The organism is Streptomyces sp. NPDC001709, from assembly GCF_053596375.1.
The window spans coordinates 1-57,671 of the sequence record NZ_JBSFGB010000043.1; the positions used below are offsets into that span (position 1 = coordinate 1).

At 71.6% G+C, this 57,671-nt stretch carries 34 protein-coding genes and 2 pseudogenes (1 of these 36 running past the window's edge); 30 read left to right on the forward strand and 6 right to left on the reverse strand.

Features of this window, described 5'->3' with window-relative positions; all coding sequences use genetic code 11:
* Positions 1-6: 6 nt before the first annotated feature.
* The 12 genes and pseudogenes from ACWC0C_RS39825 to ACWC0C_RS39880 all read left to right on the forward strand — a co-directional run.
* Positions 7-5,286 (forward strand): annotated as a pseudogene (locus tag ACWC0C_RS39825) (SDR family NAD(P)-dependent oxidoreductase); the annotation flags it as partial.
* 169 nt (positions 5,287-5,455) lie between these two features.
* Positions 5,456-11,023: pseudogene (locus ACWC0C_RS39830) on the forward strand (type I polyketide synthase); the annotation flags it as partial.
* 50 nt (positions 11,024-11,073) lie between these two features.
* On the forward strand, positions 11,074-21,831 hold the full coding sequence (locus ACWC0C_RS39835; protein WP_450869411.1) for a type I polyketide synthase: 10,758 nt from the start codon (positions 11,074-11,076) through the stop codon (positions 21,829-21,831).
* Positions 21,832-21,883: 52 nt separating this feature from the next.
* Positions 21,884-22,663, forward strand: a complete 780-nt coding sequence (locus ACWC0C_RS39840) for an arylamine N-acetyltransferase (protein ID WP_450869412.1) — start codon at positions 21,884-21,886, stop codon at positions 22,661-22,663.
* 59 nt (positions 22,664-22,722) lie between these two features.
* Positions 22,723-24,066 carry an NAD(P)/FAD-dependent oxidoreductase gene (locus ACWC0C_RS39845; RefSeq protein ID WP_450869414.1) on the forward strand — a complete coding sequence of 448 codons (1,344 nt, stop codon included), beginning with the start codon at positions 22,723-22,725 and terminating at the stop codon, positions 24,064-24,066.
* A gap of 7 nt (positions 24,067-24,073) precedes the next feature.
* Positions 24,074-25,132 carry a 3-dehydroquinate synthase family protein gene (locus ACWC0C_RS39850; protein WP_450869416.1) on the forward strand — a complete coding sequence of 353 codons (1,059 nt, stop codon included), beginning with the start codon at positions 24,074-24,076 and terminating at the stop codon, positions 25,130-25,132.
* Positions 25,129-26,457: a 3-deoxy-7-phosphoheptulonate synthase gene (locus ACWC0C_RS39855; protein ID WP_450869417.1), complete on the forward strand. Its 1,329-nt coding sequence runs from the start codon at positions 25,129-25,131 to the stop codon at positions 26,455-26,457. Before ACWC0C_RS39850 ends, ACWC0C_RS39855 begins: the two co-directional genes overlap by 4 nt.
* On the forward strand, positions 26,454-27,266 hold the full coding sequence (locus ACWC0C_RS39860; protein WP_450869419.1) for a shikimate dehydrogenase family protein: 813 nt from the start codon (positions 26,454-26,456) through the stop codon (positions 27,264-27,266). Before ACWC0C_RS39855 ends, ACWC0C_RS39860 begins: the two co-directional genes overlap by 4 nt.
* 45 nt (positions 27,267-27,311) lie before the next feature.
* The gene (locus ACWC0C_RS39865) at positions 27,312-28,472 is read left to right on the forward strand and encodes an aminotransferase class I/II-fold pyridoxal phosphate-dependent enzyme (protein ID WP_450869421.1); all 1,161 of its coding nucleotides are present in this window, start codon (positions 27,312-27,314) and stop codon (positions 28,470-28,472) included.
* Positions 28,469-29,551 (forward strand): Gfo/Idh/MocA family protein, encoded by a 1,083-nt coding sequence (locus tag ACWC0C_RS39870; protein WP_450869423.1) that lies wholly within the window; start codon positions 28,469-28,471, stop codon positions 29,549-29,551. Before ACWC0C_RS39865 ends, ACWC0C_RS39870 begins: the two co-directional genes overlap by 4 nt.
* A gap of 102 nt (positions 29,552-29,653) precedes the next feature.
* A complete protein-coding gene (locus ACWC0C_RS39875; protein ID WP_450869425.1) occupies positions 29,654-30,283 on the forward strand; it encodes an HAD-IA family hydrolase in 630 nt (209 codons plus the stop codon).
* A gap of 16 nt (positions 30,284-30,299) precedes the next feature.
* Complete coding sequence (locus tag ACWC0C_RS39880; RefSeq protein ID WP_450869426.1) at positions 30,300-31,208, forward strand: ROK family protein; 909 nt, start codon at positions 30,300-30,302, stop codon at positions 31,206-31,208.
* A gap of 51 nt (positions 31,209-31,259) precedes the next feature.
* Here the strand turns inward: ACWC0C_RS39880 and mhpA are convergent, their stop codons facing one another.
* Complete coding sequence (gene mhpA / locus ACWC0C_RS39885) at positions 31,260-32,891, reverse strand: bifunctional 3-(3-hydroxy-phenyl)propionate/3-hydroxycinnamic acid hydroxylase MhpA (RefSeq protein WP_450869428.1); 1,632 nt, start codon at positions 32,889-32,891, stop codon at positions 31,260-31,262.
* Between the two features lie 291 nt (positions 32,892-33,182).
* On the opposite strand from mhpA, the gene ACWC0C_RS39890 reads away from it, so the two are divergent.
* Both ACWC0C_RS39890 and ACWC0C_RS39895 read left to right on the forward strand, forming a co-directional pair.
* Entirely contained in the window at positions 33,183-34,442 is a 1,260-nt protein-coding gene (locus ACWC0C_RS39890) for a cytochrome P450 family protein (protein WP_449201569.1), read from the forward strand.
* Positions 34,443-34,492: 50 nt separating this feature from the next.
* Positions 34,493-35,299 carry a class I SAM-dependent methyltransferase gene (locus tag ACWC0C_RS39895; RefSeq protein WP_450869429.1) on the forward strand — a complete coding sequence of 269 codons (807 nt, stop codon included), beginning with the start codon at positions 34,493-34,495 and terminating at the stop codon, positions 35,297-35,299.
* Between the two features lie 80 nt (positions 35,300-35,379).
* Here the strand turns inward: ACWC0C_RS39895 and ACWC0C_RS39900 are convergent, their stop codons facing one another.
* Positions 35,380-35,574 (reverse strand): ferredoxin, encoded by a 195-nt coding sequence (locus tag ACWC0C_RS39900; RefSeq protein WP_449201571.1) that lies wholly within the window; start codon positions 35,572-35,574, stop codon positions 35,380-35,382.
* Between the two features lie 289 nt (positions 35,575-35,863).
* Between ACWC0C_RS39900 and ACWC0C_RS39905 the strand changes: the two genes are divergently transcribed.
* Both ACWC0C_RS39905 and ACWC0C_RS39910 read left to right on the forward strand, forming a co-directional pair.
* On the forward strand, positions 35,864-36,574 hold the full coding sequence (locus tag ACWC0C_RS39905; RefSeq protein ID WP_450869430.1) for a thioesterase II family protein: 711 nt from the start codon (positions 35,864-35,866) through the stop codon (positions 36,572-36,574).
* Positions 36,575-36,584: 10 nt separating this feature from the next.
* On the forward strand, positions 36,585-37,916 hold the full coding sequence (locus ACWC0C_RS39910; protein ID WP_449201573.1) for a cation:proton antiporter: 1,332 nt from the start codon (positions 36,585-36,587) through the stop codon (positions 37,914-37,916).
* A 33-nt stretch (positions 37,917-37,949) separates the two neighbouring features.
* Here the strand turns inward: ACWC0C_RS39910 and ACWC0C_RS39915 are convergent, their stop codons facing one another.
* Positions 37,950-39,095 (reverse strand): helix-turn-helix transcriptional regulator, encoded by a 1,146-nt coding sequence (locus ACWC0C_RS39915; RefSeq protein ID WP_450869432.1) that lies wholly within the window; start codon positions 39,093-39,095, stop codon positions 37,950-37,952.
* A 460-nt stretch (positions 39,096-39,555) separates the two neighbouring features.
* Between ACWC0C_RS39915 and ACWC0C_RS39920 the strand changes: the two genes are divergently transcribed.
* Positions 39,556-40,002, forward strand: a complete 447-nt coding sequence (locus tag ACWC0C_RS39920) for a type II 3-dehydroquinate dehydratase (protein ID WP_449201575.1) — start codon at positions 39,556-39,558, stop codon at positions 40,000-40,002.
* A 69-nt stretch (positions 40,003-40,071) separates the two neighbouring features.
* Here ACWC0C_RS39920 and ACWC0C_RS39925 read toward each other — a convergent pair whose 3' ends face one another.
* On the reverse strand, positions 40,072-40,836 hold the full coding sequence (locus ACWC0C_RS39925; RefSeq protein WP_450869434.1) for an SDR family oxidoreductase: 765 nt from the start codon (positions 40,834-40,836) through the stop codon (positions 40,072-40,074).
* 207 nt (positions 40,837-41,043) lie between these two features.
* Here ACWC0C_RS39925 and ACWC0C_RS39930 point away from each other — a divergent pair, with 207 nt between their 5' ends.
* Both ACWC0C_RS39930 and ACWC0C_RS39935 read left to right on the forward strand, forming a co-directional pair.
* Positions 41,044-41,763 (forward strand): HAD family hydrolase, encoded by a 720-nt coding sequence (locus ACWC0C_RS39930; protein WP_450869436.1) that lies wholly within the window; start codon positions 41,044-41,046, stop codon positions 41,761-41,763.
* Between the two features lie 249 nt (positions 41,764-42,012).
* Positions 42,013-42,660 carry a ScbR family autoregulator-binding transcription factor gene (locus ACWC0C_RS39935; RefSeq protein ID WP_449201578.1) on the forward strand — a complete coding sequence of 216 codons (648 nt, stop codon included), beginning with the start codon at positions 42,013-42,015 and terminating at the stop codon, positions 42,658-42,660.
* Between the two features lie 305 nt (positions 42,661-42,965).
* Here the strand turns inward: ACWC0C_RS39935 and ACWC0C_RS39940 are convergent, their stop codons facing one another.
* Entirely contained in the window at positions 42,966-43,958 is a 993-nt protein-coding gene (locus tag ACWC0C_RS39940; protein ID WP_450869437.1) for a ScbA/BarX family gamma-butyrolactone biosynthesis protein, read from the reverse strand.
* Between the two features lie 404 nt (positions 43,959-44,362).
* On the opposite strand from ACWC0C_RS39940, the gene ACWC0C_RS39945 reads away from it, so the two are divergent.
* From ACWC0C_RS39945 to ACWC0C_RS39985, 9 genes are all read left to right on the forward strand, one after another.
* On the forward strand, positions 44,363-44,566 hold the full coding sequence (locus ACWC0C_RS39945) for an acyl-CoA carboxylase subunit epsilon (RefSeq protein WP_449201580.1): 204 nt from the start codon (positions 44,363-44,365) through the stop codon (positions 44,564-44,566).
* 109 nt (positions 44,567-44,675) lie between these two features.
* On the forward strand, positions 44,676-46,259 hold the full coding sequence (locus tag ACWC0C_RS39950; RefSeq protein ID WP_450869438.1) for an acyl-CoA carboxylase subunit beta: 1,584 nt from the start codon (positions 44,676-44,678) through the stop codon (positions 46,257-46,259).
* A 93-nt stretch (positions 46,260-46,352) separates the two neighbouring features.
* Positions 46,353-46,994, forward strand: a complete 642-nt coding sequence (locus ACWC0C_RS39955; RefSeq protein ID WP_450869440.1) for a ScbR family autoregulator-binding transcription factor — start codon at positions 46,353-46,355, stop codon at positions 46,992-46,994.
* Positions 46,995-47,231: 237 nt separating this feature from the next.
* Positions 47,232-50,510: a condensation domain-containing protein gene (locus tag ACWC0C_RS39960; protein WP_450869441.1), complete on the forward strand. Its 3,279-nt coding sequence runs from the start codon at positions 47,232-47,234 to the stop codon at positions 50,508-50,510.
* Positions 50,511-50,692: 182 nt separating this feature from the next.
* Positions 50,693-51,526 (forward strand): AfsR/SARP family transcriptional regulator, encoded by an 834-nt coding sequence (locus ACWC0C_RS39965; protein WP_449201900.1) that lies wholly within the window; start codon positions 50,693-50,695, stop codon positions 51,524-51,526.
* 55 nt (positions 51,527-51,581) lie between these two features.
* Positions 51,582-52,223, forward strand: coding sequence for a ScbR family autoregulator-binding transcription factor (locus tag ACWC0C_RS39970; protein ID WP_449201901.1), 642 nt, complete (start codon positions 51,582-51,584; stop codon positions 52,221-52,223).
* 91 nt (positions 52,224-52,314) lie between these two features.
* On the forward strand, positions 52,315-53,040 hold the full coding sequence (locus tag ACWC0C_RS39975; RefSeq protein ID WP_450869443.1) for an acyl carrier protein: 726 nt from the start codon (positions 52,315-52,317) through the stop codon (positions 53,038-53,040).
* Between the two features lie 79 nt (positions 53,041-53,119).
* A complete protein-coding gene (locus ACWC0C_RS39980) occupies positions 53,120-53,950 on the forward strand; it encodes a 4'-phosphopantetheinyl transferase family protein (protein WP_450869445.1) in 831 nt (276 codons plus the stop codon).
* 299 nt (positions 53,951-54,249) lie between these two features.
* Positions 54,250-55,071 carry an AfsR/SARP family transcriptional regulator gene (locus tag ACWC0C_RS39985; protein WP_449201904.1) on the forward strand — a complete coding sequence of 274 codons (822 nt, stop codon included), beginning with the start codon at positions 54,250-54,252 and terminating at the stop codon, positions 55,069-55,071.
* A gap of 25 nt (positions 55,072-55,096) precedes the next feature.
* Here ACWC0C_RS39985 and ACWC0C_RS39990 read toward each other — a convergent pair whose 3' ends face one another.
* Positions 55,097-55,579: a nuclear transport factor 2 family protein gene (locus tag ACWC0C_RS39990; RefSeq protein ID WP_449201905.1), complete on the reverse strand. Its 483-nt coding sequence runs from the start codon at positions 55,577-55,579 to the stop codon at positions 55,097-55,099.
* A gap of 159 nt (positions 55,580-55,738) precedes the next feature.
* On the opposite strand from ACWC0C_RS39990, the gene ACWC0C_RS39995 reads away from it, so the two are divergent.
* Complete coding sequence (locus ACWC0C_RS39995) at positions 55,739-57,364, forward strand: class I adenylate-forming enzyme family protein (RefSeq protein ID WP_450869447.1); 1,626 nt, start codon at positions 55,739-55,741, stop codon at positions 57,362-57,364.
* A 49-nt stretch (positions 57,365-57,413) separates the two neighbouring features.
* A protein-coding gene (locus tag ACWC0C_RS40000; protein WP_450869449.1) for an FAD-dependent oxidoreductase crosses the window boundary here: on the forward strand, positions 57,414-57,671 show its beginning. The gene runs 1,521 nt beyond the window's last position; only the first 258 of its 1,779 coding nucleotides appear in the window; it begins with the start codon at positions 57,414-57,416; its stop codon lies beyond the right edge, outside the window.

Genomic DNA, 57,671 nt, shown 5'->3' on the forward strand with positions numbered 1-57,671 from the left:
GGTCTGTTCGACGCCGGGTTCTTCGGGATTTCGCCGCGTGAGGCGTTGGCGATGGACCCGCAGCAGCGGTTGCTGCTGGAGGCCTCCTGGGAGGCACTGGAGAGCGCCGGAGTAGATCCGGTCACGCTCAAGGGATCGGACGTCGGCGTGTTCTCCGGCGTTTCAGGCCAGGGCTACGGCACCGGTGCGATCGCACCGGAGGTCGAGGGCTTCGCGGGCACGGGACTGGCGTCGAGTGTGGCGTCCGGCCGGGTGTCGTACGTCTTCGGCTTCGAGGGTCCGGCGGTGTCGGTGGACACGGCGTGCTCGTCGTCGCTGGTGGCCATTCACCTGGCGGGCCAGTCGCTGCGGCAGGGCGAGTGCTCGATGGCGTTGGCCGGTGGCGCGATGGTGATGGCCACGCCGGCCACCTTCATGGCCTTCTCGCGCCAGCGAGGTCTGGCCACCGACGGCCGGAGCAAGGCGTTCGCCGAGGGCGCGGACGGCATGGGCCTGGCCGAAGGCGTCGGCGTGGTCGTGCTGGAGCGGCTGTCGGTGGCGCGGGAGCGCGGACACCGGGTGCTCGCGGTGCTGCGGGCCAGCGCCGTCAATCAGGACGGCGCGTCGAATGGTCTTACGGCTCCGAACGGGCCGTCGCAGCAGCGGGTCATCCGCAAGGCGCTGGCCAACGCGGGGCTCGCTCCGGCGGACGTGGACGTCGTGGAGGGTCACGGCACCGGTACGGCGCTGGGCGATCCGATCGAGGCGCAGGCGCTGCTCGCGACGTACGGCCGGGACCGGGATCCGCTGAAGCCGCTGTGGCTCGGCTCGTTGAAGTCGAACATCGGCCATGCGCAGGCGGCCTCGGGCGTGGCCAGTGTCATCAAGATGGTGCAGGCGCTGCGGCACGGCGTACTGCCTCCGACGCTGCACGCGCAGCAGCGCACGTCCCAGGTGGACTGGTCGGCGGGCGCGGTGGAGCTGCTGACCGAGGCCAGGCAGTGGCCGCGTGAGGATGCTCCGCGTCGAGCGGGTGTCTCGTCGTTCGGCGTCAGCGGAACCAATGCGCACCTGATCCTCGAAGAAGCGCCCGAGTACGACGAGACGCCTGCCACCGAGGCAGCGCAGCCGCCGCTCGTGTCCGCGGACGTGGTGCCGCTGGTGGTGTCGGCGCGGAGCGCAGCCTCGCTGGCGGGTCAGGCGGAGCGGCTCGCGGCGTTCATCGAGGGTGCTGCTCAGGTGCCGCTGGCGGGTGTGGCCGGGGCGCTGGTGTCGGACCGGTCGCTGTTGGGTGAGCGTGCGGTGGTGGTGGCCGACTCGGACGAGGAGGCGCTGGACGGGCTGCGGGCGTTGGCGCGTGGTGAGAGCGCGGCGGGTGTGGTCTCGGGTTCGGGGACGCCGGGCAAGGTTGTGTGGGTGTTTCCGGGTCAGGGCTCGCAATGGGTCGGTATGGGCCGGGAGTTGCTGGCCGAGTCGCCGGTCTTTGCGGAGCGGATCGCGGAGTGTGCGGCTGCGCTGGAGCCGTGGATCGACTGGTCGCTCGTGGACGTCCTGCGCGGGCAGGCGGAGCCGGAGCTGCTGGAGCGCGTGGATGTGGTGCAGCCGGCGAGCTTTGCCGTGATGGTCGGTTTGGCCGCCGTGTGGTCGTCCGTGGGTGTGCTGCCGGATGCGGTGCTGGGGCATTCGCAGGGTGAGATCGCGGCTGCGTGTGTCGCGGGTGCTCTGTCGCTGGAGGATGCGGCGAAGGTCGTGGCGCTGCGCAGCCAGGCGATTGGTGAGCGGTTGGCCGGGCGTGGTGGCATGGCTTCGGTCGCGCTGAGCGAGGACGAGGCGGTCCGGCGGCTTGGGCGTTGGTCGGATCGTGTCGAGGTCGCGGCGGTCAATGGCCCGTCGTCCGTGGTGATCGCCGGTGATGCGGAGGCGCTGGACGAGGCGCTGCGAGTCCTGTCGGACGACGGTGTCCGGGTGCGGCGTGTGGCCGTGGACTACGCCTCGCACACGCGGCACGTGGAGGACATCCGCGAGACGCTGGCCGACACTCTCTCCGGCATCGATGCTCAGGCGCCGCTGGTGCCGTTCTACTCGACCGTCACCGGCGCATGGATCGACCAGGCCGGTGTCCTGGACGGCGGTTACTGGTACCGCAACCTGCGCGGCCAGGTCGGCTTCGGCCCTGCCGTGGCCGAGCTGATCCGGCAGGGCCACGGTGTCTTCGTCGAGGTCAGCGCGCATCCGGTGCTGGTCCAGCCGATCACCGAGACGCTCGACGAGAGCGAGAGCGGCACCGGTGCCACCACGGTGGTGACCGGCTCGGTTCGGCGTGAGGAAGGTGGTCTGCGGCGCCTGCTGGTCTCGATGGCCGAGCTGTTCGTGCGCGGCGTGCCGGTGGACTGGTCCGGGATCCTGCCGGCCGGCGCGGCCAGGTCGGCTTCGGTCCACCTGCCGACGTACGCCTTCGACCACCAGCACTACTGGCTCCACACGGCGCCGACCGCCACCGACGCGACGTCGCTTGGACAGGCTGCCGTCGATCATCCGCTGCTCGGTGCCATGGTCCAACTTCCCCACTCCGAAGGGTTGTTGTTCACCTCGCGCCTGTCGCTGAAGACGCATCCGTGGCTCGGCGATCACGTGGTCGGCGGCCTGGTCCTCATTCCGGCCACCGGGCTCCTCGAACTGGCCGTACGGGCCGGAGACGAGGCCGGCTGCGGTGTGCTGGACGAGCTGGTGACCGAGGCGCCGCTCGTGGTGCCGCAGCAAGGTGGCGTACGGGTCCAGGTCGCCGTCGGCGCGCCGGGTGAGAACGGCTCGCGGACCGTGGAGATCTATTCGCAGCGTGAGGACGCGGGCGGTGACGCGGAGACGTGGACACGGCACGCCACCGGCCTGCTGTCGGCCTCGGCCTCGGCTTCGGCCCGCGCGACGGACTTCGACTTCGCCGCCTGGCCGCCGGCCGGCGCCGAGCAGGTGGATCTCGACACCGGCGACCTGTACGCGGGTCTGCTTGAGCGCGGCTACGCATACGGGCCCGTGTTCCAGGGCGTGCGCGCGGTCTGGCGGCGCGGCGAGGAACTCTTCGCCGAGGTCGCTCTGCCCGACGAGGCGCGCAAGGACGCCGGCGACTTCGGCCTCCATCCCGCGCTGCTCGACGCGGCCCTCCAGGCCGGCACGTTCGCCGCCGCGGCGGACTCCGCCGAGGAGGAAGCCGGCCAGCCGGTGATGCCGTTCTCCTGGAACGGACTTGTCCTGCACGCCGTGGGCGCCTCGGGGCTGCGGGTGCGGGTCGCGCCGAACGGTACGGACGCGCTGTCGGTCGCGGCGGCGGACCAGACCGGCAGCCCGGTCCTGACGATGGACTCGCTGGTCATGCGCGCGGTGAACATCGAGCAGCTCGGTGCCTCAGCGCCGGCGGAAAGCCGCGACTCGCTGTACGCCGTGGAGTGGACCGAACTGCCCGCGACCCAGGACGCGCAGCCCGCGCCCGCCTGGGTGCCGGTGGCCACGGCCGACGACGTGGCGGCCGTGGCCGCGAGCGGTGCCGCACCGGCGGTGCTGGTCCTGCAGGCCGTCGGTGACGACGCCGAGGACGCCGTACTCGCTCTGACCTCCCGGGTCCTCGAAGTGGTCCAGGCATGGCTGGGCGCGGACGGCTTCGAGGAGTCGCGCCTGGTGGTGCTGACTCGTGGCGCGGTGCCTGCCGGTGCCGAAGGCGCGGTGACGGACCCGGCCGGAGCGGCGGTGTGGGGCCTGGTGCGCGCCGCACAGTCCGAGAACCCGGACCGGATCGTCCTCCTCGACACCGATCCCGACGCCGACGGCGGCGTGGAGCCGGTGCTGGACTCCGTCCTCGCCACGGTGATGGCCGACGGCGAACCACAGCTCGCGGTCCGCGGCACGGTCCTCTCCGTACCCAGGCTCACCCGTACCACCACTCAAGTCACCGACGACCCGACGGTGTTCGGCCCGGACGGGACCGTCCTCGTCTCCGGCGGCGGCTCGCTGGGCGCTCTGGCGGCCCGGCACCTGGTGGCCCGGAACGGCGTACGCCACCTGGTTCTCGCCAGCCGGCGCGGACCGGATGCCGAAGGCGTGCGGGAACTGGTCGCCGAGCTCACCGAACAGGGCGCGACGGTCTCCGCCGTGGCCTGTGACGTGTCCGACCGCGACCAGGTCGAGGCGCTGCTCGCCTCGGTGCCGCGGGAGCGGCCGCTGCGTGGTGTGGTGCACACCGCCGGTGTGTTCGATCCCGGTGTGATCGGGACGCTGAACCGGGAGCGGCTGGCCAAGGTGTTCGCGCCGAAGGTGGACGCCGTACGCCACCTCGACGAGCTCACGCGCGGCCTGGACCTGGACGCGTTCGTCGTCTACTCCTCCGCTTCCTCCGTCTTCATGGGCGCGGGCAGCGGCGGTTACGCGGCGGCCAACGCCTTCCTGGACGGCCTGATGGCCCACCGCCGCGCGGCGGGCCTGCCGGGGTTGTCGCTGTCCTGGGGTCCGTGGGAGCAGGTCACCGGCATGGCCGGGAACATCGACGACCTGACCAGGAGCCGGATGAGCCGGCGAGAAGGCCGCGGCGGAGTGCTGGCGCTCCGTTCCGCCGAGGGCATGGAGCTGTTCGACGCCGCGCTGAGGTCCGAGCACGCGCTGCTCGTGCCGGTCAGCCTGGACCTGCGGGCCGTACGCGCCGATGCCGCGGCGGGCGGCGCAGTGCCGCACCTGCTGCGCGGCCTGGTACGCGCCGGCCGGCAGCAGGCCCGCGCGGCGAGCTCCGGCGAGACGGGCCGGGCGCTGGCCGACCGGCTGGCCGGGCTGCCCGCGGCCAAGCAGGAGACGCTGCTCCTCGACGTGGTGCGCGCGCAGGCCGCGGTCGTGCTCGGGCACAGCGGACCGGAGGGCGTCCGCGTGGACACGGCGTTCAACGAGGCCGGCTTCGACTCGCTCACCTCGGTGGAACTGCGCAACCGGCTGCGCGAGGCGACCGGCCTGAAACTGCCCGCCACGCTGGTCTTCGACCACCCGACCCCGCTCGCGCTCGCCCGCCATCTGCGGACCGAACTCGCCGTCGACGAGGCCTCGCCGGCCGACGCCGTGCTCGCCGGCCTCGCCGGTCTGGAGGCGGTCATCGAGTCCGCGGCGCCCGACGCGGAGGCCCGCGACCGGATCACCGCACGCCTGCGGGAACTGCTGCGGGCGGCCGAGACGGCGAGCGCGGCCGGCACGGTCACGGACGGCGCGGACACCTCCGACGACGACCTCGACAACGCCAGCGACGAGGAACTGTTCGCACTCTTCGAGCAGCTCGACTGAGCCACGCCCGCACGACCCGTACGACCCGCGTACGACCCGTGCGACCTGTACGACCTGTACGACCTGTACGACCTGCACAGACGCTGCGCACACCGACTCACGGCAACCGCACACATCCACCACCTGGGAGTTGAATCAAGTGGCCGACGAGGCAGAACTCCGCGACTATCTCAAGAGGGCCATCGCGGACGCCCGCAACGCCCGCAAGCGGCTGCGCGAGGTCCAGGACCAGGCGCGCGAGCCGATCGCCATCGTCTCCATGGCGTGCCGGTACCCAGGTGGTGTCTCCTCGCCCGAGGAACTGTGGCAACTCGTCGCCGACGGCGCCGACGCCGTCTCCGACTTTCCCGACGACCGCGGCTGGGACCTGGAGGCCCTGTACGACGCCGATCCGGACCACGCGGGCACGGTGTACGTGACCCAGGGCGGCTTCCTGGAAGGCGCGGGCCTGTTCGACGCCGGGTTCTTCGGGATTTCGCCGCGTGAGGCGCTGGCGATGGACCCGCAGCAGCGGCTGCTCCTGGAGACGTCCTGGGAGGCACTGGAGCGGGCCGGCATCGATCCGGCCTCGCAGAAAGGCACCGACGTCGGCGTGTTCTCCGGCCTGTCCGGCCAGGGCTACGGCGCCGGTGCCGGTGTGGTGACACCGGAGTCGGAGGGCTTCGCGGGCACCGGCGCGTCGACCAGTGTGGCCTCGGGCCGCGTGTCGTACGTACTCGGCCTCGAGGGACCGGCGGTGTCGCTCGACACCGCGTGCTCGTCGTCGCTGGTGGCCATTCACCTGGCGGCGCAGGCGCTGCGGCAGGGCGAGTGCTCGATGGCACTGGCCGGCGGCGCGATGGTGATGTCGACGCCCGGTAACTTCGTGGCGTTCTCGCGGCAGCGCGGCCTGGCCGCCGACGGCCGCTGCAAGGCGTTCGCGGACAGCGCGGACGGCATGGGCCTGGCCGAAGGCGTCGGTGTCGTACTCCTGGAGCGCCTGTCGGTGGCGCGAGAGCGCGGACACAAGGTCCTGGCGGTGCTGCGCGGCAGCGCCGTCAACCAGGACGGCGCGTCCAACGGCCTGACCGCTCCGAACGGGCCCTCGCAGCAGCGGGTCATCCGCAAGGCGCTGGCCAACGCCGGGCTCGCTCCGGCGGACGTGGACGTCGTGGAGGCCCACGGCACGGGCACCGCACTCGGCGACCCGATCGAGGCCCAGGCGCTGCTCGCGACCTACGGCAAGGACCGCGATCCCGAAAAGCCGCTGTGGCTCGGCTCGTTGAAGTCCAACATCGGACACACGCAGGCGGCCGCCGGCGTGGGCAGCGTCATCAAGATGGTGCAGGCGCTGCGGCACCGCGTGCTCCCGGCGACCCTGCACGTGGACGCGCCCACGACCGAGGTGGACTGGACGGCGGGCGCGGTGGAACTCCTGACCGAGGCACGCGAGTGGTCGCACGAGGGCCGTCCGCGCCGGGCAGGTGTCTCGTCGTTCGGCGTCAGCGGCACGAACGTGCACCTGATCCTGGAGGAGGCGCCGGACGAGCAGGCGCCGGACGAGGAGGCGCCGCAGCCGCTCGCGCCCGCAGGCGTGGTCCCGCTGGTGGTGTCCGCGCACCACGCCGGTTCGCTGGCACGCCAGGCCGAGCGGCTCGTGTCGTTCCTGGAGACCGGTACCGGCAGGGCATCGCTGACGGACGTCGCCGGCGCGCTGGTGGCGGGACGCGCGGTGCTGGGCGAGCGAGCGGTGGTCGTGGCCGACTCGGACGAGGAGGCACTGGCCGGACTGCGCGCACTGGCACGCGGCGAGAGCGGCGCCAACTTGCTCACCGGCAGTGCTGGTTCGGGCGGTCCGGGCAGGATTGTGTGGGTGTTTCCCGGTCAGGGCTCGCAATGGGTCGGGATGGGCCGGGAGTTGCTGGCCGATTCGCCGGTCTTTGCGGAGCGGATCGCGGAGTGTGCGGCCGCGCTGGAGCCGTGGATCGACTGGTCGCTCGTTGAGGTGCTGCGGGGTGAGGCGGAGCCGGAGCTGCTGGAGCGCGTGGATGTGGTGCAGCCGGCCAGCTTCGCGGTGATGATGGGTCTGGCCGCCGTCTGGGCGTCCGTGGGTGTCGAGCCGGACGCGGTGGTCGGTCATTCGCAGGGTGAGATCGCGGCCGCGTGTGTGTCCGGCGCGCTGTCGCTGGAGGATGCGGCGAAGGTCGTGGCGCTGCGCAGTCAGGCCATCGGCGCGCAGCTTGCCGGGCGTGGTGGCATGGCTTCGGTCGCGCTGAGTGAGGACGAGGCGGTCGCGCGGCTTGGGCGTTGGTCGGATCGTGTCGAGGTCGCGGCGGTCAACGGCCCGTCCTCCGTAGTGATCGCCGGTGACGCGGAGGCCCTGGACGAGGCGCTCGAAGCTCTCGCGAACGACGGTGTCCGGGTGCGGCGTGTGGCCGTGGACTACGCCTCGCACACCCGCCACGTGGAGGACATCCGCGAGACGCTGGCCGACACGCTCTCCGGCATCGACGCTCAGGCGCCGACCCTTCCCTTCTACTCCACCGTCACCGGCGAATGGATCGACCAGGCCGGTGTCCTGGACGGCGACTACTGGTACCGCAACCTGCGTGGCCAGGTCGGCTTCGGCCCTGCCGTCGCCGACCTGATCCGGCAGGGCCACGGTGTCTTCGTCGAGGTCAGCGCGCATCCGGTGCTGGTCCAGCCGGTCACCGAAGCCCTCGATGAGAGCGACGGGGACGCGGTGGTGACCGGTTCGCTGCGGCGCGAGGAAGGCGGTCTGCGGCGCCTGCTGGCCTCCATGGCCGAGCTGTTCGTGCGCGGTGTGCCGGTGGACTGGGCCGACATCCTGCCGGTCGGCGCCATGTCTGCACACGTCGACCTGCCGACGTACGCCTTCGACCACCAGCACTACTGGCTCCAGTCCACCGAGACCACCGGCGACGCCACCTCGCTCGGACTCGCCGGAGCCGATCACCCGCTGCTCGGCGCCATGGTTCAACTTCCGCAGTCGGACGGGCTGTTGTTCACCTCGCGCCTGTCGCTGAAGACGCATCCGTGGCTCGGCGATCACGCGATCGGCGGCCTGGCGCTCCTTCCGGGCACGGGCCTGGTCGAGCTGGCCGTACGGGCCGGAGACGAGGCAGGCTGCAGCGTCCTGGAGGAGCTCGTGATCGAGGCGCCGCTCGTGGTGCCCGAGCAGGGTGGCGTACGGATGCAGGTCGCCGTCGGCGCGCCGGGCGAGAGCGGCTCGCGGACCGTGGAGATCTACTCGCAGCGCGAGGACGCGGACGGGGACACGAAGACGTGGACACGGCACGCCACCGGCCTGCTGTCGGCTTCGGCTCCGGCCCGCGCGACGGACTTCGACTTCGCCGCCTGGCCGCCGGCCGGCGCCACGCAGGTCGCCTTGGACGCCACCGGTTTCTACGACGAACTGCGTGAGCGCGGTGTCGGCTACGGTCCCGCGTTCCAGGGTGTGCGCGCGGTGTGGCGGCGCGGCGAGGAACTCTTCGCCGAGGTCGCGCTGCCCGAGGAACAGCGCAAGGACGCCGACCGCTTCGGTATCCATCCCGCGCTGCTCGACGCCGCTCTGCAGACCGGCACGTTCCGGGCCGTGGCGGACGCGCGGCCGGAGGAGGGAGCCGGACAGCCGCTGCTGGCGTTCTCCTGGAACGGCTTGGTGCTGCATGCCTCGGGCGCCTCGGCGTTGCGTGTGCGGGTCGCTCCGAGTGGTCCGGACACGCTGTCGGTCGACGCGGCGGACGAGACCGGCGCGCTGGTCGTGACGATGGACTCGCTGGTGTCCCGGGCCGTCTCCACCGAGCAGCTGCAGACGGCGGCGGACTCGGCGGCCGCCGACTCGCTGTTCCGCGTGGACTGGAGCGAACTGCAGCCGGCGCACGGTGCGGAGCCCGCGCCGGCCTGGGTGCCGGTGACCACCGTCGACGAGGTCGAGGCCCTGGCCGCAGGCGCCGAAGCTCCCGCGGCCGCCGTGCTGGAGGCCGTCGGCGGCGCGGGCTTGGACGCCGTGGCGGCGCTGACCAACCGGGTCCTCGCGGTCGTACAGGCGTGGTTGGGCGCGGACGGCCTGGAGGAGTCGCGCCTCGTGGTGCGCACCCGTGGCGCGGTGCCCGCCGGCGACGGCGCGGTGACCGATCCGGCCGGAGCGGCGGTGTGGGGTCTGGTGCGCGCCGTGCAGGCCGAGAACCCGGACCGGTTCGTCCTGCTCGACACCGACACCGACGCTGACGCCGACACCGACACCGACACTGACACCAACGCCGACAGCCACGGATCGGGAGCCGTCCTTGGCGCGGCGCTCGCCAGTGGCGAACCGCAGCTCGCGGCGCGCGGCACGGTCCTGTCCGTACCGAGACTTGCTCGTGTGCCCGCTCAAGTCGCCGACAAGGAGGTCGTGTTCAGTACGGACGGGACCGTCCTCGTCTCGGGCGGCGGATCGCTCGGCGAGCTCGTCATCCGGCACCTGGTCGTGCGGCACGGTGTACGCCGTCTGCTGCTGGCGAGCCGGCGCGGTCCGGACGCCGAAGGTGTGCGGGAGCTGGTCGCCGAGCTCACCGAGCACGGTGCGGCCGTATCCGTCGTGGCCTGTGACATGTCGGACCGTGAGCAGGTCGAGGCGCTGCTCGCCGCCGTGCCGGACGAGCATCCGCTCACCGGCGTCGTGCACACGGCCGGTGTCTTCGAGGCCGGGCTCGTCGGAACCCTGACGCCGGAGCGGCTGGCCAGGGTGTTCGCGCCGAAGGTGGACGCCGTACGCCACCTCGACGAGCTCACGCGCGGCCTGGACCTGGACGCGTTCATCGTCTACTCCTCCGCCTCGTCCGTCTTCCTCGGTGCCGGCAGCAGCGGTTACGCGGCGGCCAACGCCTTCCTGGACGGACTGATGGCCCACCGGCGCGCGGCCGGCCTGCCCGGGCTGTCGCTGTCCTGGGGCACCTGGGCGTACGCCACCAACATGACCACGCACCTGGGCGCCGACGACCAGGCGAGCATGAGCAGGCGGACCAGCCGCGACGGCGTCGTGGCACTCACGCCGGCCGAGGGCATGGAACTGTTCGACGCCGCGGTCGGCACCGAGGAGTCGCTGCTCGTGCCGGTCAAGCTGGACCTGCGAGGTGTACGGGCCGGTGCGGCGGCCGGTGGCCGGGTGCCGCATCTGCTGCGCGGGCTCGTACCGGCGGGACGGCAGCAGGCGCGGGCGGCGGCCGCGCACGACGGCGATCTGCTGCGCCGGCTGTCCGGGCTCGTCGAGCCGGAGCAGGAGGCCATGCTGCTGGACCTGGTGCGCACGCAGGCCGCGGTCGTGCTCGGGCACAGCGGACCGGAGGGCATCCGGCCGGAATCCGCCTTCAAGGACGTCGGATTCGACTCGCTCACCTCGGTGGAACTGCGCAACCGGCTGCGCGAGGCGACCGGCCTGAAACTGCCCGCCACGCTGGTCTTCGACCAGCCGACTCCGCTCGTCCTCACGCGCTATCTGCGCGGTGAACTCGGAATCGGCGACGACGTGTTGTCGCGCGTGAACGCGAAAATCGAAGACGTTGAGTCGCTCATCGCCACAGTGACGCTCGACGAATCCATGAGCGCGAGTATCGCGCTGCGCCTGCAGGGCCTGGTGGCCAAGTGCAATGGAGTCGGCGAGCAGACGGACGACTCCACGGTGGCCGAGAAACTGGAATCCGCGTCGGCCGACGAAGTCCTCGACTTCATCCATGAGGAACTCGGGCTCGTGTGAGACCGGTTTCGGGTATCCGGCTCCATCAACATTCTCGTGAGGACTGACGAATGGCCACGGACGAACAACTCCTCAAGACGCTCAAGCGCGTCACCGCCGAATTGCACAATCTCCGGAAGCAGGGCGCGTCGCACGCGGGCGAGCCGATCGCCGTCGTGGGCATGGCATGCCGGCTGCCGGGCGGTGTGACGGGCCCGGAGGACCTGTGGCGGCTGGTGCGCGAGGGCCGCGACGCCGTGGCGGGATTCCCCGACGACCGCGGCTGGGAGCTGGACGGCCTGTTCGACCCGGATCCCGACAACCCGGGCACCTCCTACACCGATCAGGGCGGCTTCCTGCAGGGAGCCGGGATGTTCGACGCGGGGTTCTTCGGGATCTCGCCGCGTGAGGCGCTGGCGATGGACCCGCAGCAGCGGCTGCTGCTGGAGACGTCCTGGGAGGCGCTGGAGCACGCGGGCATCGATCCGGTCTCGCTGAAGGGCACCGATGTCGGTGTGTTCGCGGGCGTGTCGAGCCAGGGGTACGGATCCGGAGGCAGCGGGGTCGCGCCGGAGCTGGAGAGCTTCACCGGCACCGGCGTGGCGTCCAGCGTGGCGTCGGGCCGGGTGTCGTACGTGTTCGGCTTCGAGGGTCCGGCCGTGTCCGTGGACACGGCCTGTTCGTCGTCGCTCGTCGCCATTCACCTGGCCGCGCAGGCGCTGCGGCAGGGCGAGTGCTCGCTGGCGCTGGCCGGCGGCGCGATGGTGATGTCGACGCCAGGTACCTTCGTGGTGTTCTCGCGGCAGCAGGGCATGGCCGCCGACGGCCGGTGCAAGGCGTTCGCGGACGGCGCGGACGGCATGGGCCTGTCCGAAGGCGCCGGCGTGGTGGTCCTGGAGCGGCTCTCCGAGGCGCGCGAGCGCGGCCACCGGGTCCTCGCGGTCATCCGCGGCAGCGCCGTCAACCAGGACGGCGCGTCCAACGGACTCACCGCGCCGAACGGTCCTTCGCAGCAGCGCGTCATCCGCAAGGCCCTGGCCGGCGCCGGACTGGTCTCGGCGGACGTGGACGTCGTGGAGGCCCACGGCACGGGTACGGCGCTGGGCGATCCGATCGAGGCGCAGGCGCTGCTGGCCACGTACGGACAGGGCCGGGATCCGCAACGGCCGCTGTGGCTCGGCTCGTTGAAGTCCAACATCGGACACACGCAGGCCGCCGCCGGTGTGTCCAGTGTCATCAAGATGGTGCAGGCACTGCGGTACGGCGTACTGCCTCCGACGCTGCACGCACAGGTGCCGACGAGCGAGGTCGACTGGTCGGCGGGCGCGGTGGAGCTCCTGACGGAAGCCAGGGACTGGCCGCGCGAGGGCCGTCCGCGCCGCGCCGGTGTCTCCTCGTTCGGCATCAGCGGAACGAACGTGCACCTGATCCTGGAGGAGGCCGCCGAAGACACGGAGCCGGAGCCGGAACCGGCCACCGGGGAGCCGTCGGAGCCCGTATGCGGCGAGCCGGCATCCGCGCGTGTGGTGCCGCTGGTGGTGTCCGCGCGCAGCGAGGGCTCACTGGCCGGCCAGGCCGAGCGACTCGCCGCGCACCTGCGGCCCGTGCACCTGCAGTCCGCGGACGCGCCGTCCGTGGACGCGCCGTCGCTGCCGCGCGTGGCCCGGGCGCTGCTCTCGCAGCGGGCGCTGCTGCCCGAGCGCGCGGTCGTCCTGGCCGGTCCGAACCAGGACGTCCTGGCCGGACTCGGCGCGGTGGCACGCGGCGAGCACGCGGCCGGTGTCGTCACCGGCAGGGCGGCCGGCGCGGGCGGGCCGGGCAAGGTCGTCTGGGTGTTTCCGGGCCAGGGCTCGCAGCGCGCGGGCACCGGCCGTGAGCTGTACGACCGCCATCCGGTGTTCGCGCGGGCCCTGGACGAGGCCTGCGAGCACCTGGACGCGTGCCTCGCCGGCCGGGTCGACCATCCGGTGCGGGACGTGCTGCTGGGCGAGGTGCCGGGCAGCACCGAGCTGCTGAACCAGACGGTGTTCACCCAGGCCGGCCTGTTCGCGTTCGAGAGCGCTCTGTTCCGGCTCGTGGAGTCCTGGGGCGTACGGCCGGACGCCGTCATCGGCCACTCGATCGGCGAGATCGCCGCCGCGCACGCTGCCGGCGTGCTGTCGCTGCCGGACGCGGCGCGTCTCGTCGCGGCCCGGGGCCGGCTGATGCAGGCCCTGCCGCCGGGCGGCGCGATGGTCGCGGTGGCCGCGAGCGAGGCGGAGGTCGCCGGCCTGCTCGGCGACGGCGTGGAGGTCGCGGCGGTCAACGGCCCGTCCTCGGTGGTGCTCTCCGGCGACGAGGACGCGGTCCTCGCGGCGGCCGAGCAGCTGCGCGCGCAAGGGCACAAGACGAAGCGGCTCGTGGTCTCGCACGCCTTCCACTCGCGGCGGATGGAGCCGATGCTGGCCGACTTCGCCACCGAACTCGCCCAGATCGACTGGCAGTCGCCGCAGATCCAGGTGATCTCCAACGTCACCGGACGCCTCGCCGCGTCCGACGAGCTCGCCGACCCCGCCTACTGGACCAGCCATGTGCGCCGGCCGGTGCGGTTCGCCGACGGGATCGCGGCCGCCGTCGAGTACGGCGCCACGCTGTTCGTGGAACTGGGCCCGGGCGCGGCCCTGACCGGCCTCGTCGCGGAGACGGCCGGCGCCGCGGGCGCCGAGGCGACCTGCGTGGCGGCCCTGCGCGACGGCCGTCCCGAGGAGCAGACCCTGCTGGCCTCGCTGGCCGAACTGTTCGTACGCGGCGTGCCCGTGGACTTCAGCGCCGTGCTCCCCGAGAGCGGCGCCACGAAGGCCCGCGTGGACCTGCCGACGTACGCCTTCGACCACAAGCACTACTGGCTGCAGACAGCCGACGCGGCAACGGACGCCGCCTCGCTCGGCCAGGCCGCGGCCGGCCATCCGCTGCTCGGCGCCGTGGTGCAACTGCCGCAGTCCGACGGACTGGTGCTCACCTCCCGCCTGTCGCTGAAGTCGCATCCGTGGCTGGCCGACCACACCGTCGGCGGCGCGGTCCTCGTGCCGGGCACCGGCCTGGTCGAGCTGGCCGTACGCGCCGGTGACGAGGCCGGCTGCGGTGTGCTGGACGAGCTGGTGATCGAGGCGCCACTGGTGGTGCCGCGGCACGGCGGGGTACGTGTCCTGGTCGCCGTGGCCGCACCGGACGGGACCGGCGTGCGTCCGCTGGAGATCTACTCCCTGCGCGAGGACGCGCCCGGCGACACGGACGCGTGGACACGCCACGCCACCGGCACACTCTCGGCCTCATCTGCGGGCCGCGGCACGGCCTTCGACTTCGCCGCCTGGCCGCCGCCCGGCGCCCGGCGCATCGAGATCGGCGACTTCTACGCCGGCCTGACCGAACGAGGCTACGGCTACGGCCCGGCGTTCCAGGGCCTGCGCGCGGTGTGGCGGCGCGGCGACGAGGTGTTCGCCGAGGCCGCTCTGCCCGAGCAACAGCGCGAGCACGCCGACACGTTCGGCATCCATCCGGCGCTCCTGGACGCCGCTCTGCACGCCGGAATGTTCGGCGCCGAGGCGGACGCGGCGGCGGGGGACGCCGGCCGGCCGGTGCTGCCGTTCGCGTGGAACGGCCTGTCGCTGCACGCCGCCGGCGCTCCCGCACTGCGCATCCGCCTGACCTCCGCCGGACCCGGTGCCGTCTCGCTCGAGGCGGCCGACGAGACCGGCGGCCTCGTCGTGACGCTGGACTCGCTGGTGTCCCGGCCGGTCTCCGCCGAGCAGCTCGAAGCGGCCACGGACGCGACGGCCGCCGACTCGCTGTTCCAGGTGGAGTGGACCGAGCTGCCGCCGGCCCAGGACGCCCTGGCCGTGCCGTCGTGGACACAGGTGGCCTCGGCCGAGGACGTGACGGCGCTCGCCGGTACCGGCGAGGTGCCGGCGATGGCCGTCCTCCAGGCCGTCGGCGATGACACCGAGGACACCGAGGACGCCGTACTGGCGCTGACCGCACGCGTGTTGAGCGTGGTGCAGGCGTGGCTGACCACGGACGGCCTGGAGGAGTCGCAGCTGGTGGTGGCGACCCGTGGCGCGGTGCCCGCCGGCGCCGAAGGCACGGTCTCCGATCCGGCCGGAGCGGCCGTCTGGGGCCTGGTGCGCGCCGCGCAGGCCGAGAACCCGGACCGAATCCTGCTGATCGACGCCGACCCGGCCGCCGACGACGGCGTGGTGCCGGTACTCGGTCTGGTACGGGCCGGCGGCGAGCCGCAGATCGCCGTGCGCGGCACCGCACTGTCCGCGCCACGGCTCGCTCGCGCCGCCACCGGTCAAGCACCGGACATCTCCGAGGTGTTCGCGCCGGACGGTACGGTCCTGGTCACGGGCGGCACGGGATCGCTGGGCGCGCTGGTGGCCCGGCATCTGGTCACCGGATACGGCGTACGCCACCTGGTCCTCGCCAGCCGTCGCGGCCCGGACGCCGACGGCGCGCCGGAACTGGTCGCCGAGCTCGGCGAGCTGGGCGCGGCCGTGTCCGTCGTGGCCTGTGACGTGTCCGACCGCGACCAGGCCGAGGCCCTGCTGGCTTCGATACCGGACGCGCACCCGCTGCGCGGAGTCGTGCACACGGCCGGCGTCCTCGACGACGGCGTGATCGGCGCCCTGAGCCGTGAGCGCCTGGCCAAGGTGTTCGCACCGAAGGTGGACGCCGTACGCCACCTCGACGAGCTCACGCGCGGCCTGGACCTCGACGCGTTCGCCGTGTTCTCGTCCGCCTCCGGCGTGTTCGGATCGGCGGGCCAGGGCAACTACGCGGCGGCCAACGCCTTCCTGGACGGGCTGATGGCGGACCGCCGCGCGGCGGGCCTGCCGGGCCTCTCGCTGGCCTGGGGCCTGTGGGAGCAGGACGCCGGAATGACCGCTCACCTGGGCGAAGCGGACCAGGCGCGAGCCGGTCGCGGCGGAGTCCTCGCCATCACGGCGACCGAAGGCATGGAACTGTTCGACATGGCCCTCGCCTCCGGCCAGGCGCTGCTCGTACCGATCAAGATGGACCTGCGCGGCGCGCGCTCCGGAGCGGCGGCCGGCGGCGCCGTGCCGCACTTGCTGCGCGGCCTCGTAGCGATGGGACGGCAGCAGGCACGCGCGGCTGCCGCGCGGGACGGCGACCTGCCGAGCCGGCTCGCCGGACTCGACACGGCGGAACGCCAGGCGCTGCTCCTCGACCTGGTGCGCACGCAGGCCGCCGTCGTACTCGGCCACAGCGCGGCCGACAGCGTCCGAGCCGACACCGCGTTCAACGAGGCCGGCTTCGACTCGCTCACCTCGGTGGAACTGCGCAACCGGCTGCGCGAGGCGACCGGCCTGAAACTGCCCGCCACGCTGATCTTCGACTATCCGACCCCGCAGGCCCTCGCCGGCTATCTGCGCGAGGAGTTCGGCGACACGTCGGCGACCGCCGCGCCGCCGAAGGCTGCCACGGGCACGGACGACCCCGACGAGCCGATCGCCATCGTCGGCATGGCCTGTCGGCTTCCCGGCGGAGTCACCGGCCCGGAGTCCTTGTGGCGCCTGGTGCACGAGGCCCACGACGGCATGTCCGGCTTCCCGGAGGACCGCGGCTGGGACCTGGACAACCTGTTCGACGCCGATCCGGACAGCGTCGGCACCACGTACGCCGGCCAAGGCGGTTTCGTCCACGGCGCCGGCCTCTTCGACGCGGGCTTCTTCGGAATCTCGCCGCGCGAGGCCCTGGCGATGGACCCGCAGCAGCGACTGCTCCTGGAGACGTCCTGGGAGGCCCTGGAAAGCGCCGGAGTCGACCCGACGTCCTTGAAGGGCACGGACGTCGGTGTGTTCTCCGGAGTGTCCAACCAGGGGTACGGGGCCGGGGTGGTCGCACCGGAGCTGGAGGGCTTCGCGAGCACCGGCACCGCGGGAAGCGTGGCCTCAGGCCGGGTGTCGTACGTCTTCGGCTTCGAAGGTCCGGCCGTCACGGTGGACACGGCGTGCTCGTCGTCGCTGGTGGCGATGCACCTGGCGGCGCAGGCGCTGCGGCAGGACGAATGCTCGATGGCGCTCGCCGGCGGCGTGACCGTGATGGCGACACCCGTCAGCTTCGTCGAGTTCTCACGCCAGCGCGGCCTCGCCGGCGACGGCCGCTGCAAGGCGTACGCCGACGGCGCGGACGGCACCGGCTGGGCCGAGGGCGTGGGCCTGGTCGTGCTGGAGCGGCTGTCGGTGGCGCGCGAACGCGGGCACAAGGTGCTGGCGGTGCTGCGCGGCAGCGCCGTGAACCAGGACGGCGCGTCGAATGGTCTGACCGCGCCGAACGGGCCGTCGCAGCAGCGGGTCATCCGCAAGGCGCTGGCCAACGCCGGTCTCGCTCCGGCCGACGTGGACGTCGTGGAAGGACACGGCACCGGTACGGCGCTGGGCGATCCGATCGAGGCGCAGGCGCTGCTCGCGACGTACGGCCGGGACCGGGATCCGCAACAGCCGCTGTGGCTCGGCTCGTTGAAGTCGAACATCGGACACACGCAGGCGGCCGCCGGTGTGGCCAGTGTCATCAAGATGGTGCAGGCCCTGAGGAACGGGGTACTGCCTCCGACCCTGCACGTGGACGCGCCCACGTCCCAGGTGGACTGGTCCACGGGCGCGGTGGAACTCCTGACGGAAGCCAGGGACTGGCCGCGCAAGGGCCATCCACGCCGCGCCGGTGTCTCGTCGTTCGGCATCAGCGGGACGAACGCGCACCTGATCCTGGAGGAGGCGCCCGAAGAGGCGGCACAGCAACCGGCGCTCGTGTCGACGGGCGTGGTGCCGCTGGTGGTGTCGGCGCGGAGCGCCGGTTCGCTGGCGGGGCAGGCGGGTCGGCTCGCGGCGTTCATCGAGAGTGCCGAGGACGCCGGTCGGGTGCCGCTGGCGGGTGTCGCTGGAGCGCTGGTCGCCAACCGGGCGCTGTTGAGTGAGCGTGCGGTGGTCGTGGCCGGCTCGGACGAGGAGGCACTGGCCGGACTGCGCGCACTGGCACGCGGCGAGAATCCGGCTGGTCTGATCACCGGCAAGGTCGGTGTCTCGGGTGGGCCGGGCAGGGTCGTGTGGGTGTTTCCGGGTCAGGGCTCGCAATGGGTCGGTATGGGCCGGGAGTTGCTGGCCGAGTCGCCGGTCTTTGCGGAGCGGATCACCGAGTGTGCGGCCGCGCTTGAGCCCTGGATCGACTGGTCGCTCGTGGACGTCCTGCGCGGTGAGGAGCCGGAGCTGCTGGAGCGGGTCGATGTGGTGCAGCCGGCCAGCTTTGCCGTGATGGTGGGCCTGGCTGCCGTCTGGTCGTCGGTCGGGGTGCGTCCGGATGCGGTGCTGGGGCACTCGCAGGGTGAGATCGCGGCTGCGTGTGTGTCCGGCGCGCTGTCACTGGAGGACGCGGCCAAGGTCGTAGCGCTGCGCAGCCAGGCCATCGCCGAGCAGCTCGCCGGGCGTGGCGGCATGGCTTCGGTCGCGCTGAGTGAGGACGAAGCCGTCGCGCGGCTTGGGCGTTGGTCGGATCGTGTCGAGGTCGCGGCGGTCAACGGTCCGGCGTCCGTGGTGATCGCCGGTGACGCGCAGGCCCTGGACGAGGCGCTCGCAGCTCTCGCGAACGACGGCATCCGCGTGCGGCGTGTGGCCGTGGACTACGCCTCGCACACCCGCCACGTGGAGGACATCCGCGAGACGCTGGCCGACACTCTCTCCGGCATCGATGCTCAGGCGCCGCTGGTGCCGTTCTACTCGACCGTCACCGGCGCATGGATCGACCAGGCCGGTGTCCTGGACGGCGACTACTGGTACCGCAACCTGCGCGGCCAGGTCGGCTTCGGCCCTGCCGTGGCCGAGCTGATCCGGCAGGGCCACGGTGTCTTCGTCGAGGTCAGCGCGCATCCGGTGCTGGTCCAGCCGGTCACCGAAGCCCTCGACGAGAGCGACACGGACGCGGTGGTGACCGGTTCGCTGCGGCGCGAGGAAGGCGGTCTGCGCCGCCTGCTGGCCTCCATGGCCGAGCTGTTCGTGCGCGGAGTACCGGTGGACTGGGCCGACATCCTGCCGGTCGGCGCCGCATCGGCACACGTCGACCTGCCGACGTACGCCTTCGACCACCAGCGCTACTGGCTCCAGTCCACCGAGACCGCGACCGACGCGACGTCTCTCGGCCTGGCCGGGACCGATCATCCGCTGCTCGGTGCCGTGGTGGAGCTGCCGCAGTCCGACGGGCTCGTGGCCACCTCGCGCCTGTCGCTGAAGTCGCATCCGTGGCTGGCCGATCACCGGGTCGGCGGCGTGGTGCTCGTGCCGGGCACGGGTCTGGTCGAGCTGGCCGTACGGGCCGGTGACGAGGCAGGCTGCAGCGTCCTGGAGGAGCTCGTGATCGAGGCGCCGCTCGTGGTGCCCGAGCAGGGCGGCGTACGGGTCCAGGTCGCCGTCGGCGCGCCGGGCGAGAGCGGCTCGCGGACCGTGGAGATCTACTCGCGGCGCGAGGACGCCGACGGGCCGAGCGGTGCCGACGCGTGGACGCGGCACGCCAGCGGGATGCTGGCCGGCACGGTGCAACCAGGCGGCGGCGCGGGCGGGTTCGACTTCGCCGCGTGGCCGCCGGCCGGTGCGGAGCCGGTGGACATCAGCGGCGGCTACGGCCTGCTCACCGAGGTGGGATACGGCTACGGACCGGCGTTCCAAGGCGTGCGCGCACTGTGGCGGCGCGGCGACGAGATCTTCGCCGAGGTCGCTCTGCCTGCGGAACACCGCGACCAAGCCGCCGTGTTCGGCATCCACCCGGCGCTGCTCGACGCCGCTCTGCACTCGCCGCTGCTGCGCATCGCGACCGCACAGGCAGTCGGCGACGGTGCCGAAGCAGGGCCGGGCGGCACGGAGTTGAGGTTGCCGTTCGCCTGGAACGGACTGGTGCTGCACGCCGCGGGCGCCTCGGTGCTGCGGGTGCGTCTCGCGCGGCCGGAGCGCGACGCGCTGTCTCTGGCGGCGGCGGACGAGACCGGCGCGCTGGTCGTGACGATGGACTCGCTGGTGTCCCGGGTCGTCTCCGCCGAGCAGTTGGAGACGGCTGCGGGCACGCCGCGTGCCGATGCGCTGTTCCGGGTGGAGTGGACCGAGCTGCAGTCGCCGCGCGGTACGGAGTCGGAGCTGTCGTGGGCGCCGGTGGCCACCGCGGAAGAGGTGGCGACGCTGGCCGACGACGTGGAGTCCGGCGCCGCATGCCCGGACCTGGCGGTCCTGGAGGCCGTAGGCGGTGAGGGCGACGACGCCGTGCTGACGCTGACCACACGGGTCCTGGAGGCCGTGCAGTGCTGGCTGGACGGTCCCGGCCTGGAGGAGTCGCGGCTCGCCGTGGTGACCCGTGGCGCGGTGCCCGCCGGCGGCGTGGACACGGTGGCCGATCCGGCGGGTGCGGCGGTGTGGGGCCTGGTACGTGCCGCGCAGGCCGAGAACCCGGACCGGATCGTTCTGCTCGACATCGACCCGGTGGATCCAGAGGCTCCGGCGGCACCGACTCCGGCTTCCGCTTCCGCTTCCGGTGACGCCGCGGCCCGCATCCTGGCCGTAACGCAGGCCGGCGGTGAGCCGGAGATCGCGGTCCGCGGCGACGCTCTCTTCGTGCCTCGGCTGGCCCGCGTCACCGCTCAAGTTCCCGATGTGCCAGCGGTGTTCGGGCCGGAAGGAACCGTCCTGGTCTCGGGTGCCGGGTCGTTGGGCGGTCTCGTGGCCCGGCACCTGGTCGCGCGGCACGGCGTACGCAACCTCGTACTGGCCAGCCGCCGTGGCCCGGACGCCGAGGGCGCGCGGGAGCTGGTCGCCGAGCTGAGCGAGCTCGGTGCGGAGGTCTCCGTCGTGGCCTGCGACATGTCGGACCACGACCAGGTCAAGTCGCTTCTCACCGCGGTGCCGGACACGCGGCCGCTGCGCGCTGTCGTGCACACGGCCGGCGTGACCGACGACGGTGTCATCGGGATGCTGACTCCGGAGCGGCTGGCGCGGGTGTTCGCGCCGAAGGTGGATGCCGTACGTCATCTGGACGAGCTGACGCGTGGTCTGGAGCTGGACGCGTTTGTCGTCTATTCCTCCGTGTCGGCGGTGTTCATGGGTGCGGGCAGTGGCAGTTACGCGGCGGCCAATGCCTTCCTGGACGGTCTGATGGCCACGCGCCGGGCGGCCGGTCTGCCTGGACTGTCGCTGGCCTGGGGCCTGTGGGAGCAGAGCACCGGCATGGCGGCCGGCACCGACGACCTGACCAAGGCGCGGATGAACCGGCGCGGTGGTCTGCAGGCGATCACGCCGGCGGAGGGTATGGAGCTGTTCGACGCCGCCGTGGGGTCGGAGCAGGCCCAGCTGGTGCCGGCCAAGCTGGACCTGCGGTCGTTGCGTGGCAGGGCCACGGGCGGTGGGGGAGTGCCGCACATGTTGCGCGGGCTGGTCCGCGCCGGCCGGCAGCAGGCCCACGCGGCGAGTTCCGGTGAGACGGGCCAGGCGCTGGCCGAGCGGCTGGCCGGGCTGTCGGGCGCCGAGCAGGCGACGGTGCTGCTCGACCTGGTGCGGGCCCAGGTGGCCGCGGTGCTGGGCCACAGCGCGACGTACCGGATCGACGCGGACCAGGGACTGTTCGAGGTCGGCTTCGACTCGCTCACCTCCATCGAACTGCGCAACCGGCTCCGTGACATCACCGAGAGGAAGCTCCCGCCCAACCTCGTCTTCGACTATCCGACGGCGGGAATGCTCGCCGCCCATCTGCACGAGCTGATGTGCGGCGCACAGGCGGCACAGCCCGTAGCGGTCTCCGTGTGAAGCAGCGATCCCCCCGCGGAAGCAGCGAAAGAAGCGAAAGAAGGTGGTGAAAGTGTTCGACGTCGACAGATATCTCGAGCGGATCGGCTGCGCCGGAGAAACCGGTGTGGACATCGCGACGTTGCGGAAGCTGCACAAGAAACACCTGATGGCGATTCCGTACAACGGCGCCACCCAGGATTTCGGCGACGGCGTGCGCCTTGTCGACCTCGACGAGGACGCCACATTCGAAACGAGTGTCGTCCAGGGACGCGGCGGCACGTGCTTCCAGCTGAACCGGCTGTTCGCCAGGCTGCTGACGGAGCTGGGCTACGACGTCACCGTGCTGGCGGCCAGCACCGCCGAGGGGTGGGAGGCATCCGGGATCGACGTGGAGCACATGTTCAACCTCGTCGCTCTCGACGGCGACGAGTGGCTCGTCGACGTCGGCTATCCCGGACCCTCCTACATCGAGCCGCTGCTGGTCGGCGATGGGGTACAGAGCCAGTACGGATGCCAGTACCGCCTGGTCGACCGCGGGTCGAGGATCGCTCTACAGCGCCGCGGCAGGATCACCCGGTGGAGCGTCGTCTACACCTTCACGACGCATCCCCGGGCATGGAGCGACTGGAAGGACATGGAGGACTTCCTCGTCCGGGAAATCGCCGCGGAAACCGGACCGCAGGACGGCCGGAAGATCCTCTGCGGCCGGACTTTCGAGAACGGTCAGGTCGTCCTGAAAGGACGACGGCATCTGACGGTCCGTGACGGTCGCGAGGAGATACGCACCATCACGGGCGACGACGAGCACGAGCAGCTGGTCTCCCACCTGCTCTCGGACGAATTCAAGTGAATCGCGCTCCGATCACCCAGCGCGCCGGTCAAACGAATGGGCACCAGGAAGGGAAGACGATGGCGAAGGAAACAGCCGATGTGGTCGTGATCGGCGCGGGGCCGGCCGGTGCGGTCAGCGCCTTCGTGCTCGCCAAGCAGGGGCACTCCGTGGTGCTCCTGGAGAAGGAGACCGACCCACGATTCCACATCGGTGAGTCCCTGCTGCCGTACATGATGGGCCTGTTCGAGCGGATCGGTCTGCGGGAGGTGGTGGAGGCCCAGGGCTATGTGCGCAAGTTCGGCGGCGAGTTCATCGACCCGACCGAGAAGAAGTTCTTCGAAGGTGTCTTCCGCGCGGACTTCACCAAGCAGGGCGAGGGCCGGCACGACAACGCGTTCCAGGTCGAGCGGCGCCGGTTCGACCGGATGCTCGCCGAGCAGGCCGCGGCCGCCGGTGCGAAGGTCGTCTTCGGCGCGAACGTGAACGACCTGCTGATGGACGGTGACCGCATGGTCGGCGTCCGCTACCAGGCCGATGGCGAGTCGCACGAGGTGCGCTCCACCTACGTGATCGACGCCAGTGGCCGCCAGGGCAAGATCGCGCACCGCTTCGGGCTGCGCAAGACGCTGGAGAAGCTCCGCATGGTCGCGGTGTTCCGGCACTACTCCGGGCTCGACGAGCGCCACAACCTCGGTGTCGAGGGCGACATCCAGGTCGGTGCGCACGACGACGGCTGGGTGTGGGCCATTCCGCTGACCAAGGACACCATCAGCGTGGGCACGGTCATGCCGCGCGATGTGCTGCGCGCGTCGACTCCGGAGAAGGTGTTCGAGGAGCACGTGGCCCGGGTGCCGCGCATCGTCTCGCGCCTGACCGGCACGCAGCCCGCCATGGACTTCAAGATCGAGACCGACTACTGCTACCACACGGACACCGTCACCGGTCCCGGCTGGCTCATGGTCGGCGACGCCGGCTGCTTCGGCGACCCCATGTTCTCCGGCGGCGTCCTCGTGGCCACGGCCACCGCCGTCCGCGCGGCCGAGACCCTCGGCGAGGCGCTGGCCGACCCGTCGGCCGAGGAGCGCCTGCTCGACCGGTACGCCAACTACTTCAAGACCGGCTACGACACCTACATCCGGCTCATCCACGCCTACTACGACGGCGAGCTGGTCGCCATGGCCGCCGACGCCGCGCGCTCCACCGACCGGGACACGCTGGAGAAGTACCTCGTCCGGCTCATCGGCGGCGACTTCTGGAGCGAGCACAACTCGGTGGCCCAGGAGATGCGGCGCCGCAAGGAGTGGGACACCTTCGAGCCGTTCCAGCGCGTCTACGGCTGCCCTTCCTATCCGCACCTGGACGAGGCCGACCGCAAGGAGCGGTCCGAGTCACGTGTCCGCCGGGTGACGGTGGGCCGGTAGAGACGTCATGGCATCCGTTCCGCTGCGACTGAGAGATCATGCGTACGACGTGCTCATCGGCCCCGGCGTACGTACGTCCCTTGCCGAGGTCGTCGGGCGGCTCGGCGCCGCGCGGGCCGTCGTCGTGTCGGCCCGCCCGGAGGCATGGGTGCCGGACACCGGTGTGGAGACGCTGCTGATTCCGGCACGCGACGGAGAGCAGGACAAGACACTCACCACGGTGGAGACGCTGTTGGGCGAGTTCGTGCGCTTCGGACTCACCCGGTCCGACGTCGTCGTCTCCTGCGGCGGCGGAACGACCACCGACGTGGTCGGCCTCGCCGCCGCTCTCTACCACCGCGGCGTCGCCGTGGTGCATCTGCCCACGTCGCTGCTGGCCCAGGTGGACGCGAGCGTCGGCGGGAAGACGGCGGTGAACCTGCCGGCCGGCAAGAACCTGGCCGGCGCGTACTGGCAGCCGAGCGCGGTCCTGTGCGACACGGACTACCTGTCCACCCTGCCGCGGCGCGAGATGCTCAACGGCTACGGCGAACTCGCCCGCTGCCACTTCATCGGCGCGCCGAACCTGCGCACGCTGCCGCTGGCCGACCAGATCACCGCCAGCGTGGCCCTCAAGGCCCGCATCGTCGAAGCCGACGAGCGGGATTCCGGGCCGCGGCACATCCTCAACTACGGCCACACGCTGGGCCACGCGCTGGAGAAGGCGACCGGCTTCGCTCTGCGCCACGGCGAGGCGGTGGCCATCGGCACGGTCTTCGCGGGCCGCCTCGCCGGCGCCCTCGGCCGCATCGACCAGGCACGCGTCGCCGAGCACGAGGACGTCGTCCACTCCTACGGCCTGCCCACCGCACTTCCCGCCGAGACCACCGCCGAGACCCTCATAGGGCTGATGCGCCACGACAAGAAGGCCATCCACGGCCTCACCTTCGTCCTCGACGGACCCAAAGGCGCCGAGCTGGTCACCGACATCCCACCCGAGACGGTCACCCGCACCCTCACCGGGATGCCCCGCACCCCACTGTCCGACCTCGTCGCCCCCACCCCGACCCACACGACGCTCTCATGAAACAGCTCCAGTGGCCGACCGGCACGGACGAGTGGGCCGACACGGACGACTGGGCCGGTACCGGTATGCAGGCCAGTGCCGGCAGAGCCGGTGGTGCCGATCGGGCGGTCCGGCGGTTGCTCGGTGGGAGGTTGATCGACGCGTTGGCGCGGCCCGCCGCGCAGCAGCCCGGGTGGCCGGAGCCGGGAAGGGCTCGGGAGGTTGTGGCGTTGCTGCGGCGGGCCGCGCCGATCGTGACGCCGCAGGAGACGGCACGACTGCGCGGTGAACTCGCCGCGGTCGCCCGCGGCGAGGCGTTCCTCCTGCAGGGCGGCGACTGCGCCGAGTCCTTCGCCGAGAACACCGGAGCCCACCAGCGCGCCAATCTGCGCACGCTGGCCCGGATGGCCGACATCCTCACCAGCCGCACCGCCGTGCCCGTCGTCACCGTTGCCCGGATGGCCGGCCAGTACGCCAAGCCGCGCTCCCGCGCCGTGGACGACCAGGGGCTGCCCGCGTACCGCGGCGACATGGTCAACTCCGCCGAGCCCACGCGTGCCGCCCGGACGCCCGATCCCGGCCGCATGCTGCGCGTCCACGCCGCCGCCGCGGACACGATGGCGCTGGTCCGTCGTACGAGAGCGGCGGGCGGCGCCATCTACGTCAGCCATGAGGCGCTGGTGCTCGACTACGAGCAGTCCTCGCTGCGCGTGGACACCAGCGGGCCCGAACCGCGCCTGTCCAGCGGCCTCGGACACTTCCTGTGGATCGGCGAGCGCACGCGCCAACTCGACGGCGCGCACATCGCGTTCGCGCGGCTGCTGGCCAACCCGATCGGCCTCAAGATCGGCCCCGGCACCACTCCGGAACAGGCCCTCGCCTACGTACGCCGGCTCGACCCGCACGCCGAACCCGGACGGCTCACGCTGATCAGCCGCATGGGCCGCACCCGGGTCCGCGACGTGCTGCCGCCGATCGTGGAGCAGGTCACCGCCTCGGGCCACCAGGTGATCTGGCAGTGCGATCCGATGCACGGCAACACCTACACCTCGGCGAGCGGACACAAGACCCGGAACTGGGCCGCGATAGCCGACGAGATCGCCGGATTCTTCGAAGTGCACCGAGCGCTGCGCACCCATCCCGGCGGTATCCATCTCGAGGTCACCGGCGAGCACGTCACGGAATGCGTCGGCGGCACCGCCGGACCGGCGGAGGCCGACCTGCCCACCCGCTACCGCACGGCCTGCGACCCACGCCTCAACGCCGACCAGGCCCAGGAACTCGCCCATTTCGTCGGCGAGTTGGTGGCCGCCGGCCTCAGCGACCCGAAGGACAGGCTGCGATGAGCGAACGACCTCCCGGCACACCCATCCGAGGCACCACACGTCTGTACGCCGTCCTCGGTGACCCCGTCGCCCAGGTCCAGGCGCCCACGCTGATGAACCCGGTCCTCGCCGAGCTCGGCCGCGACGCCGTGGTCGTCCCGGTGCACGCCCGCCCGCAGCACCTGGAGACCGTCGTGCGCGGCCTGCAGCGGATGGAGAACCTCGACGGCATGTTCGTCACCGTGCCGCACAAGGTGGCCGTCCGCCGCCTCGCCGACCGGTGCGCGACGACCGTGGACATCGTCGGCAGCGCGAACGTACTGCGCCGCGAGCCCGACGGCAGCTGGCTCGCGGAGAACTTCGACGGCTCGGGCTTCGTGGCGGGCCTCGTCAAGGCCGGACACACACCGGAAGGCAGGAGGGCGGCGCTCGTCGGCGCGGGCGGTGCGGGCAGCGCCATCGCCGCGGCGCTCCTCGCGGCAGGCGTCGACCGGCTCTGCCTGTACGACACGGACACCGTGAAGCTCACCGAACTGGCGGCCCGGCTCGACGGGCACTGGCCGGGCCGGGTGCACACGCTGAGCGGACCGCACCTGAGCGACACCGACATCGCGGTGAACGCCACACCGCTCGGGCTGCGCGCCGACGATCCGCTGCCGTTCCCGCCGGCCGCGCTGCCGCCGGGCTGCGTCGTCGCCGACATCATCATGAAGCCCCGCGAGACACGGCTCCTGCGCGAGGCCGCCGCACGAGGACACCGCATCCATCACGGCATTCACATGCTCGAAGGGCAACTGAATTCCTATCGGGACTTCTTCGACCTTCGGTGAACACCGCCGAACAATCCTGGATCACATCCAATTCCTGGGAGAATCATGAACGTGCGACAGGCGCCGGAATTCCCCGAGTGGCCGCAGTACGACGAACAGGAGCGTGAAGGCCTCATCCGGGCGCTCGAGCAGGGCCAGTGGTGGCGGATGGGCGGAACCGAAGTCGACACCTTCGAGCGGGAGTTCGCCGAACTCCACGGTGCTCCGCACGCGCTCGCCGTCACCAACGGAACCCACGCGCTCGAACTCGCCCTGCAGTGCATGGGAGTCGGCCCGGGCAGCGAAGTCATCGTGCCGGCCTTCACCTTCATCTCCTCGTCGCAGGCCGCGCAGCGGCTCGGCGCGGTCGCGGTCCCGGTGGACGTCGAGCCGCACACCTACAACATCGACGTGGCGGCGGCCGCGGCGGCCGTGACGCCGCGCACCCGCGCCATCATGCCCGTGCACATGGCGGGCTTCCTCGCCGACATGGACGCACTGGCCAAGCTCTCCGCCGACACAGGCGTCCCGCTGCTCCAGGACGCCGCACACGCCCACGCCGCCCGCTGGCGCGGAAAGCGCGTCGGCGAGCTCGGCACGGTCGCTGCGTTCAGCTTCCAGAACGGCAAGCTGATGACCGCGGGCGAAGGCGGCGCCGTCCTGTTCCCGGACGCGGAGACCTACGAGACGGCGTTCCTGCGCCACAGCTGCGGACGGCCCCGCACCGACCGCCGCTACCTGCACCAGATCGCCGGCACCAACCTGCGGCTCAACGAGTTCTCCGCAGCGGTCCTGCGGGCCCAGCTCGGCCGCCTGGAACAGCAGATCACGACCCGTCAGCAGCGCTGGGCCACGCTCTCGCCGCTGCTCGACGCCATCGACGGCGTCGTCCCGCAGCGCGCCGACGAGCGCACCGACTTCCCGTCGCACTACATGGCCATGTTCCGCGTTCCCGGCATCGGCGAGGACGAGCGCAACATCCTGGTCGACCGGCTCGTCGCGGCCGGCATACCGGCGTTCGCGGCCTTCCGCGCGATCTACCGCACCGACGCCTTCTGGGAGTTCGGCGCGCCCGACGAGACACCGGACCAGATCGCCGAGCGCTGCCCGAACACCGACGCCATCAGCCGTGACTGCGTCTGGCTGCACCACCGCGTGCTGCTCGCCGGCGAGCAGGACATGCACCGCACCGCCGAGATCATCGCGGACACCGTGGCCGGCATATGAGCGTCAAGACAGCCGTCGTCGGGCTCGGCTGGGCGGGTCGGGAGCTGTGGCTGCCCCGGCTGACCGAGCACCCGGACTTCGACGTGGTCTGCGTCGTCGACCCCGCGCCGACCGCGCGAGTCGCACTCGACGCGACACCGGACATACCCGTGCACCGGTCGGTGGACGCGCTCACCGCCCGCACGGTCGACCTCGCCGTCGTCGCCGTACCCAACCACCTGCACGCCGAGGTCGCCGCGAGCCTGCTCGGCAGGGGCATTCCCGTCTTCCTGGAGAAGCCGGTGTGCCTGACCTCCGACGAGGCCGGCACGCTGGCCGCCGCCGAACGAGCCGGCGGCGCCACACTGCTCGCCGGCAGCGCCGCACCGCACCGCGCCGACGTGGCCGCCCTGGCGCGTGTCCTGCCGGAGCTCGGCCGCATCCGTCATGTCGACCTGTCCTGGGTGCGGGCGCGCGGCATTCCGCAGGCCGGCGGCTGGTTCACGCAGCGCAGCAAGGCCGGCGGCGGCGTTCTGTTCGACCTCGGCTGGCATCTCCTCGACACGCTCGCCGCCCTGCTCGGCCCGGCCCGCTTCACCCAGGTCGTCGGCGTGACCTCGAACGACTTCGTCGCCACCGGCGCCTGGAGCGCGGCCTGGCGGCAGGACGAGCCGGCCGCCGGCGGCGCCGGTGACGTCGAGGACACCGCGCGGGGCTTCTTCGTACGCGACGACGGCGTCTCGGTCGGCCTGAGCGCCGGCTGGGCCTCGCACGAGGCCCGTGACGTGACCCGGATCAAGGTGACGGGCAGTGCCGCGACCGCCGAACTGAGCTGCACCTTCGGCTTCAGCCCCAACCGCGACCCGTACTCCCGGCTGACGCTGACCCGCGAAGGCACCACGACATCCCTGCCGGTACCGGACGAGCCCATCGGCACCGAGTACCGGCGCCAACTGGACTCTCTCGCCGCCGCCCTGGCCGACCCGGGCCGACGCGACAGGGCCGTGAGCGAGGCCCGCACGACGGTCCGCCTCATCGAGGACTTCTACGCGTCGGCTCGTCGCGCACACGAGCACACCGCCGTGCTCGCCCATCACTAGGAGGTGAAGAAGCCGGTGACACCACCAGTTTCGACTCAGCGAGCCGGCGTTCCGCTCCGGCCGGCGACGTCGACACAGACGCTCCAGCCGGTCAGACGCGCCGTGATCTTCGACCTGGACGGCGTCCTCGTCGACAGCTTCGCGGTGATGTACGAGGCGTTCGCCATCGCGTACAAGGAGGTCGTCGGCGACGGTCCGGCGCCGTTCGACGAGTACCGGCGCCACCTGGGACGCTACTTCCCGGACATCATGCGGATCATGGGCCTGCCGCTGGAGATGGAGGAGCCGTTCGTCCGCGAGAGCTACCGGCTCGCCTCGCAAGTGCCGGTCTTCGACGGCGTCGTGGAGCTGCTCACCACGCTGCGGGTGCGCGGACTCAGGCTCGCCGTGGCCACCGGCAAGAGCGGGCAGCGGGCGCGCTCGCTGCTCGGCGGTCTTGGGCTGCTGCCGTTCTTCGACCATGTGATCGGCTCGGACGAGGTCGCCCGTCCGAAGCCGGCCCCGGACATCGTGGAGCACGCACTGCACCTGCTGGGCCTCCCACCGCAGGAGGCCATCATGGTCGGTGACGCGCCGACCGACATCGCCAGTGCACAGGGCGCCGGGGTGACCTCGGCGGGCGCGCTGTGGGCGCTGTCCGAGACCGGCGAACTGCTCGCCGCCGAGCCGGCCGTCGTCCTCGAGCGTCCGACCGACCTGCTGGACCTGTGCCCGTCCGTGCCCGGTAACTGAGGATCGGCCGGACGGCATGGAGAGGACCCATCACCTCGGTGTCGACATCGGCGGCACCAAGGTCGCGATGCGCGTGGAGGCCGCCGGCGGGCAGTGCGTGGCCGAGTCCGTCTTCGCCTGGCGGCCACGGCACAGTGCCGACCGCGATCTGGCACAACTGGCGGAGAGTGTGGGCGAGTTGCTCACGCGGCTGAGCACACCCCCGAGAGCCGTCGGCGTCGCGATGCCGGCGACCGTCGGATCCGACGAACGGGTCACCGCCTGGCCGAGCCGGCCCGAATGGGCCGGCACGGACCTGGGCGCGGCACTGCGCTCCCTGTTTCCCGGCGCCGCCGTCGCCTGGGCCGACGACGGCGACCTCGGCGCCCTCGCCGAGGCACGGGCCGCCGGCTGCGCGGACCTCCTCTACCTCGGAGTCGGAACGGGCATCGGCGGCGGCCTCGTACTGCGCGGCGAACTGTGCCCGGGCCCCGGGCGCGGATCCTTCGAGATCGGACACACGGTCGTCGAGCTGGACGGTCCGCCGTGCGTGTGCGGACGCCGCGGCTGCCTCCAGGCGATCGCCTCCGGCCCGGCCACGCTGCGCCGCGCGGCCCGCATCAGGCGCGCCGACGTCACCTTCGACGCACTGCGACAGGCCTGGCTGGACGGACAGCCCTGGGCCGTCACCGCGCTCGACCGCACCTGCCGCGCGCTGGCCGCCGCCGCGGTCGGCGTCCAGGAACTGCTCCACCCACAACTCCTGCTGCTCGGCGGCGGCTTCGCGAACGCCCTCCCAGGCCTCGACACCCTCCTCTCCACGCACCTCACCACCCTGACCCGCCCCGGCCAACCCCAACTCCCCGTCGAACTCGCCTCACTTGGTGGCCTGTCCTCCCTCCACGGCGCCATCGCCCTGGCCCAACAGATCCACCCCACCTGCTGATCCGCCGCCCCCACCGGAACACGTCCGGTGTCGTCGGACGGTCCGCCTCGTTCAGGTCGTTCGGTGTGGGCCGCCCACCGGTACTGGTGCGTTCAGGCCCGTGTGGAGGGCGTCGATCAGGGCGGCGGTGTCGGCGGGGCCGTTGGCGGTGCCGAAGATGTGGTAGTCCGGGCGGACGAGGACGGCGGTGGCGCGGTGGTCGGCCAGGTAGGCCCGGTAGACGCCGTCCGTGTCGATCACGTCGGTCAGGCCCGCAGCGGTGTCCTCGGCCGTACCGGGCGGCAGGAGGCGCACCATATGGGTGCCGAGAGCGGCGAGGAAGGAGCAGCGGTCCTCGCCGAGCGCGGAGCGCGGATCGTCCGTGCTGAGCAGGACGAACCCGCGGCCCACGACCTCGTCGAACAGGCCCGTACCGCCACGCGCGCTCACCCGCGCCTGCGGCACCACCGCGCCGGCCGGGTCCGCTGTCGGTTGGCGCAGCAGCCCAGCCGACAGCGGCTTCGCCGGTTCCGGCGCGCCCGGTGCCGTACGACCGCGCCGGCCCGCGAGGACCGTCGCGTCGCGCTCCTCGGCGGCCTCCGGATCCGTCACGCAGATCACCCGGCCCAGCTGCACCGACGACAGGATCGACTCCTTCACGTGCTGCCGGCGCTCCTCCGCGTACGTGTCGAGGAGCGAGGCGTCGGCCAGGCCGCGCAGCGTCAGATCCAGCTTCCACGCCAGATTCGCCGCGTCCCGGATCCCGGAGCACATGCCCTGTCCGGCGAACGGCGGCATCAGATGCGCCGCGTCACCGGCGAGCAGCACACGTCCCGCCCGCCACTCCTCGGCCCACATGGCCCGGAATATATAGGTGGTGCTGCGCAGCAGCGTGGCGGTGTCCGGAGTGACACCGTACGGCCGAAGCAGCCGCCAGGCCGTCTCCTCCTTGTTCAGCTCGGCACTGCTCTCGCCCGGCAGCCGCATGAACTCCCAACGACGGTGTCCCGGCCCGCTGCCCACCAGCGTCGTGGGCCGCGCCGGGTCGCAGATCTGGACGTTGGTCGGCGTGAACTCGCGCGGCTCGCGCAGCTCGACGTCGCACAGCAGCCACTCGTAGGAGAACCCGAGATCGGTCGTCGCGACGCCGAGATGCTCGCGCACGAAACTGTTGGCACCGTCGCAGCCGACCACCCAGCGTGCGACGACCGTACGGGTCGCCGCGTCGTCGCCCTCGACGGTCAGTGTCACCCGCTCGTCGTGCTCGTTGATGTCCACGACCCGGTGTCCGCGCAGCACAGTGATGCCGGGCAGCGACGCCGCACGGGCCGCGAGCAGTTCCTCCAGGGCCGGCTGGTGCATGGTGTTGGCGTCCGGCCAGCCGTAGCGTCCGGCCGGTGAGAAGGCGATGTCCAGCAGCGTCTGTCCCGCCGCCGTACGCCACTGGTAGCCGGTCGCCGGCTCCGTGATCCCGCCGATCCGGTCACCGATCCCGGTGGCCGCGAGCAGCCGCGCCGTCTCTCCGTCGAAGCTGGTCGCCCGCGGCAGCAGATACGGCCGTGGACGGCGCTCGAGGACGGTGACGCGCAGGCCGCGCTGGGCGAGCAGCACCGAAAGCGCGGCGCCGATCGGCCCGTTGCCGACGATGGCCACGTCCGTGTCCGGCGGAGACTCGTGCAGGTCGTGCGGGCGCATGGTGGACATCGTCAATCCCTACTCGCAACGTGTCGGAAAAACCGCGAGAAAGAGGCGTGTGGAAAAGCGAACCCCGAACCCCTGGGTATTCGGCGACATTAGCACCCGATGGTTCTCGGCGGAGCCCCGTGCGCGGTGGCCTATCAGGTCGAGGGATGCCCGGTCCACCGTGCCGGTCCTACTGTGTGGAACAGCCATGCACATCGCGGCACGGAAACGGAACTTTGTCCTCGACCGGTGGTCAAGCGGCGATCGAGGGAAATTCCGGCCGGAATTCCGCAGAGCAGGAGAGGGAGACGTATGACCGTCACCGCCGAGACCACGGCCGAACCGGTCGAGCTGCTCTCGCCGGAGCTGGTGGCCGACCCGTTCGCCGGATACGCACGGCTGCGCGAGCAGGCACCGACGCTCGTCGGCACGATGCTGGGCGGGCGGCCGATGTGGCTGGTCACCCGCTACGACGACGTACGCCGGGTGCTCACCGACCCGACGTTCCTCAACAACCCGGCGTCGGTGCCGAACGCGCCCGCCGTGCGCACCACGATCATGAAGCAGCTGAACATCCCGTCCGACCTCGTCGACTACCTCGACGACAAGCTCATGCAGATCGACGGCGACCACCATCGCCGGCTGCGCGGCCTGGTCTCGCGGGCCTTCACCGCACGCCGGGTCGCCGGACTGCGACCGCGGGTCGAGAAGATCACCGCGGAGCTGCTCGACCGGCTGGCCGAGCAGGGACGCGACGGCACACCGGTCGACCTCATGGAGTCGTTCTGCTATCCGCTGCCGTTCACCGTGATCTGCGAACTGGTCGGCATCGACGAGGCCGACCGCGAGCCGTGGTACGAGTGGGGCACATGCCTCGGGTCGCCGACGGAGCACCGTGAGCGCATCCCGGCCGTCATGCGCGAGTGCGTCGACCACATGCTCGAAGTGATCGCGTGCCGCCGCGCCGAACCGCGCGACGACCTGATCACCGCACTCGTACAGGCCCAGGAGGACGACGGCGACCGCCTGACCGAACGGGAAATGGTCACGCTGGTCTTCACGTTGGTGATCACCGGGCACGAGACGACGACGCAGCTGCTCGCCACCTCCGTCCTCGGCCTGCTGGACCATCCCGACCAGCTCGCGCTGCTGCGCGAGGATCCGTCCCGCTGGCCGCAGGCGGTGCACGAACTCATGCGCCTGGGACCCACGCAGTGGGGCGTGCCGCGGTATCCGTCGCAGGACGTCGAGCTGGGCGGCACGACGATTCCGGCCGGCTCCACGATCCTGCCGCTGATCCTGCCCGCGAACACCGACCCGCGTCAGTTCGAGGACCCCGAGCGCCTCGACATCGGCCGAGACCACGGAGGCGGCGAACGCCATCTCGGGTTCGGACGCGGAGCGCACTACTGCCTCGGCAGGCCGCTCGCCCTGCAGGAGGCGGAGGTGGCGCTGCACGCGCTGTTCACCCGGTTCCCGGACCTGTCCCTCGCGGTCGAGCGCGAGCAGATCCCCTGGGTGCTGCGGCCCGGTGTCACCCGGGTCGAGCGGCTCCCGCTGCGACTCGGCTGAGCCCGATGGACCGTTCGACTGGACCTTTCGACACAGACAGGACTTCGCCGATGACCGACACCAACACCTGGGTGGCCGAGGAATACGTGAAGGTGAACTCGCCTCACGTCAAGACGGCACTGGCCGCGCTCGCGCTCGCGGGCGACGCGCTGGAACGCGGCGGCGCCTTCGCCGAGATCGGCTGCGGCGCCGGTGAGATCGCGCGCACCGTCGCGGAACGCGGCTTCGAGGTCTGGGCCAGCGACGCGTCACCGTCCATGGTGGACACCACCCGGCAGCTGTGCGCCGGACTCCCGGTGCACACCGAGGTCCGCACGGTCGAGGAACTTCGGCTGCCGCAGGGCCGGTTCGACGTCGTCCACTCCTCCTGGGTGCTGCACTGGGTGTCCGAGGCGCATGAGCCGCTGCGCCGCATGGCCCGCGCGCTGCGTCCGGGCGGCCACCTCGTGCTGCAGTGGACGGGCGCCCAGCCGCGCAGCGAGGGCACCGGCCTGTTCGGGATCCTGCGCGAGATCGCGGACAGCCCGAAGTGGCAGGACCTGTTCGCCGCCGCACCGCCGGCGATGCGCGACTACCCGGCCGACGACGTGGCCGACCTGCTCAAGGACGCCGGCCTCGAACTCACCCACTACGAGCCCGAACTTCCGCACCCGTTCAGCAGGAAGAAGGGCACGGCACCGACTGCCGGGGAACTCGCCGAGATGCGCACGCGGTTCCGGCGCACCTGGTTCGCCTCCCAGGCCGAGATCCTCGGCGACCGCGTCGACGAATTCCTGGACGAGGCGCTCGGAACGCTGGTCGAGGCCGGCAAGACCGACCCGCACCACGCCCGCATCGTCGCCCGCCGTCCCCTCTGAGCCGACACCGCTTCGGGCCCGGCGCCCTTGCCCGGGCCCGCTTTCCCGTACGTACGGCGTACGGCCGGTGGAAGCGCCGGTCAGCCGGCGACGGAGAGCGCCTGCGCCGGACACAGGTCGACCGCCTCGCCGGCCGCCGACAGGAGCGCGTCCTCGGGCTCGGCATCCAGGACGACGACCACGCCGTCGTCCTCGCCCTGGTCGAACAACTCCGGCGCGATGCGCACACACTGACCCGCGCCGACGCACTTTTCGGTGTCCGCGACTATTTTCATGGTGATCGCCCCCTACGGGTGAACGGCAGGCCGCCGGTCATGATGCCGGAGACGTACGAAATCGATGGCACCGCTCCAGCGGAATTGATGGCGTCGCTCCAGCGAAATTCAAGACCGCAAGGCCACGGTAATGGCCTATCAGGTCGAGGGATACCGGCCCCGGGGCACCGTTCCTAGCCTGTGGAAGGACTTTTCCTGAAAGGAATTTCTGGCCGTGCCTCACACACCGGAGCAATTCGGAACATGGGTCCGCCGATTCCACCCGGCGTCGGACAGCAGTGTCCGCCTCGTGTGCCTGCCGCACGCCGGCGGGTCCGCGAGCTTCTACTTTCCGCTGTCCAGGGCGGTCACGCCCGAGGTGGACGTCCTGGCGGTGCAGTACCCGGGTCGGCAGGACCGACGCCACGAGCCGGCCTTCGCCGGCCTTCCGGAGCTGGCCGACCAGATCTTCGAGGTGATACGCCACCTCGACGACCGGCCACTGGCACTGTTCGGACACAGCATGGGCGCCGTCCTCGCCTACGAGGTCGCCCTGCGGATGCAGGACGCCGGGCTCGCCGCGCCGGTACGGCTCTTCGCCTCCGGCCGCCGGGCCCCGTCCCGCGACCGCTACGAACGGCTCCACCTGGGATCGGACGAGGAGCTCCTGACCGAGGTGCGCAAGCTCGGCGGTCCGCACGCGGCGCTGCTCTCCGATCCGGAAATGCTCGAAGTGGTCATGCCGGTGATCCGCGGCGACTACCGGGCCGTGGAGAACTACCGCTGCGCACCGGGCCGCACGCTCTCCTGCCCGGTGACCGTGCTCACCGGCGACAGCGACCCCAGGGTCTCCATCGACGAGGCGGCCGCCTGGGAGGAACACACCACCGGCCCGACGGAGCTGCAGGTGTTCCCGGGAGGCCACTTCTTCCTCGTCGACGAGATCGCACGCGTCAGCGGGCTCCTCGCGGACCGCCTGGCCCGCCGGAACGTCGGCGTACGCGACGAAGCCCGTGTCTGAGGTGACCGAGTTGAGCTCCGCACCCGTACCGACCATCGCCCATCACGCGCTGCTGGTGTTCCTGCTCCAGCTGGCCCTTCTGCTTCTGCTGACCCTGACCCTCGGACAGCTGGCCGCGCGGTACAAGATGCCCGCGATCGTCGGTGAACTGCTCGCCGGTGTCATCGTCGGCCCTTCCCTCCTCGGCCACCTGTGGCCGGCTCTCGCCGACTGGCTGCTGCCGAAGGACGCGGGCCAGCTGCATCTGCTCGACGCGGTGGGCCAGGTGGGCGTCGTGCTGCTCGTCGGCGTCACCGGCATGGAGCTGAAGTTCGACCTCGTCAGGCGGCGCCGGACCACCGCGGTCCGGGTCAGCCTGTGCGGGCTGGTGCTGCCGCTGGCGCTCGGCGTCGGCGTGGGCTACCTGCTGCCGTCCTCGCTCATGCCGGACCACACCAGCACGACCGTCTTCGCGCTGTTCCTCGGTGTCGCCATGTGTGTCACCGCGATCCCGGTGATCGCCAAGACCCTCATCGACATGGACCTGCTGCACCGCGACGTCGGACAGCTGACGCTGGCCGCCGGCGTGATCGACGACGTCGTCGGCTGGTTCCTGCTCTCCATCGTGTCGGCGATGGCGACGGCCGGGCTGAGCACCGGCACGATCACCACGGCCGTGCTCTATCCCGTCGGCACCGTACTGGCCGCCTGGCTGGTCGGCCGCCCGCTGGTGAAGGCGGCGCTGCGCGCGGCGAGCCGCTCCGCGTCACCGGCGCCGACGGTCGCGGTGGCGACGCTGATCGTGCTGCTCGGCGCGGCGGCGACCCAGGCGATGAACCTGGAGGCCGTCTTCGGCGCGTTCGTGTGCGGCGTGCTGATCGGCACCAGCGGCGAGCTGGACCGGGAGAAACTGGCTCCGCTGCGCACCACCGTCCTCGCCTTCCTCGCGCCGGTTTTCTTCGCCACGGCCGGCCTCCGCATGGACCTGACGGCGCTGGTCAGGCCCACCGTCCTGGCCACGGCCTGCGTGGTGCTGACGGTGGCGATCCTCGGCAAGTTCGCCGGTGCCTACGCCGGGGCGAAGATGAGCGGCCTCGGCCGCTTCGAAGGCCTCGCGCTCGGAGCCGGCATGAACTCGCGCGGCGTGATCGAGGTCGTCGTGGCGACGGTGGGCCTGCGACTCGGCGTCCTCGGCGCCGAGACGTACACCGTCATCATCCTCGTCGCGATCGTCACCTCGCTGATGGCACCGCCGATTCTGCGCTACGCCATGGCCCGGATCGACGAGAACGCCGAAGTGGAGCTGGGCCTGACCGGCCCGCAGCCCCGCGGCCTCCCGTCCCCGCCACCCGCCTCGGTGTGACAGCGCGGCCGGCCTGACCCGAGAGAAAGGCCCCTAGTGGGCCCTCGCGCCGGCGGCGCTCGGCACCTGGCTCCACGCCCGCGTCAGTTCCACCCGCGAGGCCACGTTCATCTTCCGGAAGATCTTCTTCAGATGGAAGGCCACGGTGTGACCGGAGATGAACAGCCGCTCTCCGACCTGCGAGTTGGTGAAGCCCTGGCTCACCAGATCGGCCACGGCGGCCTCCGTCGTGGTCAGGGCGCTCGCGTTCACGCAGTCCTGCCCGGCGTACTGCGGATAGCGGCCGCGCCGCACTCCGAGCGAGCGCAGCCGGCTCACCACCCTGCGCGCATCACGCGGAGCGGCGGCATCGGCGTAGCCGTCCGCCGCCGCTTCGAGTGCCTCGACGGCCCGTTCGCGCCCGGCGGGACGTACGGCGAAGAGCTTTCCGGCGTCCTCACGGGCCGACGCGGCGGCCCACGGGTCCAGATGCGCGGCGGCCGCGGCCTGGATCCGCTCCGGATTCAGCTCCAGCAGGCCGGCGGCGTGCGTCGCCGCCGCCACCACACAGCGAAGCCCGCGGTTGCGCGCCGCGAGCGCGCAGGCCACCGACACCACCCGCCCGGCGAGCGCCTCGTCGCCCATCTGCCGCGCGGCCCTGACGAGCCAGGCCGCGGCGGCGGGCTGTGACGCCAGCAGCTCCAGCAGCAACTGGTCGTCCATCACGATGCCCACGATGAGCTGCGCCGCGCTCGCCGCGCCGCCCTGCACCTCCAGAAGCTGAGCCGCCGCCCAGGCACACTGACTCGGCCGGTGAGCGGTCCGGCCGAGCAGCGCGCAGTCCCGCAGCTGATTGGCGAACTCCAAGCTCACGCTCATGTTGCCCTGCCGCAGCGCACTCAGCGCCAGCACGGTGTGCGCATCCGGCAGCAGGCGATGCAGGCCGGTCCGCTGCGCCTCGTCGGCGCCCTTGCCCGCCAGCTCGACGGCGGCGGCCACATCCCCCTTGGCGAACGCGAGATCCGCCGCACACAGCAGCGAGGCGACCACGAGGCTGCCGCCTGCCTCGGGCCGCGCCGCCGTCAGCTCGTCCAGATCGGCCAAGACCTGGGCCGCGGCGGACAGTTCGCCGACCCGGATCAGCAACGTGGCGAGCCACAGCCGTGCCGAACCCGCGCAGCCTGCGCTGTCCTCGGACACCGTCCGGCAGGCGGCCCGCGCCAGGCGGACTCCTTCTTCGAGATCGCCTCGGGACCAGGCGGAGGAAGAGGCTTCGGACAGTCGGCCGGTTTCGCAGGAGCCGTTCCGGCAGCTGGATGTGACGGAGAAAGAGGTGGGCTGCCGCAAGCGAAACGGAGAGTCGAGCATCGCATCTCCTGTCATGGGATTCGTGCCGTCCGAGTGGGGCCCGGGCGCGGACCAGGGTAGGGCGGGGCTGGGGCGGTGGCGGCGTGGGCCGATGCGATGTGTGGGCGGCCTCTAGCGGTGTCCGAGCGAGCCTCGAGCGTCATGGCGGCGCGCGTCGAAGCGGCGCAGGTCCGCGGGGCCACTTGAACTATCAGCTCTGAGAGTGGCGCACCGCGCATCCAGGCAAGAGCATGGAGGCGGACCGCAGTTCGCGGCCAGAGTTCGCGAGGAACGTGAATACCGAGGTGGCCTCTTGAGTGTCGTACTTCTCTTGAACGGCCCCAATCTGGGCATTCTCGGACGGCGGGAGCCGGAGATATACGGCACCGACACGCTTGCCGACATCGAGGCGGCGGTCGCCGCGGAGGTGAGCGTCAGGGGCTGGGACGTGGTGTCCGTGCAGCACGACTCGGAAGGCGAGCTCGTCGGCGCCATCCACCGGCACAGCGACACCACCGTCGGCGCCATCGTCAACCCCGGTGCCCTGATGATCGCCGGCTGGAGTCTGCGCGATGCGCTCGCCAGCTATGCGCCGCCGTGGATCGAGGTCCACCTCAGCAACGTATGGGCCCGCGAGCAGTTCCGGCACGAGTCGGTGATCGCACCGCTGGCGAGCGGTGTCGTGGTCGGCCTCGGATCCTTCGGCTACCGCCTGGCCGCCCAGGCACTCATGCACCTGTCCGCACCGGATCCGCGCTGACCCGCCCACAGACCAGGGCCGGAGGTGTCCCCCCCGTCGCCTCCGGCCCTACCTCCCACTCCTCGTCGCCTACAGGCCGGTGCCGCCGGACGCGTCGATGCACTGGCCGGTGATCCAGCGTGAGTCGTCCGAGGCGAGGAACGCCACGATGTCGGCGATGTCCGCCGGCTCTCCCATGCGGCCGAACACGGAGAGCGCGGCGTGGGCGGCCTCCTGCTCGGGTGTGGACCAGCGCTGCTTGTTCATGTCCGTCTTGACGAAACCCGGTGCCACGGAGTTCACCGTGATCCGCCGGCCTCCCAGCTCGCCGGCGAGCGTGTGCGTGAGCGCGTCGAGCGCGCCCTTGGCCATGGAGTACACGAGCGAGGACGGCATGCTCACACGGGTGGCCGCGGAGCCTATGTTGATGATGCGGCCGCCGTCCCGCAGCCGCCGCAGGCCTTCCTGCACCAGGAACAGCGGTGCCTTGGCGTGTACGGCCATGAGCCGGTCGAAGTCCTGCGGCGTCACTTCCGCCACCTTGCCACGGATGTTGAAGCCCGCGTTGTTGACCAGGATGTCCAGGGCCGTCGGCTCGCCGAGCCGAGCGAGAGCGGCGTCGAGTCGCTCGTACAGCGTCTCGATGTCGTCGGGCACGCCGAGCGGGGCGTGCAGCGTGAAGGCGCGTCCGCCGGCGTCGGTGATGCCTTCGACGGTCCGCCGGGCGGAGGCCTCGTCGCTTCCGTAGTGCACGGCGACGAGTGCGCCGTCCGCGGCCAGCCGGCAGGCGATGGCTCGGCCGATGCCCCGTCCGGCTCCTGTGACGAGAGCCGTCCTGTCCTTCAGCGCAGTCATCGTTTCCCCCAGTCTCTTGTGTACCGACGCGTCGCCGGAGTCGGGAGCAAGTCTCTCGCCTCGCGATCGTCCGTTCGAGTGTGGGACTGGTGTTCGAGGTGACTGAAAGGCGTTGAAAAAACCGCTGCCCCGGTTTATTCTTCACGACATCCGACACGACAGAGACGCCGTGCGCCGTGTGCGTACGGCTTGACGCAAGGCGGCCACATGGTCTTTCGGCAGGTACGTCTGATCGCGGTGAACATCGACGGAGTACTGCTGAACGACACCTTCAGTCCGGTCATCCACCGCTTCGTGGCCCGTCACGGCGGCGTCTACACCGCCGAACTGGAGCGCTCGGTCTTCTCGCAGCCCCAGCTCCGCGCCGCCGTGGCCCTGGGCGTGCCGGGCACGCCCGAGGAGATCGTGGAGGAGTACTTCCTGGAGCGGCAGCGGTACCTCGAAGAACATCCGGTGCGCGTTCTCGACGGCGTCGGCGCGCTCCTCGAACGGCTCCGCGCCACGGGTGCGTCGCTGGTGTGCTACGGCGGACTCGGCCGAGCGCACTTCGACCGTCATCTGGCGCCGTTCGCGGCGTACTTCGACGGGCCCGGGTATGTGTGCACCGACGGCTTCCGTCCCGGGGTCCGGGAGATCACCGAGGACGTCTTCGGTCTCCACTGCGACAGCGCGCTGTTCATCGACGACGTGGCGCGCGTGGGCGAGACCGCGCGGGATCTGGGGGCGGCGTTCATCGGGCATCCGACCACCTTCGAGCACAGCTTCCAGCGGCAGGCGATGCAGCAGGCCGGAGTGCGGCACATCGTCGGGTCGCTCGGCGAGATCGACGACGAGCTGCTGAGGACCGTCGACAAAGAGGCCGTGGCCGGCCGTCCGGGAGCGGCGGCGGCCGCATACGCGGGTGCGCGCGTCCCGGTGGGCGCCTGAGCCGGCAGGCCCCGGGACCTGACCGGGGGTCCGGATCGGAAACCGGCGTTCCGGATCCTTTGGCGTGCTCGGCGACCTCCCACGGCCGGACCGGCGCGCTCCGATCCGCCCTGGTGACGCGCGGAAACGCGGGAAGCTCTGGTGTGGACGCACAGTCACGAGTAAGGTACCTGCTGAGCGGTTTTTTTTAATGGAAGGACCCGTGCCCTGTAGCGGAGTGCGGTTGACCGAAACTGAAGAGGAGGTCCAGTGGCCCGGCAAGAGCGAGCGGTCAGGACCCGCCGTGCCGTGCTGGAGGCAGCCGCAACGGTCTTCGCGGAACACGGGTACACGGCGGCGACGGTCGCTGACATCCTCAAGACCGCCGGCGTCACCAAGGGCGCACTCTATTTCCACTTCGACTCCAAGGAAGCGCTGGCTCAGGGCGTTCTGGAAGTCCAGGCGGACCAACGGGTGCCGGAGCGGGAGATCAAGCTCCAGGAGTTGGTGGACGTCGCCATGACGGTCGCGCACCGGCTGGTGCGCGATCCGATCCTGCGAGCCGGTGCCCGCCTCTCCGCGGATCCCATCGGCCGCGGCCACTACGGAAGCGCGTGGCCGCTGTGGGTCGACATACTGACGGAGATCGTGACCGAGGCCCAACGGCGCGGAGAGACCCTGTCGCACGTGGTGCCGCGCGAGATCGGCGAGTTGGTGGTCAGCGCGTTCAACGGCGTGCAGCTCTACGCCCAGTTGGAGACCAATCTGCAGGACGTGGAGCACCGGGTCTCGATCCTTCTGCAGCACCTGCTGCCCTCCATCGCTTCTCCGGCGGTCCTGATGCGCCTCGACGTGGCCCAGGACCGCGGAGCCCGTGTGGTGCGTGAGGTGGAGGACCGCGTGCCGGCATCCGTCTGACGGATCGGCGGCCGAAGCTAGCCACCCTGGACGCTTGAGTCGCTGAATAAAACACCAGGTCAGCAAGGTGCCACGGTGCGGACAGCGACGGAAGCGACTCAACTTTCGAATAAGGGCAACGGACGGACGTGCCTGGCCCCGGAGCGTCGTCATGCTCCGGGGCCAGGCACATCCGTCACGGGCGTGCGCCGGCGGACGGCGCCGGCGCACGGCGCGGCGGCTCAGGGCGGCCGGTCCCGCCGGGGACCGCCGCCCTGCGTACCGCCGGGAGCCGGCGAACGGCCGTCGGCCAGGCGCTCGGGCGGTCAGGCGACAGCCGGTGCCACGGTCACGTCGGAGGTGAAGACGAGCTGACCGTTCTGCCGGCCGGTCACGATCACGTGCTCTTCGCCGTTCGCGTGCGGAGGCAGGACACGCGCCTCGATGGAGCACGCGCTGTCGAGCTCCGCGTAACGGGAGAACGTGGTGGTCATGCCGACCGGCAGACAGGTGTGTCCCAGCGCAGCGGCCGTCGCCTGGCGGGCGGCCTCCAGCAGCACCATGCCCGGCACGTGGTCGACGGGATGGTCGAAGAGCACGGGATGCCGGGTGTCCACCCTCAGCTGCCAGCAGTCCTGCTCCCGCGCGGGAGACAGGACGACGTCGGTGGGGGAGGCGCGGCCGACGTCGTGCGGGGCGATCGGGCTGGTCAGCTGGAGCGGCGCGGGAGCATCGTCGCCGATCCGGCCGGCCCGTAGGCGCGCGTAGACCTCGGGAGACGTGCAGGTGAACGTGGCGGACCCGGTCGCCGCCACGTGGCCGTCGCGGCGGATCACGGCCTCGTAGTGAAACCCCGCGAGGTTCGATCCCCGGCGCTTGATGTCCATGCAGGAGATCGAGATGTCGAGTGAGGCGGGAGTGTCCTCGACGAGCATGCGCTCGGGCTCTATGCCGATCGTCAGGTCCCACATGAGGAACTGGTGGCCGAGCGGGACGCCGAACTCCGTGTGCGACAGCAGGATCCCGGCCTGACGGATCGTTTCAGCGATGAGGAGCGAGTCGTGGCAGCCGTCGACGGTGGCGAAGAAGCCGTGTCGGCGGGGCAGTTGGGCGGCCACGGTGAAGTGGCAGTCGTCCACGCGCGCCCAGTCGGTGAGCATCACTTCGGCGATTCCGGCGCGGTGGACGAGTTCCCTCGGGACGGTGGTGGTCAGCCACGCGTAGCGCGAGGCTGCCGCACGCTTCCGGGTCGCGGTGTCGTAGTCCGCGGTCGGTGCGTCGGGTATCGCGTGATCGATGAGAAAAGTGCTAACGGACATGCCCATTCCCCCTGAGCCACGTTGGCGTGAAAGACAACTGCGAGTCGCTCTGGTCGCAAACATACCTACCAATCGGTTTAGTTTCTAGGGCCAGAGCGGATTCCGACTCCACCTCATGTGGAACAGTTTGTTCCGGCTGTGGAGGCCATCCTCGCTCACCGGGCCCGACCACCCCCGGCAGGCAAGCCGACCACGTGACGACCGTACCTACAGCGTCCCGTGGCGCGAATTGGCCCCCGTGTGACAGAGGTCGACCCGCCGGACCGGTGGGCGGTGATGAATGGTCGGTACAAACGTGCCCGTGCCCCTCGGCGCCTCCGGCCCAGCCGGACCTCGTCGCTCGTCGAGCGTTTCTCAAGCGATCCGGCGGACCGTGGGCGGAGGCCGGAGGAGAGGGAGATCGGATGAGCGGTGGGACACGCACCGATGCCGTGGTCCGTGTGGAGCGCGGCGGTGCCGACGAGACGGAACTGGCGGCGGTCTGCGCGGTGTTGTCGGTCCTCGCGTGGCATGCGGAACGACAGGAGCCCAGCACCCGGCCCGCCTCGGCCTGGCGCTGGCGTCACCAGGAGAAACCCGGCTACCGGGCTCCGCACAGCTGGCGCTGACTGTCGATCCTTTGTGGTTTAGGATACGAAAACCGCGCACGCGGTTTGTAAGGCCGCGCGGGTGGTCAGAGGTGCATGGCATCCGCAGCGACGAGAGAAAGGGATCGTGATGACGTGTCCTTCTCCGGCCGGTGTGGAGCCGACCGAGGCACGTGCGAGAGCGGCGGCCCTGCATGTCCTGCGTGAGCAGGCCCTGCGCGGCCCCAGCGAGAAGGCGACCGAGGCGCAGCACGCCAAGGGCAAGCTGACGGCGCGGGAGCGGATCGAGCTGCTCCTGGACCCGGGGTCCTTCCAGGAGGTGGAGCAGCTGCGCCGGCACCGTGCGCAGGGCTTCGGTCTGGAGGCGAAGAAGCCGTACACCGACGGTGTCATCACCGGCTGGGGCACGGTGGAGGGCCGTACGGTCTTCGTGTACGCGCATGACTTCCGGATCTTCGGCGGTGCGCTGGGCGAGGCCCATGCCACGAAGATCCACAAGATCATGGACATGGCCATCGCGGCCGGTGCGCCGCTGGTCTCGCTGAACGACGGTGCGGGTGCCCGTATCCAGGAGGGTGTGAGCGCGCTCGCGGGCTATGGCGGGATCTTCCAGCGCAACACCAAGGCGTCCGGGGTGATCCCGCAGATCTCGGTGATGCTGGGCCCGTGCGCGGGCGGCGCCGCGTACTCGCCGGCGCTGACGGACTTCGTGTTCATGGTCCGCGAGACCTCGCAGATGTTCATCACGGGTCCGGACGTGGTCAAGGCGGTGACGGGCGAGGAGATCACCCAGAACGGGCTCGGCGGCGCGGATGTGCACGCCGAGACGAGCGGTGTCTGCCACTTCGCCTACGACGACGAGGAGACCTGCATCGCCGAGGTGCGGTACCTCCTCTCACTGCTCCCGCAGAACAACCGCGAGGCACCGCCGCGTACGGAGTGCGGCGATCCGGCCGACCGGCGCTGCGAGACACTGCTCGACCTGGTTCCGGCGGACGGCAACCGGCCGTACGACATGGCGAAGGTCATCGAGGAGATCGTCGACGACGGCGAGTACCTGGAGGTCCACGAGTGGTGGGCGCGGAACATCATCTGCGCGCTGGCCCGCCTGGACGGCCAGGTGGTCGGAATCGTGGCGAGTCAACCGCTGGTCCTGGCAGGCGTGTTGGACATCGAGGCCTCCGAGAAGGCGGCGCGGTTCGTGCAGCTCTGCGACGCCTTCAACATCCCGATCGTGACACTCCTCGACGTGCCGGGCTTCCTGCCGGGTGTCGACCAGGAGCACGGCGGAATCATCCGGCACGGCGCGAAGCTGCTGTACGCGTACTGCAACGCCACCGTGCCGCGGATCTCGCTGGTCCTGCGCAAGGCGTACGGAGGCGCCTACATCGTCATGGACTCGCAGTCCATCGGCGCCGACCTCACCTACGCCTGGCCGACGAACGAGATCGCCGTGATGGGTGCCGAGGGTGCGGCCAATGTGATCTTCCGCCGGCAGATCGCCGGGGCCGATGATCCCGAGGCCATGCGTGCGCGCATGGTCAAGGAGTACAAGGCCGAGCTGATGCATCCGTACTACGCGGCCGAGCGTGGCTTGGTCGACGACGTCATCGACCCCGTCGAGACCCGCGAGGTGCTGATCCGCTCCCTGACGATGCTGCGCACGAAACACGCGGACCTGCCGTCCCGCAAGCACGGCAACCCGCCGCAATGACCCCACACCCCACCCGCACGCGTCACCACGGCGGTCGAGGCTGCCACGGCGGTCGAGGCCGCCATGTCCGTCGTCGGCCGCAGGAGAACTCGAATGGCCAAGCAGGATCGTGCGGTGCGCACGAGAAGATCGTTGATCCACGCCGCGGCCGCGGAGTTCGCGGACGTGGGATACGTGCCGTCGTCGCTCACGACGATCAGTAGGCGGGCAGGGGTCAGCAACGGTGCGCTGCACTTCCACTTCGAGAACAAGAAGGCGCTCGCGCAGGCGGTCGAGGACGAGGCCGCCGACGCGATCCACGGGCTCGTCCAGGCCGCGGACCGCGCCGGGCCGAGCGCGCTGCAGGCACTCGTCGACGCGACGTACGGGCTGGTGGGCGGCCTCAGGGACGACATCGTCGTACGGGCCGGGTTCGATCTCGGCTGCGAACGTGTCCTCGGCCCGCAGGCCCGGCTGCTGCGCACCTGGCACGAGTGGGTCGAGCGGACACTGCTGCGTGCCGAGGCGGAGGGCCATCTGGCTCCCGGCGTCTCACCGGACGACGCGGCGGCGGCGATCGTCGGTGTGACCGTGGGCTTCGAGGTGCTCGCCGGAGACGATCCGCAGTGGCTCGCCGAGCGGCGCATCGCCGGGTTCTGGGAGCTGCTGCTGCCCGGCATCGCGACCGAGCACGTCCTGGTCTCCGCCCGGCCCGGAGTGCACGGGGGCCGGCTCACCGCGGCCGAGGAGGTCTGAACGGCGATCGGCCCTGCGGCGTACGGCAGTTGACGGGTTGGACGGCACCGCACGGCATGGCCGGATTCCGTGGTCGAAGGACCGTCCGGCTGAGAGGCGTTGGGGGAGTGGTCCAGGGGCGCTGGAGGAATCGGGCGTCTCGCGCGTGCGCGGCTACCGTGCTGAACAGGACGAATGTGTTTCGCCGTGAGAGTTCCGCAGGGTAGGAAGGGGGAGGGGCCTGGCCCCGGGGTGCCGATGACAGACGGCCGTGCCACCGCCGAACGCCGCACCGACGCGTCGATGACCGTGGTCGTCGATCCCGGACGGCCGCCCTACGACGACCCGCCCGCGCTGGAGATCCGGGGCCCGCTGGCCACCGGGCGCGTGGCGGCGGCGCTCGACCACGCAGCCACGCGCACTCCCGGCGGCCGGACCTGGCTCCACACACTGCGCCGGCTCGGGCCCGACCATCATGTGCTGCGGGTCGAACCGCAGCCGGCTCCCGCGTCCCCCGCCGGCCCGCACGAGTGTCGCGACACCTTCCCGGCCGGACTCGTCGCCGACCTGCTCACCGCCCGCGACCGGCCGACCGTCCCGCTCGCACCGGCCCAGCTCGACCTGGTCCGGCGGGCCGAGGACGCTCCGGGCCACCACCTGGTGCGGATACTGAATACGGCCGAGTCGCTCGAACCGGCCACGGTGGACGCCGCCCTGCGGGCCCTGGTCAGGGCCCACCCGCTGCTCGGCGCCCGGATCGACACCACGGCGGGCGGCGGCATGCACGCGGTGCCGCTCGTGTACGCGGCCGAGCGCACGGACCTCTCCGACGTCCCACGCGCCCGCGAACAGGAGACCATCGCCGCCGCGGCCCGCCGCCTCGACCCCAGCACCGGCGTCACGCTCTGCGCCCTGCTGCTGCGCAGGCGGCGCAGGCTCGTCGTGGTGGCCCACGAACTCGTCGTCGACCAGGTCTCGTTGGACATCCTCATGGCCGACCTGCGCGCCGCGCTGGCCCGGCCCCAGGAGGAACTCGAGGCCGAGGACGTGCGGTACACGGACTGGGCCGCGGCGCTGCCCGCGGTGGCCACCGACCCGCGCGAGACCGACCGCTGGCGCACCGTCGCCGAGGGCCGCGCCGCCACCCGCGCACTGCGCTCCCGCGCCGCGCTGCCGGACACCGACCCGCACCGCCACCCGGGCTTCGTCCTGGGCCGCGCCGTCACCCGTCGGCTGACCGGTGACCTGCCGCGCCGCTTCGGTCTCACGGCGGCCCAACTGCTCACCGGCGCCATGGGGTTGGCGCTGATCCGGTGGCGCGGCACCGCGTGCGCCTCCTTCGACGTGTGCGTGGACGGACGCCAGGGCGGCCCGGCGCTCGCGAGGACGGTCGGACCGCTCGTCGAGACCGAACCGGTGCTGCTGGAGGGCGGACGCGAGGAGAGCGCGCGCCAGTTCATCGACCGGGTCGCCGCGATCCTCGGCGACGTCGGGCGCGGCGCGTTCGGCGCGTGCCGGGAACACGCGCCCGATCCGGCGCTCCGGCTCGCGCTGCGCGAACCCGTGCCGGTCCTGGTGCGTTTCACTCCGGACGCGCACGTCCGCGCGGCCGCACGGACGCCGGGCACCGTCGCCTCGTACGCGCTGGACGTCGCCGCGCGCATCCGCGGCGGCCGGCTGTGCGTCGGGCTCGACTGGCTGCCGGCCGGACGCGACGGCGTCACCGAGGAGTCCGCCGACCGGCTCCTGGCCGTCCTGAAGGACGTCCTGGAGGAACTCGGCGGCCGCGCCGGCGCCTCGGCCGCCTCGACCACCGCCGTCGCCGCCAGCCCGCTGCAGCGCGAGATCCTGGCCGACGCCGATGCCCATCCCGGCACCGGCCGGCAGATCGAGCAGCTCAGCTGGGTCTGGCACGGGCCGCTGGACATCGCACGGTTCACGGCGGCATGGCAGTCCGTCTTCGACCGCGAGGCCGTCCTGCGGGCCGCCTTCGACCACGGTCCCGACCCCGCGATCACCATCCACGACCGGGTCGCGCCGCAGATCGTGCGGATGCCGTATCCGGGTGCGGACCGGCCCGACGCCTTCGTGAGCGACCGGCGGCGCGGACTCGATCCGCGCTCACCGGGACCGCTGCGGATCACGCTGCTCGACGTCCCGCGGGACGGCGCGACGGGCTCGCAGACGACGCGGGTGCTGCTCACGTACCACCTGGCGCTGCTCGACACCTGGAGCGTGCGGCTGCTCGTGGCGGAGTTCTGCCGCGCCTATCTGGCGGACGGCACCCTGCCGGGCGGCGACCGGCGTCCCGACGTACGCGACTACGCGCACTGGATCGAGGCCCAGGACCTCGCACCGGCCCGCGACTTCTGGCTGCGCGCCGCGTCCCGGCCCACGACCGCCGCGTCGGTGTCGGCCTGCGTCGCCGCCTCTCCCGTTACGCGGCGGACGGGCACCGGACGCGCGCGGGTGCGGCTCACCTCCTCCGAGGCGGCCCGCCTCGACGCGTGGGCCGCGCGGTGGGGCGCCACGGAGAGCGGCGCGCTGCAGGCCGCCTGGGCCCTGCTGCTGTACCGGGCCGCCGGGGCGGACGGCTCGATGCCGGTGCGCTTCAGCGTCGCGGTCTCCGGGCGCGGCATCCCGCTGGAGGGCGTGGAACGGCTGCCCGGTGCGCTGCGCAATCCGCTGCCCGTCTCGGTCGACGTCGATCCCACCGCCACCGTGCCCGACCTGCTCGCCGCACTGCGCGACCAGGCCGTCGACCTGTCGTCGTACGAGTGGGTGTCGGCCGGTCAGATCCACGGCTGGACCGGCACGGTGCCGAACGGACCCCTCGCGTCCGAGCGCACCGCCGAGAGCCTCTTGGTCTTCGAGAGCGGTCTGGATCCGCTGCAGCGGCTCGAACCGTCCTTCGCGGCGCACGGCATCCGTATGGACTTCCCCGAGACGACGGGCGCCGCGAACGCCTTCCCGGTCACGCTCGTCGCCCACCGCGACGAGGCCGGCGGCCTGGTGCTCTCCGTGATCCACGACCGCGCCCGCCTCGCGGACGGCACCGGACTGCTGGAGGACTGCGCCGACCTGCTGCGCGAACTGCCGTACCAGGCCGACGAGACGACGCCGATCGGCGAACTCCTCGACGAGCTCTCGGTCACGGCGGCCGCGCGGCCACCGTCCATGACGCTGCGTCAAGGCACGGACGGGGTCATCTGTCTGGTGCCGTCACCGGGCATTCCGCTGTCCTGGTACGCCCGGCTGTCCAGGCAGTACGTGGGACCGGAGACGCTGATCCTGCTGCGGCTGACGCCACAGGGACCCAGGGCCTGGCACCGGTTGCTGCAGTCGCTGGCCGGTGCCGGGCAGCGGCTGCTGCTGGCCGCGTTCTCGGGCGCGGGAGCCGCCGCCTATGAGACGGCGCGCCTTCTCGCGGCGGACGGGGCCCGTCCTGCGACGGTCGTGCTGAGGGCCGACACCGGTACCGAGGCGGTGGGCGATCTGGCACGCCTGCTGGCGGAGACGGCGCGACGGCACCCCTAACAGACTGAGCGGGCTGTTCTCTTCCTACCATATGCCCACCTTTGTCGCGGCAAAGAAAACGGCGCTGTCGGTTTCATATTGACAAACCGCACGGACTGTTTTTAATCTCAGTGCACCGAGACGTGACCTCTGGATGCGGCCTTGGGCTAGTGATGACTCATGCACCACGAGGGGGAAACAGCGTGGACATCGAAGTACTGGGTACGTTGGCCGTCAGGGAGAACGACATCTCGGTGACGCCGCGAGCGCCGAAGCCGCGACAGGTGCTGGCACTGCTGGCACTGCACGCCGATCAGGTCGTGTCCATCGCCGCACTCACCGATGAGCTCTGGGGCGACCGGCCACCGCGCAGCGCGCGGACCACTCTGCAGACCTACGTACTGCAACTGCGTGAGATGATCGCCAAGGCCCTGGAGAAGGACCCGGAGGGCCATCCGCCGCGTTCGCCGAAGGACGTGCTCGCCACCGCTCCGGGCGGCTATGTGCTGCACACCTTCGACGGCACCAGCGACGTCCGCGAGTTCGAACGGCTCGCCGGGCTCGGCTACCGTGCCATGGACGCCGGTGACTTCCCGCGCGCGGCCCGCGAACTCGGCGACGCCCTCGCGCTGTGGAGCGACTCCGCACTCGCCGACGTACAGGCCGGGCCGCAGCTGGAGATGCACACCAGGCGTCTGGAGGAGACCCGGCTGTGCGCGCTCGACCAGCGCATAGAGGCCGACCTGAGGCTCGGCAGGCACCGCGGACTGCTCGGCGAACTGACCGTCCTGGTCAGCCGCTACCGCACGCACGAGAACCTGCACGCCCAGTTCATGCTCGCGCTGCACCGCTCGGGCCGCCGCAGCGAGGCGCTCGACGTGTACCAGCGGCTGCGCACGACTCTCGTACGAGAGACGGGACTTGAGCCCTCGGCCAGCGTGCGCCGCCTTCAGCAGTCGATCCTGATGGCCCACCCGGAGCCCGGCACCGCGCACACGGCCGGCGCCGAACGCGAGCGGCTGACCCGGGTGGGCTGACAGCCGCATCCGGAAGTGGTTCTTGGGCCTTGGGAATCAGGAGAGGTGATCGGCGATGCAGGCCAGGTCGGAACGGACACGGCGCAACCTGATCCAGGCAGGCGCACGCCTGTTCAACGAGCACGGATACGCGAGCGCCACACTGGGACGGATCGTGGCGGACACGGGCTTGACGAAAGGGGCGCTGTACTTCCACTTCGCCTCCAAGGAAGTGCTCGCCGACGCCGTGCGGCAGGAGGGCAGCGCGAGGCTCGCAGGCTTCCTGCGGCGGCACGAGGAGTCCGGCGCTCCGCCGGTACAGGTACTCATCGACATGACGCACTGGCTGGCCCGCGCGCTGCGCGAGGATCCGCTGGTCGGCGCCGGACTGCGGATCGCCTACGAGCGCACCGACGCCCAGGCCTCGGTCACCGACTTCTACCGGGCGTGGAACCGCGAGGTGCTGCGGCTGCTGCGGCGGGCCGCAGAGGCGGGCGCGCTGCGGGCGGCGGGCCGGGGCGAAGGAGCGGCGACGCTGCTGTGGGCGATGGTGTGCGGCCTCGTGGCGCTGGCCAAGGAGCTGCCGACCGAGGAACTCGCGCGGCGGCTGGCCAAGTCGTGGGATCTGCTCCTCACCGTGCTCGTACCGCCCAACGAGGCGGCACGGTATCGCACCCATGCGCCGGACACGCTCGGCGACCTCGCCGACGTCGCATGACCCGCGCGGTCTTTGCGTGCGGACCGCATCCGCACCGCGCAGCCGACGAGGGCACCGCCCTCACCACCTTCAGGACCATTGGAGCCCCGCCATGTCCCGTGAACCACGCATAGCCTTCACCACGGCGCCCGCCGCCCAGGACACCGACGTGCTCACCCAGGTCGTGCGCATGCTCGCGGACGTCCTGCGGATCAGGCCGGAGACGATCGACCCTCAGCAGAACTTCCGCACATGCGGCGTCGACTCGCTGCTCTCCGTGGAGTACGTCGCCACCGTCAACGAGTACTACGGCACCGCGATCCGGCCCGCCTCACTCATCGACCATCCCACACCGCTCGACTTCGCCGCGTACGTGGCGCTGGAGACCGGCGCGGCACCGGTCCGCGCGACGCCCGCGCCCACCCCCGCGGCCACCGCGCCGACGCCGGCCGCACCCTCGCCCACGCTGCCCGCGGCTCCCGTCTCCATACCCGCGCCGCCCGTCCTCGACGTCCTGCGCGAGGAAATCGCCCGCATCCTGTGCTGCGACCCGTGGGACATCGACACCGCCGAGCCGTTCACCGCCCTCGGCGTGGACACCGCACTGGCCACGGAGTTCGTCTCCGTCATCAACCTCGTGTACGGACTGCACGAACACTCCGCCGTCCTGTACGACCACCCGAACCTCACCGCACTGGCCTCCCACATCTCCGCGCAGCTGCCGATCGGCTCCGATCCGCTGGCCGGACCGATGCCGATGGAGGAGCTGCTCGGCGCGGTGCGCGACGGCCGCGTCACCGTGGACCAGGCCCTCACCCTGCTGCCGCGGCAGAACTGAGGCGGCGTACGGACATGCACATACACATACACATCCGATTCAAGGGCGGCGTCCACGGCCGCCGGAGAGAGCCGGGCGCATGACATCCCCCGCACCGTTGCGGCGGCCCGAGCCGGTGTCGCACAGCGCGGCGCCCGTCCAGCTGTGGTTCTGCCCGAACGAGGCGCTCGCTCCGGCGGTCGCCGACGTCCTGTCGACGCACTGGCTGGACGAGCAGGAACTGCAGACCGCCGGACGCTTCCTGTTCGACCGCGACCGGCGCCAGTACCTGGTCGCGCACGCGCTCGTCCGCCGCGTCCTGGCCCTGGAAAGCGGCATACCCGAGGCGGAGGCCGTGCTCTGGCGCTCCTCACGAGGCCGGCCGTTCCTGCGCAAGCCCGTGGACGGGCTGCCGCGCGGCGGCCGGGAGCTGGACTTCAACCTGTCGCACGCCGACGGCTACAACCTGCTCGGCGTGGTGCGCCACCACCGCATCGGCGTCGACGTGGAACGGCTCGACCGCGGCGACCGCGGCTACGACGTCATCGTGGAGAGCTTCGCACCCGAGGAGATCGCCTGGGTCGCCGAGGCCGCGCCGGGCCGCGACCGCGACCGCAGGACCCTGCGGCTGTGGACGCTGAAGGAGGCGTACGCCAAGGCGCGCGGCCTCGGCCTCGGGCTGGCCTTCGACTCCTTCGCGTTCACGCTCGGCAGGGACCGCGGCGTGCTCGCCTTCCGGCCGCCGGACGGCGAACCTCCGGGCCAGTGGCGCTTCGCGGAGCTGGAGCCCGAACCCGGCGTGCTCGTCGCCGTCGCCGTCATGACGGGCCCCGACGAGGACGCCGTCCTGGACCTGCACCACGGCTTCCCATGGAGCCGGCAGGCACCACGCCGGCTCTCCTTGCCACAGCCCGTGGGAGCACCCGCCTAGAGCCTGTCCGGCTGTCCGGAAACGGCCGCGGAAACGGCCGTCCGGAAACGGCTGTCTTGACACAGACCGCACGCCCGCCTGCGTGCGCCCGCACGGCCGAGGCCTGTCCACGGTGGACGCAGGCACGCTCGCGATCGGCTAGGAGAGCCGACGAGCGGCAGCCGTGGTGAATGAACGCCTTGGAGCTGCGCTTGAACGGCGGTTGAGATACCGGAGGTGGCCGGGAGAACGCGGCTACGGTGCAGACGCGCCGGTGGTTTCGCGCCACCGCGGACTCGACCGAGTATGGGGAGGTAGCCGTGAAGATACAGGTTCTGGGCCCGTTGAGCGCCGACGTCAACGGGGTGTCCATCGTTCCGACCGCCGGCAAGCCGAGGCAGATCCTCGCGCTGATGTCGTTCTATCCGGGCCGGGTCGTACCCGTGCCCACGCTCATGGAGGAGATCTGGGGCAGCAACATGCCCAGGAGTGCGATGACCACGCTGCAGACGTACATCCTGCAGCTGCGCCGGCGCCTCGGCACCGCCATGGGCCCCGACGCGCCCGGCGGCGCCAAGGAGATTCTCGCCACCCGGCACGGTGGCTATCTGCTGCAGGTGCCGCCGGAGTGCGTCGATGTGCACCTGTACGAGCAGCGGGCCGCCGCGGGACAGGCGTCGTTCGAGCGGGGCGACGACGAACGGGCCGCGGCGCAGTTCCGCGACGCGCTCGCGATGTGGGAGGGCACCGCGCTGGTGGACGTGAGCACCGGGCCGATCCTGGAGATCGAGGTGATGCGGCTGGAGGAGAGCCGTCTCGTCACCGTCGAGCGCCGTATCGACGCCGACCTGCGGCTCGGCCGGCACACCGAACTGATCGCGGAGCTCACCGATCTGATAGCCCGTCATCCTCAGCACGAGGGCCTGCACTCGCAGGCGATGGTGGCTCTGTACCGCTCCGGACGCCAGGCCACCGCTCTCGACGTCTACCGCAAGCTGCGCCTCAGGCTCGTTGAGGAACTCGGTGTCGAGCCCTCGCCGCAGCTGCAGCGCCTGCACCAGGCGATGCTCGCCGTCGACCCGGCCCTCGACGTCATCTGCGGCCCGCGCCGCGGCTCCACCTTCAACCTGTACGCGGCCTGAGCCCGAGCGCCCGCACCAGCTCCGCTCAGGCCGCGTTCGCGGTGGCCAGGACGAGGTCGTCGCGGGTCACCAGACGGGAGCGGGTGCGCCACTTGCCGCGGGAACGGACCAGCACGTCCTCCAGGACGCACACCCGCGACACCCTCGACTCGCCGCCGCTCGGCGTCGCGTACACCAGCGCGTAGGCCCGCGTGCGCACCGTCCCGTCGGCCTGCTGCCGTACGTCGAGCATGCCGATCCAGTGCCGCAGCTGCTCGCCGCTGCGCTCCTGCTGGACCTTGTTGCGGCGCACGTTCGCGGCGAGCGCGGCACGGCCGCGCACCGGCTCGTCGAGCGTGGGCACGACGAAGACCGCGTCCTCCGTGAACGTCCCGGCCCAGCGCTCGGCGTCGTGGTCGTCGAAGAGCTGCATCTGGTGCGCGTAGAACTGCTGGATCCGGGCGTACAGTGCGCCGAACTCCTCCTGAGAGAAGGTGAGTTCGACAGGCCTGAGCAGGTCGGTGGCCATGGCGGTGCCCCTTCGTCGTGTCCATTGTCCTCGATGCGATGCCGATACTTTCTGCGGCGCGGATCGAGCACTCTTCGAAGACTCCTCAAGCGGCCCGGCGGACGGTGAGTCCGTCAAGCGGCGTATGCCCGCACAGCCGGAGCCGGAGGAGAACGAGCGTTGCCGAACTTCGCCCATCCCGATCTCCCCGTCGACGGACTGCTGCGGCGAGCGGCCCGGCGCGACCTGGACGGCGTCGCGATCCGCACCGCGCACCGCTCCGTCGGCTTCGCCGAACTCGACGCGTGGGCCGACCGCATCGCGGGCTACCTGAGCCACACACTCCACGGCGCGGCCGGCGCCCGTGTCGGTGTGGCCAATGTCCTCGACCCCGTCTTCGCCGCCGCCTACTACGGCACGGCCCGCAGCGGCGCCACCATCGTCCTCGTCAACCCGCTGATCGGCGAGGACGGTCTGCGACATGTCTTCGCGGCGGCGCAGGTGGAGCTCGCGCTCGTGCCCGCGGCCACCGCCGGCCTCCTTGCCAAGCTGCGCGCGGACCTGCCGGCGCTGCGCACGATCGTCGTCACGGACGCCGTCGACGACGTGGTGCCCGCCGACACCGTGCCGCTGCACCGCGCGCTGGACGGCGCGCCGGCACGGGCCACCGGCGTACCGGCCGATCCGGGCGCCGTCGCCTGCGTGCAGTTCACCACCGGCACCACCGGACGGCCCAAAGGCGTGCTCCTGACCCACCGCAACCTGGTCGCCAACGCCACACAGGTCGCCCTCGCTCACCACGTGAACGCCGACTCCATCACTCTGAACCACCTGCCGCTCTACCACGTGATGCACCTCAACTCCGGTATGTACGCCGGTGCCTGCCAGGTGCTGTGCCAGGATCCCGATCCCATCGCCTCCCTCGCCGCCGCCGCCGAGGCCGGCGCCACCCACTACTACGGCCTGCCCGCCCGGCTGCACGCCTTGGCCAACGACGGCCGCCTGGCCGGTGCCGTCCATCCCGGGCCGCAGCTGACCGCCGTCCTGTCCGGCGGCTCGGCGCTCGCCCCGCAGGCGGCGCGCACACTGCGCGAACGGTTCGACGTTCCCGTCATCCAGGGCTACGGCATGGCCGAACTCTCGCCGCTCACCCACAACCAGCAGCCCGACCGCCACCGGCCCGGCCTGGTCGGCGGAGTGGTGCCCGGCACCGAATGCCGCCTCGTCGACCTGGTCACGCGCCGTCCCGTACCCATCGGAGCCACCGGCGAGGTCCAGGTCAGAGGACCGCAGTTGATGGCCGGCTATCTCGAAGGCGGCCACGAGGAGAGGATCGACGAGGACGGCTGGTTCTCCACCGGCGACGTCGGCCACCTCGACGAGGACGGCGACCTGCGCCTGGTGGACCGGCTCGCCGACGTCTTCAAACACGACAACGAGATCGTCGCACCGAGCCGCGTCGAGCAGGTCGTCCGCGCGGACCCGCGCGTCGCCGACTGCATCGTGGCCGACTGGCCCGACGCCGAGCACGGAGCGCTGGTCTGGGCGGGCATCGTGCTGGCCGACGGAACCGAGGGCGAGCCCTGGGACTTCGAAGGCGTCCTGCCGGGCCACGGCATCCTCGACGTCCTCGACTCGATCACCACGCGCGCCAACGAACACCTCGCCACGTTCGAGCGCATCCGGTTCGCCGAGGCGATCGAATCCGTCCCGCGCACACCCACCGGGAAGCCACAACGGCGCCTCATCCGCACTGAGTTGAGACGCCGAGCCGCCGTAGGGCCCGACCGCCGACCCGTCCGCTGACCCGTCCGCCGACCGCGCCCGTGACCTCAGACCGACCCTGGAGCAGACCATGGTGAATGCCGCCGGCCGGCCGTCCGCGCCCACTCCTTCGATCCAGGTGCTGGTCGTCGGCGCGGGCCCCGTCGGACTGACCGCCGCCCACGAACTCGCCCGCCGAGGCCTTCGAGTACGGCTGATCGACGCCGCACCGGGCCCGGCCCGCACCAGCCGCGCCGTCGCCACCCACCCGCGCACGCTGGAGACGTACGACCAGATGGGCATCGTCGACGACGTGCTCTCCCGTGGCCGGCGCAATCAGGCCTTCACC

Coding starts and splice junctions, on each gene's coding strand:
- ACWC0C_RS39835 (WP_450869411.1), top strand. CDS start 11,074: ATGGCCACGGACGAACAACTCCTCAAGACGCTCAAGCGCGTCACCGCC.
- ACWC0C_RS39845 (WP_450869414.1), top strand. CDS start 22,723: ATGGCGAAGGAAACAGCCGATGTGGTCGTGATCGGCGCGGGGCCGGCC.
- ACWC0C_RS39850 (WP_450869416.1), top strand. CDS start 24,074: ATGGCATCCGTTCCGCTGCGACTGAGAGATCATGCGTACGACGTGCTC.
- ACWC0C_RS39855 (WP_450869417.1), top strand. CDS start 25,129: ATGAAACAGCTCCAGTGGCCGACCGGCACGGACGAGTGGGCCGACACG.
- ACWC0C_RS39860 (WP_450869419.1), top strand. CDS start 26,454: ATGAGCGAACGACCTCCCGGCACACCCATCCGAGGCACCACACGTCTG.
- ACWC0C_RS39865 (WP_450869421.1), top strand. CDS start 27,312: ATGAACGTGCGACAGGCGCCGGAATTCCCCGAGTGGCCGCAGTACGAC.
- ACWC0C_RS39870 (WP_450869423.1), top strand. CDS start 28,469: ATGAGCGTCAAGACAGCCGTCGTCGGGCTCGGCTGGGCGGGTCGGGAG.
- ACWC0C_RS39880 (WP_450869426.1), top strand. CDS start 30,300: ATGGAGAGGACCCATCACCTCGGTGTCGACATCGGCGGCACCAAGGTC.
- mhpA (WP_450869428.1), bottom strand. CDS start 32,891: ATGTCCACCATGCGCCCGCACGACCTGCACGAGTCTCCGCCGGACACG.
- ACWC0C_RS39890 (WP_449201569.1), top strand. CDS start 33,183: ATGACCGTCACCGCCGAGACCACGGCCGAACCGGTCGAGCTGCTCTCG.
- ACWC0C_RS39895 (WP_450869429.1), top strand. CDS start 34,493: ATGACCGACACCAACACCTGGGTGGCCGAGGAATACGTGAAGGTGAAC.
- ACWC0C_RS39900 (WP_449201571.1), bottom strand. CDS start 35,574: ATGAAAATAGTCGCGGACACCGAAAAGTGCGTCGGCGCGGGTCAGTGT.
- ACWC0C_RS39925 (WP_450869434.1), bottom strand. CDS start 40,836: ATGACTGCGCTGAAGGACAGGACGGCTCTCGTCACAGGAGCCGGACGG.
- ACWC0C_RS39930 (WP_450869436.1), top strand. CDS start 41,044: ATGGTCTTTCGGCAGGTACGTCTGATCGCGGTGAACATCGACGGAGTA.
- ACWC0C_RS39940 (WP_450869437.1), bottom strand. CDS start 43,958: ATGTCCGTTAGCACTTTTCTCATCGATCACGCGATACCCGACGCACCG.
- ACWC0C_RS39945 (WP_449201580.1), top strand. CDS start 44,363: ATGAGCGGTGGGACACGCACCGATGCCGTGGTCCGTGTGGAGCGCGGC.
- ACWC0C_RS39950 (WP_450869438.1), top strand. CDS start 44,676: ATGACGTGTCCTTCTCCGGCCGGTGTGGAGCCGACCGAGGCACGTGCG.
- ACWC0C_RS39955 (WP_450869440.1), top strand. CDS start 46,353: ATGGCCAAGCAGGATCGTGCGGTGCGCACGAGAAGATCGTTGATCCAC.
- ACWC0C_RS39960 (WP_450869441.1), top strand. CDS start 47,232: ATGACAGACGGCCGTGCCACCGCCGAACGCCGCACCGACGCGTCGATG.
- ACWC0C_RS39970 (WP_449201901.1), top strand. CDS start 51,582: ATGCAGGCCAGGTCGGAACGGACACGGCGCAACCTGATCCAGGCAGGC.
- ACWC0C_RS39975 (WP_450869443.1), top strand. CDS start 52,315: ATGTCCCGTGAACCACGCATAGCCTTCACCACGGCGCCCGCCGCCCAG.
- ACWC0C_RS39980 (WP_450869445.1), top strand. CDS start 53,120: ATGACATCCCCCGCACCGTTGCGGCGGCCCGAGCCGGTGTCGCACAGC.
- ACWC0C_RS39990 (WP_449201905.1), bottom strand. CDS start 55,579: ATGGCCACCGACCTGCTCAGGCCTGTCGAACTCACCTTCTCTCAGGAG.